The sequence below is a fragment of the Vannielia litorea genome (assembly GCF_018424695.1).
In the GTDB taxonomy this organism is placed as follows: Bacteria; Pseudomonadota; Alphaproteobacteria; order Rhodobacterales; family Rhodobacteraceae; genus Vannielia; species Vannielia litorea_A.
The window spans coordinates 55,924-110,596 of sequence record NZ_QTNQ01000002.1; the positions used below are offsets into that span (position 1 = coordinate 55,924).

Annotated in this window: 59 protein-coding genes (2 of these 59 running past the window's edge); 38 read left to right on the top strand and 21 right to left on the bottom strand. The window is 63.0% G+C overall.

Going from position 1 to position 54,673, the window contains the following annotated elements:
- Positions 1-5 carry the final stretch of an NADP-dependent malic enzyme gene (locus DYI42_RS01540; RefSeq protein WP_213544150.1) on the top strand. Its footprint begins 2,251 nt before the window's first position, so only the last 5 of its 2,256 coding nucleotides appear in the window; its start codon lies off the left edge, out of view; the stop codon is at positions 3-5.
- A 12-nt stretch (positions 6-17) separates the two neighbouring features.
- Positions 18-887: a ribokinase gene (locus tag DYI42_RS01545; protein ID WP_213544151.1), complete on the top strand. Its 870-nt coding sequence runs from the start codon at positions 18-20 to the stop codon at positions 885-887.
- 7 nt (positions 888-894) lie between these two features.
- Here the strand turns inward: DYI42_RS01545 and msrA are convergent, their stop codons facing one another.
- The gene (gene msrA / locus DYI42_RS01550) at positions 895-1,560 is read right to left on the bottom strand and encodes a peptide-methionine (S)-S-oxide reductase MsrA (protein ID WP_213544152.1); all 666 of its coding nucleotides are present in this window, start codon (positions 1,558-1,560) and stop codon (positions 895-897) included.
- A 183-nt stretch (positions 1,561-1,743) separates the two neighbouring features.
- On the opposite strand from msrA, the gene DYI42_RS01555 reads away from it, so the two are divergent.
- From DYI42_RS01555 to DYI42_RS01570, 4 genes are all read left to right on the top strand, one after another.
- Complete coding sequence (locus DYI42_RS01555; RefSeq protein ID WP_213544153.1) at positions 1,744-2,010, top strand: hypothetical protein; 267 nt, start codon at positions 1,744-1,746, stop codon at positions 2,008-2,010.
- Between the two features lie 4 nt (positions 2,011-2,014).
- The gene (locus tag DYI42_RS01560; protein ID WP_213544154.1) at positions 2,015-2,716 is read left to right on the top strand and encodes an HAD family hydrolase; all 702 of its coding nucleotides are present in this window, start codon (positions 2,015-2,017) and stop codon (positions 2,714-2,716) included.
- Positions 2,717-2,821: 105 nt separating this feature from the next.
- Positions 2,822-3,235, top strand: a complete 414-nt coding sequence (locus tag DYI42_RS01565; RefSeq protein WP_213544155.1) for a DUF7282 domain-containing protein — start codon at positions 2,822-2,824, stop codon at positions 3,233-3,235.
- A gap of 94 nt (positions 3,236-3,329) precedes the next feature.
- Positions 3,330-3,737 (top strand): hypothetical protein, encoded by a 408-nt coding sequence (locus tag DYI42_RS01570; RefSeq protein WP_213544156.1) that lies wholly within the window; start codon positions 3,330-3,332, stop codon positions 3,735-3,737.
- Here DYI42_RS01570 and DYI42_RS01575 read toward each other — a convergent pair.
- The 3 genes from DYI42_RS01575 to DYI42_RS01585 all read right to left on the bottom strand — a co-directional run bounded on the left by DYI42_RS01575 (position 3,734) and on the right by DYI42_RS01585 (position 5,808).
- The gene (locus tag DYI42_RS01575) at positions 3,734-4,195 is read right to left on the bottom strand and encodes a GNAT family N-acetyltransferase (RefSeq protein WP_213544157.1); all 462 of its coding nucleotides are present in this window, start codon (positions 4,193-4,195) and stop codon (positions 3,734-3,736) included. The genes DYI42_RS01570 and DYI42_RS01575 overlap by 4 nt on opposite strands.
- Complete coding sequence (locus tag DYI42_RS01580; protein ID WP_213544158.1) at positions 4,195-5,418, bottom strand: argininosuccinate synthase; 1,224 nt, start codon at positions 5,416-5,418, stop codon at positions 4,195-4,197. The genes DYI42_RS01575 and DYI42_RS01580 overlap by 1 nt, the downstream gene beginning before the upstream one ends.
- 72 nt (positions 5,419-5,490) lie before the next feature.
- Complete coding sequence (locus DYI42_RS01585) at positions 5,491-5,808, bottom strand: Hpt domain-containing protein (protein WP_213544159.1); 318 nt, start codon at positions 5,806-5,808, stop codon at positions 5,491-5,493.
- 157 nt (positions 5,809-5,965) lie between these two features.
- Between DYI42_RS01585 and DYI42_RS01590 the strand changes: the two genes are divergently transcribed.
- Entirely contained in the window at positions 5,966-7,246 is a 1,281-nt protein-coding gene (locus tag DYI42_RS01590) for a PP2C family protein-serine/threonine phosphatase (protein WP_342344587.1), read from the top strand.
- Here the strand turns inward: DYI42_RS01590 and DYI42_RS01595 are convergent.
- A complete protein-coding gene (locus tag DYI42_RS01595; protein ID WP_213544160.1) occupies positions 7,243-7,689 on the bottom strand; it encodes an NUDIX hydrolase in 447 nt (148 codons plus the stop codon). The genes DYI42_RS01590 and DYI42_RS01595 overlap by 4 nt on opposite strands.
- Before the next feature lie 77 nt (positions 7,690-7,766).
- Here DYI42_RS01595 and hslO point away from each other — a divergent pair, with 77 nt between their 5' ends.
- The 6 genes from hslO (at position 7,767) to DYI42_RS01625 (ending at position 14,186) form a co-directional block, all read left to right on the top strand.
- Positions 7,767-8,756 carry an Hsp33 family molecular chaperone HslO gene (hslO, locus tag DYI42_RS01600; RefSeq protein WP_213544161.1) on the top strand — a complete coding sequence of 330 codons (990 nt, stop codon included), beginning with the start codon at positions 7,767-7,769 and terminating at the stop codon, positions 8,754-8,756.
- Complete coding sequence (locus tag DYI42_RS01605) at positions 8,749-9,342, top strand: CoA pyrophosphatase (RefSeq protein ID WP_213544162.1); 594 nt, start codon at positions 8,749-8,751, stop codon at positions 9,340-9,342. Before hslO ends, DYI42_RS01605 begins: the two co-directional genes overlap by 8 nt.
- A 23-nt stretch (positions 9,343-9,365) precedes the next feature.
- Complete coding sequence (locus tag DYI42_RS01610; RefSeq protein ID WP_213544215.1) at positions 9,366-10,475, top strand: CCA tRNA nucleotidyltransferase; 1,110 nt, start codon at positions 9,366-9,368, stop codon at positions 10,473-10,475.
- 53 nt (positions 10,476-10,528) lie between these two features.
- Positions 10,529-12,376 (top strand): ABC transporter ATP-binding protein, encoded by a 1,848-nt coding sequence (locus DYI42_RS01615; RefSeq protein ID WP_213544163.1) that lies wholly within the window; start codon positions 10,529-10,531, stop codon positions 12,374-12,376.
- A gap of 10 nt (positions 12,377-12,386) precedes the next feature.
- Entirely contained in the window at positions 12,387-13,595 is a 1,209-nt protein-coding gene (locus DYI42_RS01620; RefSeq protein ID WP_213544164.1) for a class I SAM-dependent RNA methyltransferase, read from the top strand.
- Between the two features lie 90 nt (positions 13,596-13,685).
- On the top strand, positions 13,686-14,186 hold the full coding sequence (locus tag DYI42_RS01625; protein WP_213544216.1) for a L,D-transpeptidase family protein: 501 nt from the start codon (positions 13,686-13,688) through the stop codon (positions 14,184-14,186).
- A gap of 59 nt (positions 14,187-14,245) precedes the next feature.
- Here DYI42_RS01625 and DYI42_RS24555 read toward each other — a convergent pair whose 3' ends face one another.
- Positions 14,246-15,031 (bottom strand): CAP domain-containing protein, encoded by a 786-nt coding sequence (locus DYI42_RS24555; RefSeq protein ID WP_342344588.1) that lies wholly within the window; start codon positions 15,029-15,031, stop codon positions 14,246-14,248.
- Between DYI42_RS24555 and DYI42_RS01635 the strand changes: the two genes are divergently transcribed.
- Positions 14,936-15,529, top strand: a complete 594-nt coding sequence (locus DYI42_RS01635) for a L,D-transpeptidase (RefSeq protein ID WP_213544165.1) — start codon at positions 14,936-14,938, stop codon at positions 15,527-15,529. The two genes, DYI42_RS24555 and DYI42_RS01635, sit on opposite strands and share 96 nt — an antisense overlap.
- A gap of 75 nt (positions 15,530-15,604) precedes the next feature.
- Here DYI42_RS01635 and hemH read toward each other — a convergent pair whose 3' ends face one another.
- Positions 15,605-16,621, bottom strand: a complete 1,017-nt coding sequence (gene hemH / locus DYI42_RS01640; RefSeq protein WP_342344589.1) for a ferrochelatase — start codon at positions 16,619-16,621, stop codon at positions 15,605-15,607.
- A 60-nt stretch (positions 16,622-16,681) separates the two neighbouring features.
- Complete coding sequence (locus DYI42_RS01645) at positions 16,682-17,506, bottom strand: SAM-dependent methyltransferase (protein ID WP_213544166.1); 825 nt, start codon at positions 17,504-17,506, stop codon at positions 16,682-16,684.
- A gap of 29 nt (positions 17,507-17,535) precedes the next feature.
- Between DYI42_RS01645 and DYI42_RS01650 the strand changes: the two genes are divergently transcribed.
- Genes DYI42_RS01650 through DYI42_RS01665 form a run of 4 tightly spaced genes read left to right on the top strand, consistent with a single transcriptional unit; the run spans position 17,536 to position 19,829 of the window.
- Positions 17,536-18,261, top strand: a complete 726-nt coding sequence (locus tag DYI42_RS01650; protein WP_213544167.1) for a ComF family protein — start codon at positions 17,536-17,538, stop codon at positions 18,259-18,261.
- A gap of 27 nt (positions 18,262-18,288) precedes the next feature.
- Positions 18,289-18,546 carry a glutaredoxin 3 gene (gene grxC, locus DYI42_RS01655; protein WP_213544168.1) on the top strand — a complete coding sequence of 86 codons (258 nt, stop codon included), beginning with the start codon at positions 18,289-18,291 and terminating at the stop codon, positions 18,544-18,546.
- Positions 18,546-19,376 (top strand): carbon-nitrogen hydrolase family protein, encoded by an 831-nt coding sequence (locus DYI42_RS01660; protein ID WP_213544169.1) that lies wholly within the window; start codon positions 18,546-18,548, stop codon positions 19,374-19,376. Before grxC ends, DYI42_RS01660 begins: the two co-directional genes overlap by 1 nt.
- Complete coding sequence (locus DYI42_RS01665) at positions 19,377-19,829, top strand: MarR family winged helix-turn-helix transcriptional regulator (protein ID WP_213544170.1); 453 nt, start codon at positions 19,377-19,379, stop codon at positions 19,827-19,829.
- On the opposite strand, the gene ubiG is transcribed toward DYI42_RS01665, so the two are convergent.
- On the bottom strand, positions 19,830-20,570 hold the full coding sequence (gene ubiG, locus DYI42_RS01670) for a bifunctional 2-polyprenyl-6-hydroxyphenol methylase/3-demethylubiquinol 3-O-methyltransferase UbiG (RefSeq protein ID WP_213544171.1): 741 nt from the start codon (positions 20,568-20,570) through the stop codon (positions 19,830-19,832).
- A gap of 58 nt (positions 20,571-20,628) precedes the next feature.
- Between ubiG and pip the strand changes: the two genes are divergently transcribed.
- Positions 20,629-21,618 carry a prolyl aminopeptidase gene (pip, locus tag DYI42_RS01675; protein WP_213544172.1) on the top strand — a complete coding sequence of 330 codons (990 nt, stop codon included), beginning with the start codon at positions 20,629-20,631 and terminating at the stop codon, positions 21,616-21,618.
- A gap of 29 nt (positions 21,619-21,647) precedes the next feature.
- Here the strand turns inward: pip and DYI42_RS01680 are convergent, their stop codons facing one another.
- Positions 21,648-22,619: a hypothetical protein gene (locus DYI42_RS01680; protein ID WP_213544173.1), complete on the bottom strand. Its 972-nt coding sequence runs from the start codon at positions 22,617-22,619 to the stop codon at positions 21,648-21,650.
- 459 nt (positions 22,620-23,078) lie between these two features.
- Between DYI42_RS01680 and rimP the strand changes: the two genes are divergently transcribed.
- The 4 genes from rimP to infB are packed head-to-tail and all read left to right on the top strand — an operon-like array spanning position 23,079 to position 28,613.
- Positions 23,079-23,666: a ribosome maturation factor RimP gene (gene rimP / locus DYI42_RS01685; protein ID WP_213544174.1), complete on the top strand. Its 588-nt coding sequence runs from the start codon at positions 23,079-23,081 to the stop codon at positions 23,664-23,666.
- The gene (nusA, locus tag DYI42_RS01690) at positions 23,666-25,438 is read left to right on the top strand and encodes a transcription termination factor NusA (protein WP_213544175.1); all 1,773 of its coding nucleotides are present in this window, start codon (positions 23,666-23,668) and stop codon (positions 25,436-25,438) included. The genes rimP and nusA overlap by 1 nt, the downstream gene beginning before the upstream one ends.
- 21 nt (positions 25,439-25,459) lie before the next feature.
- Positions 25,460-26,098, top strand: a complete 639-nt coding sequence (locus DYI42_RS01695; protein WP_213544219.1) for an RNA-binding protein — start codon at positions 25,460-25,462, stop codon at positions 26,096-26,098.
- On the top strand, positions 26,088-28,613 hold the full coding sequence (gene infB, locus DYI42_RS01700; protein ID WP_213544176.1) for a translation initiation factor IF-2: 2,526 nt from the start codon (positions 26,088-26,090) through the stop codon (positions 28,611-28,613). The genes DYI42_RS01695 and infB overlap by 11 nt, the downstream gene beginning before the upstream one ends.
- A gap of 57 nt (positions 28,614-28,670) precedes the next feature.
- On the opposite strand, the gene DYI42_RS01705 is transcribed toward infB, so the two are convergent.
- The 5 genes from DYI42_RS01705 to DYI42_RS01725 all read right to left on the bottom strand — a co-directional run bounded on the left by DYI42_RS01705 (position 28,671) and on the right by DYI42_RS01725 (position 32,368).
- Positions 28,671-29,360, bottom strand: coding sequence for a hypothetical protein (locus DYI42_RS01705; RefSeq protein ID WP_213544177.1), 690 nt, complete (start codon positions 29,358-29,360; stop codon positions 28,671-28,673).
- Between the two features lie 205 nt (positions 29,361-29,565).
- Positions 29,566-29,703, bottom strand: a complete 138-nt coding sequence (locus DYI42_RS01710) for a hypothetical protein (protein WP_213544178.1) — start codon at positions 29,701-29,703, stop codon at positions 29,566-29,568.
- A gap of 150 nt (positions 29,704-29,853) precedes the next feature.
- Entirely contained in the window at positions 29,854-30,252 is a 399-nt protein-coding gene (gene mutT / locus DYI42_RS01715; RefSeq protein WP_213544179.1) for an 8-oxo-dGTP diphosphatase MutT, read from the bottom strand.
- Positions 30,249-31,472 (bottom strand): bifunctional glutamate N-acetyltransferase/amino-acid acetyltransferase ArgJ, encoded by a 1,224-nt coding sequence (gene argJ, locus DYI42_RS01720; RefSeq protein ID WP_213544180.1) that lies wholly within the window; start codon positions 31,470-31,472, stop codon positions 30,249-30,251. The genes mutT and argJ overlap by 4 nt, the downstream gene beginning before the upstream one ends.
- A complete protein-coding gene (locus DYI42_RS01725; RefSeq protein ID WP_244867407.1) occupies positions 31,472-32,368 on the bottom strand; it encodes a peptidylprolyl isomerase in 897 nt (298 codons plus the stop codon). The genes argJ and DYI42_RS01725 overlap by 1 nt, the downstream gene beginning before the upstream one ends.
- 181 nt (positions 32,369-32,549) lie before the next feature.
- Here DYI42_RS01725 and secA point away from each other — a divergent pair, with 181 nt between their 5' ends.
- Both secA and DYI42_RS01735 read left to right on the top strand, forming a co-directional pair.
- A complete protein-coding gene (secA, locus tag DYI42_RS01730) occupies positions 32,550-35,252 on the top strand; it encodes a preprotein translocase subunit SecA (protein WP_213544181.1) in 2,703 nt (900 codons plus the stop codon).
- 211 nt (positions 35,253-35,463) lie between these two features.
- A complete protein-coding gene (locus DYI42_RS01735; protein WP_213544182.1) occupies positions 35,464-35,880 on the top strand; it encodes a hypothetical protein in 417 nt (138 codons plus the stop codon).
- An 82-nt stretch (positions 35,881-35,962) separates the two neighbouring features.
- On the opposite strand, the gene radC is transcribed toward DYI42_RS01735, so the two are convergent.
- A complete protein-coding gene (gene radC / locus DYI42_RS01740; RefSeq protein ID WP_213544183.1) occupies positions 35,963-36,718 on the bottom strand; it encodes a RadC family protein in 756 nt (251 codons plus the stop codon).
- Positions 36,719-36,802: 84 nt separating this feature from the next.
- Here radC and DYI42_RS01745 point away from each other — a divergent pair, with 84 nt between their 5' ends.
- Together DYI42_RS01745 and DYI42_RS01750 are read left to right on the top strand one after the other, a co-directional pair.
- Positions 36,803-37,294 carry a hypothetical protein gene (locus tag DYI42_RS01745; RefSeq protein ID WP_213544184.1) on the top strand — a complete coding sequence of 164 codons (492 nt, stop codon included), beginning with the start codon at positions 36,803-36,805 and terminating at the stop codon, positions 37,292-37,294.
- Positions 37,294-37,827 carry a hypothetical protein gene (locus DYI42_RS01750; protein ID WP_213544185.1) on the top strand — a complete coding sequence of 178 codons (534 nt, stop codon included), beginning with the start codon at positions 37,294-37,296 and terminating at the stop codon, positions 37,825-37,827. The genes DYI42_RS01745 and DYI42_RS01750 overlap by 1 nt, the downstream gene beginning before the upstream one ends.
- 52 nt (positions 37,828-37,879) lie before the next feature.
- Here DYI42_RS01750 and dnaJ read toward each other — a convergent pair whose 3' ends face one another.
- Positions 37,880-39,034, bottom strand: coding sequence for a molecular chaperone DnaJ (gene dnaJ / locus DYI42_RS01755; protein ID WP_213544186.1), 1,155 nt, complete (start codon positions 39,032-39,034; stop codon positions 37,880-37,882).
- A gap of 78 nt (positions 39,035-39,112) precedes the next feature.
- Entirely contained in the window at positions 39,113-41,029 is a 1,917-nt protein-coding gene (dnaK, locus tag DYI42_RS01760; RefSeq protein ID WP_213544187.1) for a molecular chaperone DnaK, read from the bottom strand.
- Between the two features lie 188 nt (positions 41,030-41,217).
- Here dnaK and DYI42_RS01765 point away from each other — a divergent pair, with 188 nt between their 5' ends.
- Together DYI42_RS01765 and DYI42_RS01770 are read left to right on the top strand one after the other, a co-directional pair.
- Complete coding sequence (locus DYI42_RS01765; protein WP_213544188.1) at positions 41,218-41,784, top strand: GNAT family N-acetyltransferase; 567 nt, start codon at positions 41,218-41,220, stop codon at positions 41,782-41,784.
- The gene (locus DYI42_RS01770; RefSeq protein WP_213544189.1) at positions 41,781-42,386 is read left to right on the top strand and encodes an alpha-ketoglutarate-dependent dioxygenase AlkB family protein; all 606 of its coding nucleotides are present in this window, start codon (positions 41,781-41,783) and stop codon (positions 42,384-42,386) included. Before DYI42_RS01765 ends, DYI42_RS01770 begins: the two co-directional genes overlap by 4 nt.
- Before the next feature lie 224 nt (positions 42,387-42,610).
- Here DYI42_RS01770 and DYI42_RS01775 read toward each other — a convergent pair whose 3' ends face one another.
- Positions 42,611-43,432, bottom strand: coding sequence for an ABC transporter permease (locus DYI42_RS01775; protein WP_213544190.1), 822 nt, complete (start codon positions 43,430-43,432; stop codon positions 42,611-42,613).
- A gap of 133 nt (positions 43,433-43,565) precedes the next feature.
- Here DYI42_RS01775 and cysQ point away from each other — a divergent pair, with 133 nt between their 5' ends.
- The 9 genes from cysQ to DYI42_RS01820 all read left to right on the top strand — a co-directional run bounded on the left by cysQ (position 43,566) and on the right by DYI42_RS01820 (position 53,881).
- Positions 43,566-44,363, top strand: a complete 798-nt coding sequence (gene cysQ, locus DYI42_RS01780) for a 3'(2'),5'-bisphosphate nucleotidase CysQ (protein ID WP_213544191.1) — start codon at positions 43,566-43,568, stop codon at positions 44,361-44,363.
- A gap of 3 nt (positions 44,364-44,366) precedes the next feature.
- On the top strand, positions 44,367-45,167 hold the full coding sequence (locus DYI42_RS01785) for a 3-deoxy-manno-octulosonate cytidylyltransferase (protein ID WP_213544192.1): 801 nt from the start codon (positions 44,367-44,369) through the stop codon (positions 45,165-45,167).
- The gene (locus DYI42_RS01790) at positions 45,164-46,396 is read left to right on the top strand and encodes a glycosyltransferase family 2 protein (protein ID WP_213544193.1); all 1,233 of its coding nucleotides are present in this window, start codon (positions 45,164-45,166) and stop codon (positions 46,394-46,396) included. Before DYI42_RS01785 ends, DYI42_RS01790 begins: the two co-directional genes overlap by 4 nt.
- Before the next feature lie 185 nt (positions 46,397-46,581).
- Complete coding sequence (gene galU, locus DYI42_RS01795) at positions 46,582-47,472, top strand: UTP--glucose-1-phosphate uridylyltransferase GalU (RefSeq protein WP_213544194.1); 891 nt, start codon at positions 46,582-46,584, stop codon at positions 47,470-47,472.
- Between the two features lie 12 nt (positions 47,473-47,484).
- Complete coding sequence (galE, locus tag DYI42_RS01800) at positions 47,485-48,471, top strand: UDP-glucose 4-epimerase GalE (RefSeq protein WP_213544195.1); 987 nt, start codon at positions 47,485-47,487, stop codon at positions 48,469-48,471.
- Between the two features lie 76 nt (positions 48,472-48,547).
- Positions 48,548-49,687 (top strand): glycosyltransferase family 4 protein, encoded by a 1,140-nt coding sequence (locus DYI42_RS24560; RefSeq protein WP_213544196.1) that lies wholly within the window; start codon positions 48,548-48,550, stop codon positions 49,685-49,687.
- Positions 49,688-49,750: 63 nt separating this feature from the next.
- Positions 49,751-50,737 carry a glycosyltransferase family 2 protein gene (locus DYI42_RS01810; protein WP_213544197.1) on the top strand — a complete coding sequence of 329 codons (987 nt, stop codon included), beginning with the start codon at positions 49,751-49,753 and terminating at the stop codon, positions 50,735-50,737.
- Positions 50,734-52,437, top strand: a complete 1,704-nt coding sequence (locus DYI42_RS01815; protein WP_213544221.1) for a DUF5927 domain-containing protein — start codon at positions 50,734-50,736, stop codon at positions 52,435-52,437. Before DYI42_RS01810 ends, DYI42_RS01815 begins: the two co-directional genes overlap by 4 nt.
- Positions 52,438-52,444: 7 nt before the next feature.
- Positions 52,445-53,881, top strand: a complete 1,437-nt coding sequence (locus tag DYI42_RS01820; RefSeq protein ID WP_213544198.1) for a nodulation protein NodH — start codon at positions 52,445-52,447, stop codon at positions 53,879-53,881.
- 7 nt (positions 53,882-53,888) lie between these two features.
- Here the strand turns inward: DYI42_RS01820 and DYI42_RS01825 are convergent, their stop codons facing one another.
- Entirely contained in the window at positions 53,889-54,353 is a 465-nt protein-coding gene (locus tag DYI42_RS01825; protein ID WP_213544222.1) for a PTS sugar transporter subunit IIA, read from the bottom strand.
- 40 nt (positions 54,354-54,393) lie between these two features.
- Positions 54,394-54,673, bottom strand: partial view of a ribosome hibernation-promoting factor, HPF/YfiA family gene (gene hpf / locus DYI42_RS01830; RefSeq protein ID WP_213544199.1) — the 3' end only. Its footprint extends 293 nt past the window's final position; 280 of the gene's 573 nt are visible here — the last part of the coding sequence; its start codon lies off the right edge, out of view; its stop codon occupies positions 54,394-54,396.

Sequence of the window (54,673 nt, forward strand, 5' to 3'; positions counted from 1 at the left end):
GATAACTTGGGGGTTCCGTGACCGTTTACAACTTCGGCTCCATCAACCGTGACCTCATCCACGAGGTGCCGCATATGCCCGCCCCGGGAGAAACCCTGGCTGCCACCCGCTACTCGGTGGGGCTAGGTGGCAAGGGGGCCAACCAGTCTGTGGCGGCGGCCAGGGCTGGTGCGAAGACTGTCCATATCGGTGCCGTCGGTCAGGAAGATGGCTGGTCCGTCGCGCAGCTCGAAGGTTACGGCGTCGATGTGTCCCATATCCGCCGTGTCGAGGCCGAAACCGGGCATGCGGTGATATATGTCGACCCACTGGGTGAAAACTCCATCGTCATTCAGCATGGCGCCAATGCCGAACAATCACTCGAGGCGATCGAAGCCGCGCTGGGCGAGGCCTCATCCGGAGACGTGTTGCTGCTGCAAAACGAAACACCGCTCACCGAAGATGTCGCCAAATCGGGCCGGAACAGAGACCTTTTCGTCATCTACTCCGCCGCGCCCTTCGAGCCGGATGCCGTCAGCGCGATGCTGCCCTACGTCGACTTGCTGGTGATGAACCGCGTTGAATGTGAAGAGCTGGAGCGCCGCAACCAGATGCCGCTGGCCGAAATTCCGGTGCCCCATGTTCTGGTCACACTCGGAGCCGACGGCGCGCTTTGGCGCGATCAGTCCGATGGCAGTGTCACCCACGTGCCCGCGCGCACGGTCGAGGCTGTCGACACGACCGGGGCGGGCGATTGCTTCATCGGCACGATTGCCGCCGCATTGTCCGAGGGCATGGAGCGCAAACCCGCGCTGGAACTCGCAACTGCTGCTGCCGCAATTCAGGTCACCCGGTCGGGTGCCGCGCCAGCCATGCCCGACCGTGCCGAGGTTGAGGCCACCCTTTGAGGCCGATTCAACCTCCGGCAAACGGCGCAGCGCTGCCCCACAGCGAACGCACCCGTGCGTCGCGGCCACAGCTGTCACGGTAAAGCTTGTAGGCCTTCGCCTTGGACCGCGGGCCAAAGCGCGTCAGAATGATGTCGTCCTTCTTGTAATAATCCTGGTGGTAGGCCTCGGCTGCATAGAACGGCCCCGCGCTCAGAACCGGCGTTACCACGTCCTTGCCGAGGGCTTTTTCCGCAGCAGCCACGGCAGCCTCCGCTTTCGCCCGCTCGTCCGAGCCTGAAACGAAAATCGCCGTCCTGTAGCTGTTTCCGCGGTCGCAAAACTGGCCCCCTGCATCCGTCGGTTCCACGCTGCGGAGGAAGGCATGAAGGATCTGCTCATATGTGATCACATCCGGGTCGTAGCGCACCTGCACGGCCTCAAAGTGGCCGGTGCCCCCACGCACCACCTGCTTGTAGGTCGGGTTGGCCACGCTCCCGCCGGTAAAGCCCGAAACCACCTCTTCGACGCCCTTCAGCTTTTCAAAGTCAGCCTCCACGCACCAGAAGCAGCCGCCCGCCAGAACAGCGGTCTCAGTGGCAGCCGCCTTGGCGGGGGCGCAGTTGATAGCGATGCCCAGGGCAATCATCAGCGAAAGCAGCATGGGCCGGCCGCGTCGTAATTTCATCAACATGATTCATCCTCCTGTTGCCTGATCCCTCACGTCCGGCAGGCCGACGGTCCAATCACCGGGGCGTGACCTCACACCGTCTTTATCCTTGGAAATATCGCGCAGCCTGCCTAGCGTGGCGGTATGAACGCGCACAGCAAGCTCAAACCCAACCTCGCCTGCGCCGCGCGTCACGGAGCCCGCTGCATGAAACGCTTGTTGCCCCTTCTTCTCCTCTCCGCCTGCATGACAGAGCCGCAATCACCACAGACTGGCGAGGTCAGCTGGGAGGAGGCCCGCGCCCTCTTCAAGGCCTGCAAGGTGGAATACGCCTATCAGGACCATCAGCGTAACGTTCTCCTCACACTCTTCGACGGCAGCACCGTCACAACCGTGGAACCGGGCCTTGACGATATTTTTCACACCGATGCGCTCGCGCCCGGTTGCCCGGAAATCGCAATCATCACAGAATGACGCCATGAAAATCGCGATGTGGTCCGGACCGCGAAACCTCTCGACGGCGATGATGTATGCGTTCGCCGCCCGTGGCGACTGCGCCGCATGGGACGAACCCTTCTACGCAGCCTACCTTTCGGCCACGGGAATCGATCACCCGATGAAGGCCGCGATCCTCGCTGAAAACGTCACTAACCCCGCGGAAGTCGCGGCCAGATGTGCCGGTCCCAACCCCGAGGGCAAGGCCCACTTCTACCAGAAGCACATGGCGCTCCACATGATCGACGGCATGCCACTGGATTGGGCAGATGGCTGCGTCAACGTTCATCTCATCCGCCACCCGGCCCGCGTTGTTGCGAGCTATGCTGCAAAGCGTGAGCATCCGACGCTCGCCGATATCGGCTATGCCCAACACGCAGAGCTCTTCGCCCGATTTCCCGGCCCGGTCATCGATGCAACCGATATCCGAGCCAATCCTGAAGCGATGCTTCAAACGCTATGTGCCGAGATAGGACTGGCCTTTACGCCTGGCATGCTCGCCTGGCCAGCCGGCCCCAAGCCTTTCGACGGCACTTGGGCGCCCCATTGGTATGCCGCCATTCACCGGTCCACCGGGTTTGCCGGTGCCGAGGGGCCAATGCCTGAACTCGATGGTGACATGGCAGAACTCGCCCGCAGCGCCATGCCGTTCTACGAAGATTTGGCTGCCCGGAAAATTTCTTGAGATTTCTGGGTTCGATCTGAAACTCTCCGGCCCCGACTTCCGTGACATCTCCCAAGGCTGGCGCAAAAGGCGCTGGTCACTTCACACGTTCCGAAAGGGAGAAACATGAAAAACCTCGTACTCAGCACTGCACTCGTTCTCACCGGCACGGCGGCCTTCGCCGCGAGCCATGGGATGGCGCCGATGGTTGAGGCCACCGATCAGACCGTCGAAAATGGCGTGGTGTCTGCCTCCAAGGTCGTCGCGGGCGAAAACGGCTGGCTCGTCGTGCACCGCACCGACGCCGAAATGAAGCCCGGCCCCGTCGTGGGCCACGCGCCGCTGCGGATGGGCGAAAACATGGACGTGGCCGCGATCCTCACCGAAGAGGTGAAGCCCGGCGACATGCTCATGCTGATGGTGCACTCCGAAGCGGGCGGCATGAAGACCGGCATCTTCGAATACACCCTCGGGGCCAAGGAAGATGGCCCGATCAAGCCCGATGGAAACCTGGTGATGACGACCATCACCGCTCAATAAGTCGAGCAGCAGGGCGGCGGCTTCTCCGGGCCGCCGCCCGCATCTTTTCCACACTATCGGCTCGCGCTACCTTCGCCGAAAGGCAGGGAGCCACATGACCGACAAAGAATTCTCGCCCGAGGGCTTCAAGCCCCGCGCGCCCTACAAGCCCTGGGCACCATGGGCTCGGCTCGTGCTTGCCTTCCTCATCATTGGGTTCTGGGTCAAACCGGGGTGCGAAAGGCTTTGCGGCAAGGTCAACCGGATCGACAAGCGCAGCCTTCCGAAGGCTTGGAAAGAGAGTGCCAAGCGATATCAGGGGGCTGTCGGTGCGGCCGTCCCCACGCGCTTTGGCTGCATCTGGCTCGATACGATGGGCGAGGAGATGGCGGGGTACGCGATGTCGGACGTGCTGCACGACCTGCGTGTGGGCGATGAAATCACCCTATGGGTTCGCCCGGACGTGGGCACCATCACCAAGATCCGCAACCACACCCGCCCGCGCAGGTGGTGGAGCTATTAAAGCACCAGCGCGCGTTCCAGGTCTTCCCCGTCGTAGCGTTCCCGCCCCGTCAGTTCGAACCCCAGCTTCTGGTAGAAAGCGGCCGCCGGGTTTTCGTGCATGTGGCTGAGCACAAACCGCTTGGCCCCGCGGTCCCGGGCCCAGTCCACAAGCCAGCCCAGCGCCGCGGCGCCGTATCCCTTGCCCTGCTCCTCGGCGCCGATCAGAAGGCGCCACAAGAACACCCCTTCCGGGTCGTCGCCTTCTTCGAGGCGGTCAGCCTCGCGCCAGTCGAGCATGAGGGCCAAGCCCACGTGGCGGTCGCCGTCCAGTATCGCAAACGGGTAGGCACCGGGCGTATAGGCGGCTTGCGCGAGGCTGATCGCGTTGTTGGAAACGAGGTGATCCTGTTCCGGGGCCACCACGAGCCGGATCAGCGGGTTCACGTCATCCCGCTCCACCAGCCGCAAGCTCACCATTAGCCGATCCGCTTGTTACGCGCGGCGATCAGCTTGAGCCGCAGCGCGTTGAGGTGGATGAAGCCCTGCGCGTCCTTCTGGTCGTAAGCGCCCGCATCCTCTTCGAAGGTCACATGGGCCTCGGAATAGAGCGTGTGGTCAGACTTGCGCGCCACGCACTTCGCCGAACCCTTGTAGAGCTTCAGCGTCACCGTCCCGGTCACATGCTCCTGGCTGTGGTCGATGGCGGCTTGCAGCATCTCGCGCTCGGGGCTGAACCAGAAGCCGTTGTAGATAAGCTCTGCATAGCGCGGCATCAGCTCGTCTTTCAGGTGCATCGCGCCCCGGTCGAGCGTGATGCTCTCGATCCCGCGGTGAGCTTCCAGCAGCAGCGTGCCACCCGGCGTTTCGTAGATCCCGCGCGACTTCATGCCGACGAAGCGGCCTTCCACCAGGTCCAGCCGCCCGCAGCCGTGCTTGCCGCCCAGCTCGTTCAGCTTGGTCAGCACGGTCGCCGGGCTCATCGCCTCGCCGTTCACGCTCACCGCGTCGCCTTTTTCAAAGCCGATTTCCACGAACTCGGGCTTGTCGGGGGCATCTTCGGGGTGAACCGTCCGCTGATACACGTAATCTGGTGCCATTTCGGCCGGATCTTCCAGCACCTTGCCCTCTGAAGAGGTGTGCAGGAGGTTTGCATCAACGCTGAAGGGCGCCTCACCGCGCTTGTCCTTGGCAATCGGAATCTGGTGCTGCTCGGCAAATTCGATCAGCTTGGTCCGGCTGCTCAGGTCCCATTCCCGCCACGGGGCGATCACCTTGATCTCGGGGTTCAGCGCATAGGCGCTCAGCTCAAAGCGCACCTGATCATTGCCTTTGCCGGTCGCCCCATGGGCCACGGCGTCCGCACCCGTTTCGGCGGCAATCTCGACCAGCCGTTTGGAGATCAAGGGGCGGGCAATCGACGTGCCCAGCAGGTAGACGCCCTCATAAACCGCATTGGCCCGGAACATCGGGAAGACGAAATCGCGCACGAACTCTTCGCGCACATCTTCGATGAAGATGTTCTCCGGCTTGATCCCCAGCAGCTCGGCCTTCTTGCGCGCGGGGTCCAGCTCTTCACCCTGGCCAAGGTCGGCTGTGAAGGTGACAACCTCGCAGCCGTATTCCACCTGAAGCCATTTGAGGATGATCGAGGTATCAAGCCCGCCGCTATAGGCGAGGACAACTTTCTTGGGGGCGGTCATGTGCCGGGCGCTCCGTCGTCTTGCGTTCAAGGCGGCGGTCTATGCCCTTTCGGGAGGGAATCCAAGGGGCCGTCAGGAAGCGCGCCCCTGCTCGAAGGCCGCAAGAGAGGCCCGGAAACGCGCTGCAATCGCGGCGGCATCGCTGGCGCCGGCCCCGCCGACACGGGCGCGCACTTCCGCCGACTGACAGAGCTGCGCCACCTCGGAGAACCCCATGTTGAGCGCGGAGCTCTTGAGGAAGTGAAAATCCTCCTCCCAGTTGGAGGAGGCCCCGGTGTCGAACTTGCCGAGAATCCTTTCTGCCTCCTCGAGGAAGATCTCCGTGACCTCCTCGAAGGCCTCATCCCCGACTTCGCCCTTGAGCTCCGATACACGACCCCAGTCAATCATCCCAATTTCCTCTTGTACTCACGAACCACGACGCAGCGACACAATAGGGAACAGATGTTGAGAGAGAATTACTGAGCCACATAAACTTGTGCGCTTCACTCAACCTTAACGGCTGCCTGCCACACCGATCCGGCAGTTGCAGAAGAGTTCGCCGTCCGTGCCAACACGTACAGTTCAACACGCGCCCGCCGGGCGATCCGCGCCCGCTGCCCAGCGCAAGGTTCTGGTGGTGGATGACAGCCGGATGCAGCGCCGTATCCTCTCAGCAATGTTGGTAAAATGGGGGTACGCGGTTTATGAGGCCTCGGGCGGCAAGCAAGCCCTCGAGATCTGCGTTTCCGATCCACCGGACTTCGTCCTGTCTGACTGGATGATGCCCGGGATGAATGGCATCGAGTTCTGCACCATCTTCCGGGCCATCCCGCGCGACAGCTATGGCTACTTCATCCTGCTGACCTCCAAAAGCAGCGTGGAAGAGGTGGCCGCCGGTTTGGATGCCGGGGCCGATGACTACCTCGCCAAACCGATTTCCCCCGATGAGCTGCGCGCGCGCATGGCCGCCGGTGAGCGTATCCTGGGCATCCAGGCCGAACTGGTCGAAAAGAACCGGCTCGTCACCGAGACGCTCGGACAAATATCATCGCTCTACGATTCTCTCGACCGGGATTTGCAAGAAGCACGAAAGCTTCAGCAGTCTCTCATAAAGGAGCGGCACAGAAGTTTCGGCACCTCGCAAGTCTCACTTGTCTTGCGTCCGTCCGGGCACGTTGGCGGCGATCTCGTGGGTTTCTTCTCGATCAACTCCGATCGCGTCGGCCTATTTGCCATCGACGTGTCCGGCCATGGTGTCTCTTCCGCGCTGATGACGGCACGCCTCGCCGGATTCCTCTCACCCACCTCGCCCGACCAGAACGTCGCGATGATGGAAAACGAGCTTGGGCTCTATGATGCCATCTCTCCCGCAGAGCTGGCGACCACGCTCAACCGCCTCGCCTTCTCCGAACTCCAAACAGAGCATTACTTCACCCTCGCCTATGCCGATGTGAACCTGACATCCGGTGCCTTCGTTCTGGCGCAGGCTGGTCACCCGCATCCAATGATCCTGCGCGCCTCTGGAGCCATCGAAGAGGTTGGTGAGGGCGGCATGCCCGTGGGTCTGATAGAAGAAGCCGTATTCGAGCAGGTATCAGGGCGCCTCGACCCCGGCGACAGGCTCTTTCTCATGTCTGATGGGCTCACGGAGGCGATGGACCCGAACGGTGACATGCTGGGGGAAGACGGCCTCGCCGCCCTGCTGCGCCGCAACGCACCCACCCGTGGCCCCGCCTTTCTCGAAGCGCTAACCTGGGATCTGTCCGAATACACCGGCGCACCCGATTTCGCGGATGACGTGTCTGCCGTGCTCTTCGAATATGACAATCCAAAGCTCCCGGGTTAGAGCTGCTGCGCCCTTGCCCGGGCCGCAAAATGGGCATCTCCCTGGTTGCCAAGAAGTGACAGGGCCTCTTCCGCATCAAGCCATACGGCCGAATGGCCCTTCTCCTGGGGCGGCCCCAACCGGCGCACAGGGCGTGCCAGAACGACGGTGCATATTTTCTCTGCCCACAGATCGTATTCAGGCATGTAGGTGAACCGCCGAAAAACTCCCAGACGCCGAAGTGGTGCGATCCGCCAGCCGGTTTCTTCCAGCACTTCCCGGTGCAGTGCCGCCATCGGCTGTTCGCCCGGATCAATTCCGCCGCCAGGCAGTTGAAACTCCGGCTTCGGATCTTCCTGAAACGTCGTCAGCACGCGCCCGCCGAGGGGCAACAGCGCATAGATCCCCGGCCGGCGCAGGTAGCGCTGCCCGGTCCTGACCGCCTCTCCAAATCGTCTTGTCACCCTCTGCCCCTTTGCCTTGCACGCCTCCGCCCTTATATGGCACCGACAATGCAAGCCTCCACCGCCAAGGAAAGCAAATGACCCTCGGTGCACAGATCGCCTGGGACGATACAGTCCTGCCCTTCCAGCTCGACCGCTCTGATATTCGCGGCCGGGTGGCGCGGCTCGACGGCGTCCTCGACGAGATTCTCGCCCAACATGATTACCCCGATCCCATCGAGCAGCTCGTGGCCGAAATGGCCTTGCTGACCGCTATGATCGGCCACACCATCAAACTCCGCTGGAAGCTCTCGCTGCAAGTGCGCGGCGACGGCCCGGCCCGGCTGATCGCAACCGATTACTACGCCCCTGAAACCGAGGGCGGCCCGGCCCGCATCCGCGCCTATGCCAGCTATGATCGGGAGCGCCCGCTCGACGGCAAGCCTTTTGACCTGATCGGCAAGGGCTATTTCGCCGTCCTGATCGACCAGGGTGAGGGCAACACGCCCTACCAGGGCATCACGCCCATCGACGGTGGCTCACTTTCCGCCTGTGCAGAGACGTATTTTGCCCAGTCCGAGCAGCTTCCGACCCGGTTTCACCTGCGCTATGGCCGCTCGCTCGATGCTGATGGAACCGCCGGCACCTGGCGCGCGGGCGGCATGATGTTGCAGCTCATGCCCGAGGCGTCGCCCCTCTTGAAGCCTGCCGAAGGCGAGGAGCCGCGGCTGCTGCAACCCTCCGACATGCTCGATGACGAGAACGAAGAGCACTGGAACCGCGCCAACATCCTTCTCGATACCGTCGAAGAGCTGGAGCTCGTCGGCCCCACCATTCAGCCGACGGATCTGCTTGTGCGGCTGTTCCACGAGGAAGGCCCCCGGGTGTTCGATCCGCAGGCCGTGAGCTTCGGCTGCACCTGCTCGGAAGACAGGGTGCGCGAATCGCTCTCGATCTACTCGGCCAAGGACATCGCCACCATGACCACCGAAGACGGTCGGGTGACTGCCGATTGCCAGTTCTGCGGCGCGCATTACGATCTCGACCCGGCGACGCTCGGGTTCGAGGCGAAAGGCAAGGATGACTGACATCGAAGCGCGGCTCATGGCGGCCCTCGCCGCGCCGGGCCGCCCTTCGTCGGACTATGACCTCAACCCGAGCCACCCCTCCGTGCGGATCAAATCCCGAGATGCGGGTGTGCTTGTGCCGGTTTGGCTTGCGGGTGCAGAGCCGCAGTTGATCCTCACCAAGCGCAGCTCGCGCCTCAAGCACCATCCGGGGCAAATCGCCTTTCCCGGCGGCAAGGTCGACCCGGGCGATGCCGATGCCGTGGATGCCTCTCTGCGGGAAGCCCATGAGGAAATCGGCCTGCCGCGCGAGGCGGTTCGCGTGCTTGGCACCCTTCCGCCGCATGAAACCGTCACCGGCTTCCGCGTCACCCCTGTTCTCGGCCTGATCGACGGTCCATTCAGCCCGGTGCCCGAGGCCGGGGAGGTGGAAGAGGTGTTTACCGTGCCTCTCTCCCACGTGCTCGATCCGGCGCGCTATGCCGTTCAGGGCCGGTTTTGGCAGGGTTACAACCGACGCTACTACACCGTGCCCTACGGCCCCTATTACATCTGGGGCGCCACCGCGCGGATGCTTCGCGCCCTTGCCGACAGGATGGCCACGTGACCCGCCTCTCGGCGACATGGCTCATGGCCCCAGAGCCGCAGGCGCTCTGCGCCGCGCTTGAGGCCGAAGGCCATGCTGCCCTCTTTGTGGGTGGCTGTGTGCGCAACACTCTGCTTGGCGCGCCGGTGTCCGACCTCGACCTGGCAACGGATGCCAAACCCGAAACAGTCACTGTTATTGCCAAAAAGGCTGGATTCCGCGCCATTCCCACCGGCATCGAGCACGGCACCGTCACGGTCCTCGCGGGTGACGAGCCGATCGAGGTCACCACCTTCCGGCGTGACGTGGCAACCGACGGCCGCCGCGCCACTGTGGCGTTCTCCTCGGAGGTCGCCGAAGATGCGGCGCGCCGGGATTTCACCATGAACGCTCTCTATTGCGATGCGCGCGGCGAAGTGGTCGATCCGCTCGGCGGTCTGCCCGATCTCGAGGCCCGCCGCCTCCGTTTCATTGGCGATCCTTCGGCCCGGATTGCCGAGGACTACCTCCGCATTCTCCGCTTCTTCCGCTTCACCGCCTGGTATGCCGACCCGGCCCACGGGATTGACGCGGAAGGGCTCGCAGCCTGTGCCGAAGGGGTAGAAGGGCTCTCGAAGGTGTCCGCCGAACGGATCACCGCCGAACTGATGAAACTGCTCGCCGCCCCCGATCCTGCGCCTGCGGTGGCAGCCATGGCGGCCTCTGGCGTGCTCCATCAGGTTCTGCCCGGAGCCGACGCCCCAGCGCTCGCCCGCTTCATCCATTTCGCGCCCGCGCCCGATGCTGTCGCCCGCCTTGCGGCGCTGGGCGGGCAGCGGGACGGTTTGCGCTGCTCCCGGGCCGAGGAACGCCGCGCTGATCTTTTGCTGACAGCAGCTGCCAGCCTCGCACCGCCCGCAGAGCTTGGGTATCGCCACGGGGCTTCCGATGGCTTCGCCGCAACCGCCCTCCGCGCGGCCCAAACAGAGACTGTTCCACCCGAAAACGCGCCTGCAGAGGCAGAGCGCGGCGCAGCGCAACGCTTCCCGATATCTGCCCATGATCTCACGCCGGACTTTTCCGGCCCGGCCCTTGGCCAAAGGCTGAAGGCCTTGGAGGCGCGGTGGATCGGCTCCGACTTCACCCTGACGCGGGAAGAGTTGCTGGCGCCCTAGTTTCCTTCCCCGCCGCGCGGGCTAAGTTGCCACCGGACGTCCAGGGACCACCGATGCACCGCCTCGCCAGCAAGATACCCAACCTTATTGACGCCTTCCGCCACGCGGACGGGCCGCCGCCACACAGGTTGCTGGCCTTCATGCGCTGGGCGGTTCGTGGCGCCGAGATGCCGCTCGTCGGCGCCGGGGTGCTTTTCACAATCACCGGCACACTCGAGGTGGTAACGGCGCTTCTACTCGGGCACATCATCGACGCGGCACTCGCCGCTGGTCCGGATGCCTTCTTCTCCACTCACCTCTGGCTGATCCTCGGCACACTCGCCTTCTTTCTTCTGATCCGGCCCCTGTGCTTCCTTGCGTCTGCTGCGGCCAACAGCCTGGTAATTCAGCCCAATGTCATGCCGCTCGTCCTCTCACGTCTGCACCGCTGGACCATGGGGCAGGCCGTAGAGTTTTTTGACAACGACTTCGCCGGGCGCATCGCCCAGAAGCAGATGCAAACCGCCCGGGCGATCACAGATGTCGTGTCGGAGATGGCCAATACCGTCTGCTATGCCCTCGCCTCGCTCGTCGGCGCGGCGTTGCTGCTCACGGCGATCGACTGGCGAATCGCCCTGGCGCTCTCCTTCTGGCTGGTTGCTTATTTCTCCCTGATCGCCTGGTACATGCCGCGCATCCGCGTGCGATCGAAGGCGCGCGCCTCGGCCCGCGCGATGGTCACGGGCCAGGTCGTTGATACGATCACCAACATCAAGACGGTGAAACTCTTCGCCCATGCCGACCATGAAGATCGCGCTGCGCTGGGCGCCATGGGCAAGTTTCGGGATGCCGTGATCCACGTGGGCTATCTCGCCACGGGCTTCCGGGGTGCGCTGATGCTCCTCGCGGGCGCCCTCCCCGTGCTGCTCATCGGCGGCACGCTCCTGCTCTGGCAGGCGGGCACCGCCACGGCGGGCGACATTGCCGCAGCCGGCACCATCGCCATCCGCATCGCCCAGATGACCGGCTGGGTCAGCCACACCCTCCTGGGCATCTATGCCAACGTGGGCGAGGTTGAAGACGGCATGCGCACGCTCACACCCCGGCACGCGGTCATTGATGCGCCCAATGCCACCGAACTTCAGGTCAGCGAGGGCGGTATCAGCTTCGAGGATGTGGAGTTCACCTATGGCCGCGAGCGCGATGGGGTTCAGGGTGTGACCCTGCATGTCAAACCCGGCGAACGGCTCGGCATCGTCGGGGCGTCGGGCGCGGGCAAGTCCACCCTCGTGGCCCTCCTGATGCGGCTCTACGATACCGAGAAGGGCCGGATCCTGATCGACGGTCAGGATATTTCCAGCGTCACGCAGGAAAGTCTCCGCAAGGCGATCTCGATGGTCACGCAGGACACGGCGATGTTCAATCGCTCCGCGCGTGACAACCTGAAGTATGGCCTACCCGGCGCGGCGGACGATGAGATGGAAGAGGCCGCGCGCCGCGCCGAGGCGCATGAGTTCGTCACCGGGTTGGAGGACTACAACAACCGCACCGGCTACGATGCGCACCTTGGTGAGCGCGGCGTTCGTCTCTCCGGGGGTCAGCGCCAGCGCGTGGCCCTTGCCCGCGCCATCCTCAAGAACGCGCCGATCCTCGTGCTGGACGAAGCCACATCGGCGCTCGACAGCGAAGTGGAGGCGCAAATTCAGGGCGCACTGGATGAGGTGATGGAAGGAAAGACCGTGCTCGCCATCGCCCACCGCCTCTCAACCATTGCCCGGATGGACAGAATCGTGGTGCTCGACGATGGCCGCATCATCGAAGAAGGCACGCACGATGAACTGGTGGCACTGGGGGGCCGATACGCGGGGTTCTGGCACCGCCAGTCCGGCGGCTTCCTTGACCTGACAGAGGCCGCCGAGTAACGCCTCTCGCATGACCGAGGTTCTGATCGAAAAGCTGAATGTGCGCGGCGAGGGCGTGGCCCCCGGCATTGCTCCCGTGCCCCGCGTTCTTCCCGGTGAAAAAGTCTCTGCTTCAGCAGAAAAGACACAGATCATCGAACCATCCGCGCACCGTGTCTCGCCCCCCTGCCGCCACTTCAAGGCGTGCGGTGCCTGCGCGATGCAGCACGCGTCCGATGCCTTCGTCGCTGAGTGGAAGGCCTCTGTCATCGCCCAGGGCCTCGCCGCCCAGGGGCTTTCAACCACCATCCGGCCCACGCTCACCTCGCCGCCCGCCTCGCGCCGCCGGGCCACGCTCCACGGACGCCGCACCAAGAAGGGTGCGATGGTCGGCTTCATGGCCCGTGCATCCGATGTGCTGGTGGAGGTGCCTGACTGCCAGGTGCTTCACCCACACATCCGCGAGGCCCTGCCCGCGCTTCAGGCCCTCACCCGCGCGACGGCCACCCGCACCAGCGGGGTGGATCTCGCCGTCACCGTCTCGGAACCCGGCCTCGATATCCTCATCACCAACGGACGCCCTGCCGACCGAGCGCTGCTGGCCGATCTGGCCAAGCTGGCGGGCGAACACGCCTTTGCCCGGCTGACCTATGGCGACGAACCCATCGCCACACATGCCCCTCCGACCCAGCGTTTCGGTTCGGCCCGTGTTGTTCCGCCGCCCGGCGCGTTTCTCCAGGCCACGGCAGAGGGCGAAGCGGCGCTCCTCGGCGCGATCAAAGAGTGTGTTGGCCCGGACCAACGCCGGATTGCTGATCTCTTCGCGGGAGGTGGCACCTTTTCCCTGCCCCTGGCTGCCCATGCCGAAGTGGACGCCTACGAGGGCGACGCCGCCCTGACAGACGCGCTCGACGCCGGATGGCGCAACGCCGGCGGCACTCTCCGCCGCACCACGGCTCACAGGCGTGACCTATTTCGCCAGCCCCTGCTGCCCGATGAGCTCGCGGCCTTCGATGCAGTCGTGATCGACCCGCCCCGCGCCGGCGCGGAGGCCCAGCACCGCGCCCTCGCCTCCTCCACGGTGCCGCGCATCGCGGCCGTGTCCTGCAACCCCGTCACCTTCGCGCGCGATGCCCGAATCCTTGCCGAAGGCGGCTATCAGCTCGACTGGGTGCAGCCCGTCGACCAGTTCCGCTGGTCGTCTCACGTGGAGTTGGCCGCCCAATTCACGCGCGTGTGAACCGCCTCGGAGGCGCTTCCCAACTATCGGCTGAATCCCTATAGTGAAAGCCATAAAAACACACAGGCGAACGCTGGGGATACAACGGTGATAAAGCTAACACGGCGCGCCACGCTTCTGGGCGCTGCGGCAGTGGCCCTTGCGGGCTGTTCGGGCAAATTCAAAACCTACAACGGGCCGGAGGTCACACGCATCGTCGTCTACAAGGACCGGCGGCGCATGTATCTCCTGCACCATGACGAGGTGCTGAAAGACTACAAGATCGGCCTTGGCTTCGCCCCGCGCGGTCACAAGCAGTTCGAGGGTGACGGCAAGACACCCGAGGGCTCCTACATCATCGACAGGCGGAACCCGAACTCCGATTTCCACCTCTCGCTCGGCATCTCCTACCCGAACAAGGCTGATGTCGAATACGCCCTGTCACAGGGTAAGAAGCCTGGCGGTGATATCTTCATTCATGGTCGGCGTGAGAGCAAGCGGGACCGGCGCGGAAGCGATTGGACGGCAGGCTGCATCTGGGTCAACAACCGCCAGATCGAGACAATCTACGCCATGGTTCGCGACGGCACCCCGATCGACATTCACCCCTGAACGGAAATGCCCGGCTCTCAGGCCGGGCGCTTCTTCTATCCGCGGTTGTCTGAACGGTCTCAGCTACCGGTGATCAGAGTCCACCAGATCTTGCCGTTCTCTTCCTGGTGCCACGCAATGCCAAGGTTGCGGGCCGCGGGAGAGAGGATCACGTCACGCGTGTCCGGCTGCGCCATCCAGGCCGAAAGGGTCTCTACCTCGGACTCGAAGGTCTCCGAGATGTTCTCACCAAGGAACTGGCCCGCGTAACCGGTGCGCCGCACACGATCCAGCGGGCTGGAGCCGTCGGAGCCAAAGTGCCAAGGACGGTTCTGAACCGACATGTCCCGCGAATGCGTCGCCGCCGCTGCATTAAGCTGCGAATTCAGCTGCAACGGGCTCACTCCGCGCGCCGCGCGCAGCTGATTGACGTTGTCGAGAACCCGATAGGGGATCTCGTTCGCATCCCGGGCGCTAATCCGATAAACGCGCACACCGTCGCCATCAGGACCGGTGGTTACCGCAGGCGAGCAAGCCGTGAGAGCCAGGGCGCTGGCCACAATCAAGGAAATCATCCGTAGCATGATGAAAGGGAACCCCCGTAGTGCGTGTCGGACGTAAGCCTTATCCTCAAGCCTTGGTTTGTGCAATTGCAGGCGGGTCACGTTTGCGGAAATACGGCCTGTTTGATTTGCGACTGCGGCTTTCCCGCCATATAAATAGAAGGTCTCGGGGATCTGCCCCCCGTTTTTCAACCGTTCGAGGCCAGAATGACCGATTATTCTGATAGCAAATTGAACCGTCGCGCCTTCCTTGGTGCCACCGCTGCCGCCGCCGTCTTGCCCGCTGCGCTCCGTGCCGAACAAGTCGATCCGTCCGCGCTTGGCCCGCAAGCCCAAGTGCGCCGTAACATCTCAAGTTTCCGTGCGCTGGATTGGCGGCCCTACTTCAGTTCGACCAGGGGCGGTGCGATCCTTGTCGATATCACCTCGCGGGCGCTGCATTACTGGTCCGCCGATCAATCCGTCTACAAGCTCTACCCCACTTCGGTTCCGATTACCGAAGACCTCACGCGCCGGGGTCGCACAACGGTTGCCCGCAAGGTCGAGGGCCCCACATGGTCGCCCACGCCGGCCATGAAGCGCCGCAACCCCGAGTGGCCCGATTTCGTGCCCGCCGGCCCCGACAACCCGCTCGGCACCCATGCACTCTACCTCGGCTGGACGTATTATCGCATCCACGGCACGCACGACACGCGCAAGATCGGCCGCAAGTCGTCCAACGGTTGCATCGGGCTTTATAACGAGCACATCGCAGAGCTCTTCAGCCTCGTCCGTCCGGGCGCGCAGGTGCTGTTGATCTGAAGCCTGCGAACGACAGAAACAAAAAGGGCGGCTCCATCACGGGCCGCCCTTTTTGTTTCCGGTCCACGCAGACCCTCAGAGCCACCCCGCAAGGTTCTCCTTCACCGCATCCGCCAGCGCCTCGATATGGTCGGGCCGCTCGTTGAGGCAGGGAATGTAGGTAAACTGCTCACCCCCTGCATGGTCGAAGCTCTCGCGGATCTCGCCTTCAATCTCCTCCAGCGTCTCGATGCAATCGGCGCTGAAAGCGGGCGCCACCACGGCGATCTTCTTCACACCCGCCTTCGCCCGTTCGGCCACCTCCTCCACCGTGTAGGGGCGCAGCCAGTCTTCCGGTCCAAACTGGCTCTGGAAAGTTGTGATGATCTTCTCTTCCGGCAGGCCCAGCCGCTCCTTCAGCAGCCGCGTCGTCTTCTGGCACTGGCAGTGGTAGGGGTCGCCTTCCATGAGGTAGCGCTTTGGCATCCCGTGGTAGCTACACACGAGCAGTTCCGCGTCACCCATCCTCTCCTCCACCGAGGCCGCCAGCGCCTCGATGTAGCTGGGCCGGTCGAAATAGGCCGGCACCGTCCGCACCGACGGCTGCCACTTTTCCTTCATCAGCGCCCGGAAGAACTGGTCATTGGCGGTGGCCGTCGTGGCGCCTGCGTACTGAGGGTAAAGTGGGAAGAAGACGATCTTGTCACAGCCCGCTGCCACCATCTCCCGCACCTTCGACTCGGTCGAGGGGTTGCCGTAGCGCATGCAGAAATCGACCATCACCTGCTCGCCGTAATCCTGTGCCAGCCGCGCCCGCAGCGCCTCCGTTTGCGCCATGGTAATCACCATCAGCGGCGACATGTTCTTCGCCTTATCCCAGATCAGCTCATAATTCTTGCCGCTGCTGAAAGGCCGCTTGGTCAGAATGATCCCCTGCAAGATCGGCTGCCATTTCCACGCCGGATAGTCGATTACCCGCTTGTCGCTGAGAAACTCGTTCAGGTAGCGCCGCATGTCCCAGTAGCCGGGGCTGTCCGGTGTGCCGAGGTTTGCAATAAGCACCCCCACCTTGCGGGGCTTCACGGGCGGATGATCGGGGGGCAGATGACTCACAGGCTGTCCTCGCGTTTGGCTTTGGCTAGGGATAGTGCGCCTGCCGCGCGGGTCAATGCGTCACCTCTTCCCACCATCCTCTCTGCGTTCCTCAGTGCCCAGCGCATCGGCCAGGCGCGCGGTAGCAGAGCCGGGGCGCAGCGGTTGCGGTTGGTCTGGCCCAGGGGACCATCCGGTAAGAAAAACAGTCTCGAACACAGCCCGAACACGCCCGTCCAGCCCTGCTGAAGCATCATGCGCCGCCGCCGCCCGCAGCAAGACATCGCGCCGTGTCGGGCGCTTCAACCGGGCCGCCATGGCGTTGCCCTCGCCCATGGCCCGCAAGTCGCGCATCAGCGCCAGGGTATCGGCATAGATCACCTCAAGCGGGAAGGCATCGGCCACAGGCAGGGCGAATCCCGCGCGCTGAAGCAACGCGCCAAGATCGCGGATCTCACCCATCGGCAAGACCCGCGGGCTGAGCCCTCCTGCCACCGCCGCTTCCGCTTCTGCCAGCGCGCTGCGCAACCCGGCCAGCGTCTCCGCGCCAAGCATCGCACCGATGAACAGGCCATCCGGCAGCAGGCCCCGCCGCGCCTGAACAAGCTGCCCGACCGGGTCATTCGCCCAATGCAGCGCCATGCCATGGATCACGAGGTCATGCGCCTCGGGCTCCACATCCAGCAACTCATCGTCCGCGATAACACGGGCCTCGGGGAAGGCCGCGCCCCAGATTTCAGGAAAACCCGTCACCACGCAGGGCGCCGTAAAGGTTCTGTTAACCTCGCTGAGTCTTTCCTTGATCTCGTCGATGGCCTGCTCGTGCAGAAACAGCGCGTCCCGCGTTGCACGGGCACGGTTTCGGGCAAGGGCCTCGCGGTCGGTCAGTTGGGGCGGCTGGGCCATGGGCGGGTTATCAGGGAGGGTGCGCGGCGATGCAACGGCTTCTGCAGGTGATCTACCCCGATCACTGCCTGTCCTGCGGCGAGATCAGCGGGTCCGAAGGCGGGCTCTGCCCGGAGTGCTGGAGCAACACCGCCTTCATCACTGGTCTCGTCTGCGACACATGCGGCGCGCCCCTGCCCGGCGACGACGACCCCGATGAAAGCTCCGCACTGACCTGCGACGATTGCCTGCGCATCGCGCGGCCCTGGAGCCGCGGACGCTCTGCCCTGCTCTACCGCGGCAACGGGCGTCGCATCGTGCTGGCGCTCAAGGGCTCCGACCGGGCCGATCTCGCCCAGGGCGTGGCCCCCTGGCTGGCCCGCGCCGCCGCACCCCTCTACGCGCCCGGCATGCTGATCGCGCCCGTGCCGCTGCACTGGCTTCGGCTGTTCAAGCGGCGCTACAACCAGTCGGCCCTGCTCGCCCGTGCGCTCGCCGGACAGCTCGACGCCTCCCTCTGCCCCGACCTCCTGCAACGCAGCCGCGCCACGCCCCGTCAGGAAGGTCTTGGCGCCGAGGCGCGCTTTGCAAACATGGCCGATGCCATCCGCCCCCACCCCAAGCGCCGCCATCGCATGGCCGGGCGCCAGGTCATGCTTGTCGATGACGTCATGACATCAGGCGCCACCCTCGCAGCCTGCGCCGAGGCCTGCCTCGCATCGGGCGCAGCAGAGGTTCGGGTTGTCACACTGGCGCGAACGGTCAAGGACGCCTAAGTATGGCCGGAACCGAAAGGACCAGCCATGCCCGCGCCCATCGAGATCTATACAACGCCCATTTGTGGCTTCTGCATGCGTGCCAAACGCCTGCTGGAGTCCAAAGGGGCAGACTTCACCGAAATCGACCTCTTCGAAGAGCCCGGCCGTCGCTCCGAAATGATGGATCGCGCCGGCGGTCGCCACACCGTTCCGCAGATATTCATCGGTGAAAGCCACGTTGGTGGCTGCGACGACCTTTTCGCGCTGGAGAGTGCGGGCAAGCTCGACCCGATGCTCGCCTGATGCGCGCCGCCGTCCTTCAGCTCACCAGCTCCGACGACCCCCTGGCAAACCTGCCGGTGACCCTCGCCATGGTCGACGACGCCGTGGCGCAGGGCGCCGATCTGATCTGCACGCCCGAAGTCACCAACTGCGTCTCCTCCAGCCGCCGCCGCCAGCAAGAGGTGTTGTGCCACGAGGCGGATGACCCAACGCTTGCCGCCTTCCGCGAGGCTGCCGCACGACACGGCAAGCACCTGCTTCTCGGCTCCATCGGCCTCAAGACGAATGACCCCGATGGCCGCTTCGCCAATCGCTCCTTCGTGATCGACCCGCAGGGAGAAATCATCGCGCGCTACGACAAGATTCACATGTTCGACGTGCAGTTGAGCGAGACAGAAACCTACCGCGAAAGCGCCGGGTATCGCCCCGGTAGCGTCTCTGTTCTGGCCGAAACCGCACTCGCGAAGATCGGCCTCACGATCTGCTATGATGTGCGCTTCCCCCACCTCCATCGCGGGTTGGCCAAGACCGGGGCACAGATCATCACCGTGCCCGCCGCCTTCTCGCCCGGCACCGGCCCCGCACACTGGCAACCGCTGCTTCAGGCCCGCGCGATCGAGACGGGCGCATTCGTGCTCGCCCCTGCCCAATGCGGCACCCATGCAGCCACAGAGGGCCGCAAGCGCAGTTCCCACGGCCATTCCCTCGTGGTGTCACCCTGGGGCGAGGTGCTGGCTGATGGCGGTGTCGCACCTAGTGTGATCACAGTTGACCTCGACCTCGCCGATGTAGACGATGCGCGCCAAAAGATCCCCGCCCTCACCCACGACCGCCCCTTTGAAGGCCCGTGAATGTCTGTTGAAACCTCCGATACCCTGGCCGTCGCGCTGTTTTCCGAGCTGCTCACCGCCGAGCAGTTGGCGCGCAACCGGATGTCGAAGGCGCTGCCCAAGGGCATGGAGATCAGCCACTTTTCGGTGCTCAACCACCTGGCCCACATCAATGAAGAGCGCAGCCCGGCCCAGCTGGCGCAGGCCTTTCACCTCACCCGCGGGGCCATGACCAACACGCTGAACAAGCTAGAATGGGCGGGCTACGTGCACATCCGCCCCGATTGGGACGATGCGCGCCGAAAGATGGTCTCCATCAGCCCGTCCGGCCGCTCCGCGCGCGACGCCGCCATTGCCTCGGTCAGCCCGGTCATCGCTGCGATCGTCGCCGAAATCGGCTCCGAGCGCGTTCGTGCGATGTTGCCGGTCATGCGCGAGTTGCGCCAGAAACTCGGCTCCCGCGAGGAGCCGTGACTATTCGGGCTTCACGCTGGCGGTAACGTAATTGACGCTCAGGTCACGGTCGCTCAGGCTCCAGCTCCAGCCCAGCGGGTTGAACACGAATCCCTTTTTGTCCACCGGCTCCAGCCCGGCGCCGCGCAACAGGTCATAGAGCTCATCCGGGGTGATGAACTTCTTCCAGTCATGCGTGCCCTTCGGCAACCAGCGCATCACCCATTCCGCCCCGACGATGGCCATGGCAAAGCTCTTCGGGTTGCGGTTGATGGTGGAACAAATCATCAGCCCGCCCGGCTTCAACAGCCTTTGACACGCCTGGATGTAATCCGGCGGCGAGGCGACATGCTCCACCACCTCCATGTTCAGAACCACGTCAAACTGCTCACCCGCCTCCGCCAGCGCCTCTGCGGTGGTGTGGCGATAGTCGATGTCGAGCCCCGACTGCTCGGCATGCACGCGCGCTACCGGGATGTTGCCAGCGGCGGCATCCGCGCCCACCACCCTGGCCCCCAAGCGCGCCATCGGCTCGCTCAGCAGGCCTCCGCCGCAGCCGATGTCCAGCACACGCAGCCCCGAAAAAGGCTCTGTTCCAGCCCGATCCCGGTCAAACTCGGCGGCGATCTGGTCGCAGATATAGTCCAGCCGACAGGGGTTCAGCATGTGCAACGGCTTGAACTTGCCCTCCGGGTCCCACCATTCCGCCGCTATCGCCTCGAACTTCGCCAGTTCTGCTGGGTCCGCCGTATCCACTGCCATCGAAATTCTCCTTCTCAACCCCATGGTCGCGGGCAACATCAGCCTATATAGCTCTGGCATGGATAGAAACGCGGGTCATAACAGCGCATATCGCCACCTCTACCCGGCACTCTCCCCGTTCGACCAACGGATGATTGATGTGCCGGGCGGCCATTCGATCTACGTCGAACAATGCGGCAACCCCGATGGCATCCCTGCCATCGTGCTCCATGGAGGCCCGGGCGGCGGCTGTTCGCCCGCCATGCGCCGCTACTTCGACCCGGAGCGCTATCGCATCGTGCTGTTCGACCAGCGCGGCTGTGGCCGGTCCCGACCGTTTGCGTCTGTAGAGAACAACACCACGCACGACCTGATCGCCGACATTGAGCGCATCCGCGAAATTCTTGGCATTGACCGCTGGGTGGTGTTCGGTGGCAGCTGGGGCGCCACGCTGTCCCTCCTCTACGCCCAGGCACACCCCGCCCACACTGCCTACCTCGTCCTGCGCGGCGTCTTCCTGATGACGCAGCGCGAGTTGAAGTGGTTCTACGGCGGCGGCGCGGCCCGGTTCTTTCCGGACGTGTGGCGGCGTTTCACCGAGTTCATCCCCGAAGCCGAGCACGGTGATTTCATCGCCGCCTACCACCGCCGCCTGTTCTCCGGCGACCTGATGGAAGAAACCCGCCTCGCACAGCGCTGGGCCGGGTGGGAAAATGCGCTCGCTTCGATGGAGAGCCACGGCCACATGGGCGAGGGCAGCGGCAGCTACGCCCGGGCGTTTGCGCGGATCGAAAACCACTACTTCTCCAACGCGGGCTTCCTGCGCGAAGACGGCCAGATCCTGCTCGACATGCCCGAAATCGCCCACATCCCTGGCACCGTGGTCCAGGGCCGGTATGATATGATCTGCCCCCCCGAAGCCGCCCAATCCCTCGTCGACCGCTGGCCCCGCGGCACCCTCAAGATGATCCCCAACGCCGGCCACGCCCTCTCGGAGCCGGGCATCTCGGCAGAGCTGGTGCGGACGACACGGGGCATTGCGAAGGCGCCGGAGCTTTACGGGTTCTGACTTTTTCGTTAACTGCGATTACCATTTACTCAGCGCACCTCGAATAATTTCGCTCTCTCGAAGCGCACCCAACCGACCTCAACTACGATACCAGAATTGCCCGAAGCGTTTGGCCTGCGCCAATAGGCTTTCGGCATTTTTTGCAGCCTCTCAAGTGCCGCGTCATATCCTTGGATCGTCTCTTCCTGACCCTTTGGGCCAATTCGAAAACCGCCTGACTTTTCGAGTCCTGGATGAAACAGGCTGCTATCTTTGGCAATTGGTACGAAGACCACCTGCTCGAAGTCTGTGGACGAGTGATCTGTAGGTTCGTCTTCCGCGTTGGACTGCCAAACTGACTCGAAAAAGTCGCGCCGATTAGCTAACCAAGCAATCGCGCTGCTTGCGGAGGCTCTACCTCCAACATTTTCCAGAACTTTGTCCGCCCCCGCCATTAGGTTTCGAACGCGGCCCTCTGACACGTTGCCCAACAAGGACAGCGACAATGGGTCAACGGAACCTTCTCCCCGGTCAATATTCCAGCGGGACAGCGCGAGGTTATAGACTTTCCCGATGACGTCCTCTGGAATTCGACCCGAACTTACAACACGGCTAGGCTCAACCTTAGCAATCCACTCCTCCAGCCGTTTCAGCCAGTTCTCAATTCGCGCTGGACGATGTTCAGGTGCCATCTCTGGGCTGACAACGCCATACCGCCCATAGAGTTCTAGCGAGGAGAGGTCTTGGCCAACTTCCCACCTTTCGGCGCATCCCGGCACAACCAAATCCAATGCCTCCCTCCAGTCGTCAGCCGACTCTCCAACATCTTCAGCGATCGGCTTAACGATTCGCAAAAGGTGAGGGTCGGCTTCTTCCGCACCCGTGATCTCAACTATCGCCTCGAAGAGCTCCCGGAGAATCTCTGCGAGTTGTGAGTCGTAGTCCCACGACAACGCATCCCCCTGGCCAAAGCGATCCTCGTAAAGGGCCAACCGATCTCCGACATTCATTTGGCTTGGCATTTGTGTTGCTCCTTATCTTGCCGCCATTCGCCGTAGCTGTGCGCGGACATGACGAAAATTCGCATTGGACGACGGCGTCGAAGGGGCAAAAAGTTCTCCGCAATCCGTCGCAATGACGTAATGTCCGCCGCCATTGATGGAGATCTCTCTACACTCGAGGCCTTCAGCCGCGATGAGCTTTCGATAGTCGCGAATTATCTTTCTCATAACGGCCTCCATGATAGCGTGATATCACACGTTAACCATAAATGGGGAGCAATGTCAACAATTGGTTACTACGTGAAAACACATCATCACGAAGGTAAGGAGTGAACTACAATCCCCCTTGCGATTCGCTCCGCACCGGCCTATATGCCCCTCAACAGCGGCAGCGTCGGCCTCCACCCCCGATGCTCCACCGGAAAATCCGACGGGCCGCAGCGCCCGTTTTTTTGTGCCCGAAAGGCCCCCAAGCACCCTATGACCGACCTCATCGCCAAGACCGGAATGGATCAGCGCATGGCCGAGATCGTCCAGCCCGTCATCGAGGGCATGGGCTTCGAGTTGGTGCGCCTGCGGCTGATGGGCGGCAAAACGGCGAACTTGCAGATCATGGCCGAGAAGCCCGAGGGCGGGATCGAGGTGGATGACTGCGCCCGCATCTCCACCGCCGTCTCCGCCGTGCTCGACGTCGAAGACCCGATCGAGGACGAATATACCCTTGAGGTCTCCAGCCCCGGCATCGACCGGCCTCTGACCCGGCTCAAGGATTTCGACCGCTGGGAAGGCTACGAGGCCAAGCTCGAAACCACCGAGATGATCGATGGCCGCCGCCGCTTCAAGGGCGAGCTTCAGGGCACCGAGGGCTCCGAAGTGCTCATCGAGATCGAAGAGCACGGCAAACCTATCACCATCGGCCTACAGTTCGACTGGCTCTCCGACGCCAAGCTCGTGCTGACCGATGATCTCATTCGCGACGTGTTGCGCCAGCGCAAGGATGCCGGCGAAGTCGACGAAACCCAATTTGACGAGGTGCAAACCCTCATGGACGGTCAGGAGGACAACTGATGGCCATTACTTCCGCAAACCAGCTCGAGTTGCTGCAAACCGCCGAGGCAGTCGCCCGGGAAAAGATGATCGACCCGGGCCTCGTGATCGAGGCGATGGAAGAGAGCCTCGCCCGTGCCGCCAAGTCGCGCTACGGCGCCGAGATGGACATTCGCGTGAGCATTGATCGCAAGACGGGCCGCGCCACCTTCACCCGCATCCGCACCGTCAAGGGCGAGCCGGAGCTGGAGAACTACCAGGCCGAGATGACCATCGAGGCCGCCAAGCAGACGTTGGGCACCCAGGGTAAGGATTACATCGTCGTCTCCGGCATGTCGCAGCCCGAGGCCGAGGATGAAGAGCCGCAGCCGATCCGCAGGTTCCTCCTGCGCACCCCCTCCGATCTGGACCGCGCCCTTGCCGAGGGCGTCGATCAGGATACCGCCCCCGCCGATGGCGACGAGCTGGTCGATGAGGTTCCGCCCGTCGAGATGGGCCGGATCGCCGCACAGTCGGCCAAGCAGGTCATCCTGCAAAAGGTCCGCGAAGCCGAGCGTGACCGCCAGTACGAAGAGTTCAAGGACCGCGCCGGCACCATCATCAACGGTCTGGTGAAGCGCGAAGAGTATGGCAACGTCATCGTCGATATCGGCGCGGGCGAAGCGGTGCTGCGCCGCAACGAGAAGATCGGGCGCGAAAGCTACCGCCCCGGCGACCGTATCCGGGTTTACATCAAGGACGTGCGCCGCGAGCAGCGCGGCCCGCAGATATTCCTCAGCCGAACCGCGCCCGAGTTCATGGCCGAGCTGTTCAAGATGGAAGTGCCCGAAATCTACGATGGCATCATCGAGATCAAGGCCGTCGCCCGTGATCCCGGCTCCCGCGCCAAGATCGCCGTCATCTCCTACGATGGCAGCATCGACCCGGTCGGTGCCTGTGTGGGTATGCGCGGCTCCCGCGTGCAGGCCGTGGTCAACGAGCTGCAAGGCGAGAAGATCGACATCATACCGTGGAATGACGATCAGCCCACCTTCCTCGTCAACGCCCTTCAGCCCGCCGAGGTCTCCAAGGTCGTGCTCGATGAAGAGGCCGGCAAGATCGAGGTCGTGGTGCCCGACGAGCAGCTTTCGCTCGCCATCGGCCGCCGTGGTCAGAACGTGCGCCTCGCCTCGCAGCTGACCGGGCTGGATATCGACATCCTCACCGAAGAAGAAGAGAGCGCCCGCCGTCAGGCCGAGTTCGAAGAGCGCACCAAGCTCTTCATGGATACGCTCGATCTGGATGAGTTCTTCGCCCAGCTTCTGGTGTCCGAGGGCTTCACCTCGCTCGAAGAGGTCGCCTATGTCGAGCTCGACGAGCTTCTGGTGATCGACGGCGTCGACGAAGGCACCGCAGGCGAGCTTCAGGCCCGGGCCCGCGATTTCCTCGAAGAGCAAAACCGCAAGGCGCTGGAACACGCCCGAGAGCTGGGCGTGGAAGACAGCCTGGTGAACTTCGAAGGCCTGACGCCCCAGATGATCGAGGCACTGGCCGAGGACGACGTGAAAACGCTGGAAGACTTCGCCACTTGCGCCGACTGGGAACTGGCAGGCGGCTGGACAACGGTGGATGGCGAGCGCGTAAAGGACGACGGCATCCTCGAAAAATTCGATCTCTCGCTGGAAGAGGCACAAGACATGGTGATGTCCGCCCGTATCGCGCTGGGCTGGGTCGATCCGGCGGAACTGGCCGCAGAGGATGAAGACGGCGACGCCTCCGAGGCCGCCGACGAAACCGAGGAGGCCGGAGCCTGATCTCAGGCTCCGGAACCGGGCCTGAGTCGCGGCGGCCGCGATAAGGAAAAAGGGGAAACCCCTGAACGTCGTTGCATTGCAACCGGCGAGGTTTCCCCTATATCCAAGCTGATCCGCTTTGTTGCCGGGCCGGCTGGCGAGGTCGTTCCCGACATCGCCGGAAAGCTGCCCGGCCGCGGTCTCTGGGTCACACCCGCCAGAGCCGCCCTCGAAAAGGCGATCAACAAGAAGCTCTTCTCCCGTGCCGCCAAGGCACAGCTGACCGTGCCCGAAGGGCTGATCGAGTTGGTCGAGCGCCTGTTGGTGAAGCGTGTGACAGATGGCATCGCACTGGCCCGAAAGTCGGGCAAGGCGGTTGCGGGATACGAGAAGGTTAAGGGCTGGCTCCTCATCGAAGAGGCGCGCGTACTGGTTCAGGCCTCCGACGGCTCCGAGCGCGGAAAGTCCAAGCTCAGCTCCCCGCCGGGAAAAGGAACCTTCATCGGCTGTCTGACTGCCAGCGAAATCGGTTTGGCATTCGGCAGAGAACATGTGATACACGCCGCTCTTGCGTCTGGTGGACTCACGAAGCGTGTTGTAGAAGACGCCGCAAAGCTTGGCGCTTTGCGCGAAGAAAGCGGGGATTATCCCCGGAAAGGACGAACATCGCATGAGCGATAGCGACGGCAAAAAAACCCTGGGCCTCCGTGGCGGTCCGCGCTCCGGCCAGGTGAAGCAGAGCTTCTCGCATGGGCGGACGAAGAACGTCGTGGTGGAAACCAAGCGCAAGCGCGTCGTGGTGCCCAAGCCCGGTGCGCCGACGGCTGGCTCCAAGGCTGCGGCAGCCGCTGGGTCTGACCCGTCCAAACGCCCCGCAGGCATTTCCGACGCCGAGATGGAGCGCCGGCTGAAGGCACTTGCCGCCGCCAAGGCGACAGAGGCCGAAGAGGCCAAGCGCCGCGAAGCCGAAGAGAAAGAGCGCGAGGCAGAGCGCCAGCGCCGCCGCGAGGAAGCCGAGGCCAAGGAGCGCGAAGAGCGCGAGCGCGAAGCCGCCCTCAAGGCCAAGGAAGAAGAGGACGCCCGCAAGAAGCGTGAGGCGGAAGAGGCGAAAGCCCGCGAGAAGGCAGAGCGCAACGCGCCGCCCGCAGCCGCAGCCGCTGCCGCCCAGCCTGGCCCCGCGCCCGCCGATGAAGGCGGCCGCAGTGGCGGTGGCCGCGCCGCGCCGCGTCGCGATGATCGGGACAACCGCGATAACCGCGATACCCGCGGCAAGGGCAGCCGCGACGATGGCGGTCGCCGGTCCGGCAAGCTGACCCTCAACCAGGCCCTTTCGGGCGGTGAAGGCGGGCGCCAGCGCTCTCTCGCTGCGATGAAACGCAAGCAGGAGCGTGCCCGGCAGAAGGCCATGGGCGGCGGCGAAAGCCGTGAGAAGGTCGTGCGTGACGTTCAGCTGCCCGAAACCATCGTCGTCTCCGAGCTGGCCAACCGCATGGCCGAACGGGTCGCGCTGGTGGTGAAGGCTCTCATGCAGAACGGCATGATGGTCACCCAGAACCAGGTCATCGACGCCGATACCGCCGAGCTGATCGTCGAAGAATTCGGTCACCGCGTTGTCCGCGTCTCCGATGCCGACGTTGAGCAGGTGATTGAAACCGCCGAGGACAAGGAAGAAGATCTCCAGCCGCGCGCGCCCGTCATCACCATCATGGGCCACGTCGACCACGGCAAAACTTCGCTGCTCGACGCCATCCGCGATGCCAAGGTGGTGTCCGGCGAGGCTGGCGGGATCACCCAGCACATCGGCGCCTACCAGGTCAAAACCGATAGCGGCGCCGTCCTGTCGTTCCTCGACACGCCGGGCCACGCCGCCTTTACCTCCATGCGCGCCCGTGGTGCGCAGGTGACAGACATCGTCGTGCTTGTCGTGGCCGCCGATGACGCGGTGATGCCGCAGACCATCGAGGCCATCAACCACGCCAAGGCCGCCAACGTGCCGATGATCGTGGCGATCAATAAGGTTGATCTTCCCGCCGCGAACCCCACCAAGGTGCGCACCGACCTGCTTCAGCACGAGGTGATCGTCGAGGAAATGTCGGGCGAGGTGCAGGATGTCGAAGTCTCTGCCCACACCGGCCAGGGCCTTGATGAGCTGCTGGAAGCCATCGCGCTTCAGGCTGAACTGCTCGAGCTCAAGGCCAACCCCGACCGTCCGGCACAAGGCGCGGTGATCGAGGCCCAGCTCGATGTGGGCCGCGGCCCGGTTGCCACCGTTCTCGTGCAGAACGGCACGCTCAAGCAGGGCGATATCTTCGTCGTGGGTGAGCAGTGGGGCAAGGTCCGTGCGCTCATCAATGACAAGGGCGACCGCGTGCAAGAGGCTGGCCCCTCCGTTCCCGTCGAGGTGCTCGGCCTCAACGGCACACCCGAGGCCGGCGATGTGCTCAACGTCGTCAGCTCCGAGGGTCAGGCCCGCGAGATCGCCGAGTATCGAGAGAACGCCGCCAAGGAGAAGCGCGCCGCCGCCGGTGCCGCGACGACCCTTGAGCAACTCATGCAGAAGGCCAAGGACGACAAGGACGTCGCCGAAATGCCCATCGTGGTGAAGGCCGACGTGCAGGGTTCTGCCGAGGCCATCGTTCAGGCGATGGAGAAGATCGGTAACGACGAGGTCCGAGTGCGCGTGCTGCACTCCGGCGTCGGCGCCATCACCGAAAGCGACATCGGCCTCGCCGAGGCCTCCGGTGCGCCAGTCTTCGGCTTCAACGTCCGGGCCAACGCGCCTGCACGTCAGGCCGCCAACCAGAAGGGCGTCGAGATCCGCTACTACTCGGTGATCTACGACCTGGTGGATGACGTGAAAGCCGCCGCCTCCGGCCTGCTCTCCGCCGAGATCCAGGAAGACTTCATCGGCTACGCCGAGATCCGCGAAGTCTTCAAGGTCACCGGCGTTGGCAAGGTCGCGGGCTGTCTGGTGACAGAAGGCGTCGCCCGCCGCTCCGCCGGCGTGCGCCTGCTGCGCGACGACGTGGTGATCCACGAAGGCACGCTGAAAACCCTGAAGCGCTTTAAGGACGAAGTGCCCGAGGTTCAGTCCGGCCAGGAATGCGGCATGGCCTTCGAGAACTACGACGACATTCGCCCGGGCGATGTCATCGAGATCTTCACCCGCAAGGAGGTCGAGCGCACGCTCGACTGATCTGCGGTAGGATTTGCGAGATCGGCCGCGTCCCTCACCGGGGCGCGGCCTTTTTTGTCAGTCGACCCGCGCGACGGGCTGGCAAGCCTCCGTCTCCATGGCGTCCCGGCAGGCTTCGATCCTAGTAAGATAGGTCTCCGCATAGGCGTCACCCTCCATCTGGCTTTCACGGGCCTTTTCGAGCCAGATATCCGCTTCCTCCGGGCGGTCGCTGCGTAGAAGCATGTAGGCTATGATCCCCTGCAAATAGGGTCTGCCCTCAGGATCGGCCCGATCAGCCTCCGCCCCTGCTTCCGCAAGCATCAGCGAAATGGCGTCCGGGTAGTCAAAAAAGGCCTTTTCCTCCTCCCAGTAGGCTTGCAGCAGCAACCCGAAGGTGACAGGCGATTTATCTTCGCCCAAAACCTGCGCCAGTTCGTAGGCCCGCAACCACGGCGACAGGCTCCTCATCGTGGCATAGTCATCACTGGCGATGAAGGCGCCGAGGGTCGCAACCTGATCCTCGCTGAAGTCCATGAACAACGGCAGGCCGTTGGTTGGGCACACGGGCAAGCGCGTGACAAATTCGCAGCTCGTCCGAGCGCGAAACGCCATGTCCCGCCCGAAGGTGGAGCAGCTGTGGGTGTCTGTGACAGTAAACACCTCACCCCCGACAGGGCAGGTCACCTCGGTTTCGTAGGGCGTTCCGGCATTGAGCGCGACGGGCGACAGCAGGAGAAGCGCGGCAAACAAAATCTTACGCAGCATGGAAAACAAAACCTCGAAAAATGAGCTCAGTATTGTCCTCGATGGTTCATCTCCCCGTCGCAGCCGGTCAAGCCCGCCTTGCAAGCTGCTCCTTTCCGGTACGATTTCGCTCCGAGGCCTGAGAAACGAAAAACCCGCACCTCCCGGCGCGGGCCATCACCAATTCAAAAGGCCGCGGGTCACGGCACGGGCGCCTTCACCGCACTTAAGCGGCGACGGTCTCCACCGGTCGCCCGGTGAAATCACGTTCCCCCACGCGCACGACAACGCGCCCATCTGCGAGCGCCTTCACAAAGGTGCCCTGAACCGAAACGCAGCTTCCAAGTACAATCGTTCGCAGCATTAAAGTGTCCCCTCAGGTAGGTTACCTAAAGGAAGGATAGCCGAGACCCGTTCGGTAATCATGTACAATTTGCGCGTGTTTGAGGTCTACGTGCACAAATTACAGGCATTTCGCTATGCCAAATCCAAAGCTTACGGTCAAAGCCCCGGATCAGAGCCAATCGCGGAGAATCGCCACCAGCGGCACGTCAGCGGGCGGCATCTGGTAGTCCCGCAGCTCATTCGCCCGCGCCCACTTGAGCGATTGGCCTTCCTTGCCCTGCGGCGTGCCCCCCCATTTGCGGCAGGCAAAGAGCGGCATCAGCAAGTGAAAGTCGTCGTAGCTGTGCGAGGCAAAGGTGAGCGGCGCAAGGCAGCTCTCCCATGTCTCGATCCCCAGTTCCTCGTGCAACTCCCGGATAAGCGCCGCCTCGGGCGTTTCGCCCTGCTCAACCTTGCCGCCCGGAAACTCCCAGAGCCCGGCCATGCTCTTGCCCTCAGGGCGCTGCGCCAGCAGTACCCGTCCGTCCACATCAATCAGCGCCACGGCGGCAACGAGCACCACCTTCATGAGCGGTAGTCGGCGTTGATCGAAATGTATCCGTGGGTCAGATCGCAGGTCCAGGCGGTGAACCGACCCTTGCCCAGCCCGAGATCCACCTTGATAACCAACTCGGGCAGCTTCATGTAGCCCGCCCCCTGCTCCTCGGAGTAGCCCGGCGCAACCCAGCCTCGCTCGGCCACCAGAACCTCGCCGAACTTGATCGTCAGCTTGTCTCGGTCGGCCTCTGCACCGCTCTTGCCAACGGCCATCACGATGCGGCCCCAGTTCGGGTCTTCCCCGGCGATCGCCGTCTTCACCAGCGGCGAGTTGGCGATGCTCATCGCCACCCGCTTTGCATCGGCATCATGGGCCGCGCCGGTGACCCGCACGGAGACGAACTTCGTGGCCCCCTCGCCGTCCTTCACCACCTGGTGGGCAAGGTCCTTCATCACGGCTTTCAACGCCGCTTCAAACTCGTCCGATCCGTCAACATCCACACCCGAGGCGCCGGTTGCCGCGCAGATCAGCGTGTCGGAGGTGGAGGTGTCGCCGTCCACGGTAATCGCGTTGAAGGTGGTCTCGTTCAACCCGCTCACCATCGCCTGAAGCGCATCGCGGCTGATCTTTGCGTCGGTGAAGATATACACCAGCATCGTCGCCATATCGGGTGCAATCATGCCCGAGCCCTTGGCAATGCCGGCAATCCTCACGGTTCCACCCTTCAGCGCCACTTCTCGGGTGGACCCCTTGGGGAAGGTGTCGGTCGTCATGATGGCCTTTGCCGCCAACCCAATGCCGGCCTCATCCAGGCCGCTCACCAGATCTCCCAGCTTGGAGGTGATCCTGTCATGCGGCAGGCGTTCCCCGATCACGCCGGTCGAAGCGGTAAACACGCGGTGCTTGGGCACATCGGCGGCCTCGGCCACGGCCGTGCAGATGGCTTCCACGCTTTCCTGCCCGGCCCCGCCGGTGAAGGCGTTGGAGTTGCCGGAGTTGACCAGAATGGCCGCGCCGGCCTCGCTGCTCTTGCGCAGCTTGGCCTCGCAGTCCCGCACCGGGGCCGAGCGGGTGGCAGACCGGGTGAACACACCGGCCACCACGCTGCCCGGATCAAGCAGGGCCAGCATCACATCGAGCCGGCCCTGGTAGCGCACCCCGGCCTCCACGGCGGCAAACTTCACACCCCCGATCACGGGCAGATCGGGGAAGCTCTCAGGCGCCAGCGGCGATACCGGGTATTTTCCCATCAGTCCTCCAGAAGGCTGAAATCATTGAGCGCGGACGCCGGAATGGTGCCCTCGGGCTTTTCGACGCCCGCCTTTTCCACCGCATCCGCGATCACCTTGTCAACGGCGGCGCGTTGCACTTCCTCGGTCAGTTGATCCTTCACGGCGGCCATGTCGGGCTTGTCCTTCAGCCGGGTCTCGTTGAGCATGATCACATGCCAGCCAAACTGGGTCTGGATCGGGTCGCTCACCTCGCCGGCCTTCATCGCCATGACGGCGGTCTCGAATTCCGGCACCATCATGCCCGCGCTGAACCAGCCCAGGGCACCGCCATTGGGGCCCGACGGGCCGGTGGATTTGACCTTGGCAACCTCGGCAAACTCGGCGCCCGCCTCAACTTCTTCCTTCACCGCCTGGGCCTCTTCCTCGGTTTCAACGAGGATATGCGCGGCGTTCCACTCCCGCTGCGGCTCGGCATCGGCGTAGATCTCTTCGTACTTGGCCTCCAGCGCCTCATCGGTGACGGCGGCCAGCGCCGCGGCTTCCAGAACGTCTCCTGCAAGGTAACCGCTGCGCTGGTTCTCCAGCGTCAGTTCGGTCTCCTTCGAGGGCTCACCCGCTTCCTGGGCCAGTGCGTTCTGCTGAACGAGTTGCTCCAGAATGCCGTCCCACAGCACTTCGGGGGGCAGCTGGGCGTATTGCTCGGGCAGCGTCTTGCGTGCCACGATCATGTGCCCAACGGTAATATCCACGCCGCCCACGGTCGCCACCACGGTCTCGGCCGTCACATCGGCCACTTCAGCTGCGGCCGTCTCGGGGGCGGCCTCCTCGGCGGTCTCAGCTTCCTGCGCCGTCGCAGCGGCACCTGCGGCCATCGCCACAATGGCTGCCAGCGCGATCGTCTTGGGGAAGGTCATACATCTACTCCTGCTCGGCCGCCCTTGCGGCGGCGTTGACACTATGGGTCTCGGGTCTTACATCGCCTTGTGTTCTAAGGCGCAAGCCCGTTTCCCTGCCCGCGTTTCTATGAGGGCAGGCGAAGGGCGGCAAGCGCGATCAGCCACACAAAACCGTCAAGGCAGGGCGAGCGGAGAAATTATGCTGGGTCTGGGTACCGTCGCGAAAAAGGTCTTTGGCACCGCCAATGACCGCAAGATCAAGTCCACCCGTCCGCTGGTCGAAAAGATCAACGCGCTGGAACCGGAGTTCGAGAAACTCTCCGACGAAGGGCTGAAAGAGAAAACCGAAGAGCTGGCCAAGCGCGCCATGGGCGGCGAGAGCCTTGATGCGCTCCTGCCCGAGGCCTTCGCCAACTGCCGCGAGGCCGCCAAACGGGCGCTGGGCCTGCGCGCCTTCGACGTCCAGCTCATGGGCGGCATCTTCCTGCACGAGGGCAACATTGCCGAGATGAAGACGGGCGAGGGCAAAACCCTTGTCGCCACTTTCCCCGCCTATCTCAACGCGCTCACTGGCAAGGGCGTGCATGTCGTCACCGTCAACGATTACCTCGCCAAGCGTGACGCCGAGTGGATGAGCAAGGTCTACAACGCTCTGGGCCTCACCTGCGGTGTCGTCTACCCGCAGCAGCCCGATGGCGAGAAACAGGCCGCCTACGCTGCCGACATTACCTACGCCACCAACAATGAGCTGGGCTTCGACTACCTGCGCGACAACATGAAATCCGAGCTGAACCAGATGTACCAGCGCGGCCACAACTTCGCGATCGTCGACGAGGTGGACTCGATCCTCATCGACGAGGCGCGCACGCCGCTCATCATCTCCGGCCCGTCGCAGGACCGGTCCGAGCTCTACATGACGCTCGACAAGGTGATCCCTTCGCTGACCGAAGAGCATTACACCGTCGACGAGAAAACCCGCAACGTCACCCTCACCGACGAGGGCAACGAATTTCTCGAGACCCGGCTGCTCGCCGAAGGCATCCTGCCCGAGGGCCAGTCGCTCTACGATCCTGAAAGCACCACCATCGTCCACCACGCCACCCAGGCGCTCAAGGCCCACAAGGTTTTCCAGAAGGACAAGGACTATATCGTCCGCAACGGCGAGGTGATGCTGGTGGACGAGTTTACCGGCCGGATGATGGCCGGGCGGCGCCTGTCGGACGGTCTGCACCAGGCCATCGAGGCGAAAGAGGGCTGCGAGATCCAGCCCGAAAACGTCACACTCGCCTCCGTCACCTTCCAGAACTACTTCCGCCTCTACGACAAGCTCGGCGGCATGACCGGCACCGCGCTCACCGAGGCCGACGAATTTGCCGAGATCTACAAGCTCGGCGTGGTCGAGGTGCCCACCAACAAACCCATCGCCCGGAAAGACGATCACGACGCCGTCTATCGCACCGTCCGCGAAAAGTATGACGCCATCGTCGAGCGTGTCGGCAAGGCGAACGAAAAGGGCCAACCGGTTCTGCTCGGCACCACCTCCATCGAGAAGTCAGAGATCCTCTCTCAACTGCTCGAAAAGGCCGGCATCAAGCACAACGTTCTAAACGCCCGCCAGCACGAACAGGAAGCCCAGATCGTGGCCGACGCCGGCAAGCTGGGGTCGGTGACCATCGCCACCAACATGGCCGGGCGCGGCACCGACATCAAACTGGGCGGCAACGTCGAATTCAAGATCATGGAGGCCATCGCCGCCGACCCGGAGGGCGACCCCGAGGAAATCCGTGCCCGGATCGAAGCCGAGCACGAGTCCGACGAACAGAAGGTGAAAGACGCGGGCGGCCTCTTTGTTCTGGCCTCCGAGCGCCACGAGAGCCGCCGGATCGACAACCAGCTGCGCGGTCGCTCCGGCCGCCAGGGCGACCCGGGCCGCACCTCCTTCTACCTCTCGCTCGAAGACGACCTGATGCGCATCTTCGGCTCCGAACGTCTCGATGCCGTGCTGTCGCGCCTCGGGATGAAGGAGGGCGAGGCCATCATCCACCCCTGGGTGAACAAGTCGCTCGAGCGCGCGCAGGCCAAGGTCGAGGGCCGCAACTTCGACATCCGCAAGCAGCTTCTCAAGTTCGATGACGTGATGAACGACCAGCGGAAGGTCATCTTCAAGCAGCGCCGCGAGATCATGGAAACCAAGGATCTCTCCGAGATCGTTGCCGACATGCGCCACGAGGTGGTCGACGACCTGGTGGATGAATACATGCCGCCAAAAACCTACGCTGACCAGTGGGAAGCCGAAAAGCTTTACGCCGCCTGCATCGAGAAACTCGCCATCGACGTGCCCGTCATCGACTGGGCGCAGGAAGAGGGCGTCGATCAGGATGAAATCGCCGAACGTCTCTGCAAGGCCTCCGACGAGATGATGGCCAAGAAGGCCGCCGAGTTCGGCCCCGAGACGATGCGCAACATCGAAAAGCAGGTTCTGCTGCAAACCATCGATGGCAAATGGCGCGAGCACCTGCTCACGCTGGAGCATCTGCGCTCGGTCATCGGCTTCCGTGGCTATGCCCAGCGTGATCCGCTCAATGAGTATAAAACCGAGGCCTTCCAGCTCTTCGAGAGCATGCTCGACAGCCTGCGCGAGGAGGTTGCCCAGAAACTCGGCCAGATCCGTCCGCTTTCTGAAGACGAACAGGCCCAGCTGATGCAGCAGCTCGCAGCACAGCGGCAGACTCTTGACGCCGCTGCCGAGCAGAGCGACGCTGGCCAGGCGGCACCCGCCGAAGGGGCCGCGCCTGGGTTTGACGAGGCCGACCAATCAACTTGGGGCAATCCGGGGCGGAACGATCTCTGCCCCTGCGGTTCGGGCAAGAAATTCAAGCACTGCCACGGCGCGCTCGTCTGACTCGTTTCCAGCGGCGAAACAATAATTGAGGCGGCTTTGTGGCCGCCTCGCCCTGCTTTTCGCCAATGATGTGGACTCGACGTCAGGCAACCCCAAGATACTGGCCTTAAATGACTGAACTAAGGCGATAAACGGCCAGAATATGCCCCGGTCGCGCCAAACTCCCCTGTCATCAATAGCCTCTAACGTCCTAGGGGTGACGGAGGGAAATATGCAGATTGACACGAGGCTCAAAGAGCGGCTGGTGACGGCTGGCTCCGTGTTCGCAATTGCGCTTGGCACGGGCTTTCTGATGCAACAGCTCAGTCCTGTGGCCGACCGGTTCGCAAGTAGTAGTGCCAGTAGCGTGGCTCCGGCTCCGACCGCGCCCGCAATCGAGGCGCTCCAGCCACTGTCCTCCGCCCTGCCCAAGCGCCCTTCCGAGGCTGATGCAGGGCCTGCCGCTGAGGATGAAGCCGCAATTGATGGCCCCATGCAGGTAGAGGCCGATGCCCAGCCACATGAAGACGCCGCATTGCCCCAGCCGGTAACGCAGCCGCGCCAAGCCTTCCGCCGTGCGCCGCAACGGCTGGCCGCGCCTCTGCCCGGCACCCCGCCGCGCCCGTTGATCCTGATCGATCACACCTGAGCAAAGACAAGCCGCCGCGCACCCGTGCTGCGCTTCTCACCCGCTGCGTCTGGCCAGTGTCGTCAGCACTGTGCCGTATCCCCTAAAGGTAGCCCTCGGCGCGAAAGCTGAGTTCCGTTGCACGGCCGACGATCAGGTGGTCATGCAGGGTCATGCCAAGTGCTTCGGCGGCTTCCCGAACCTTCTCCGTCATCTCGATATCCGCCGGGCTTGGTGTCGGGTCTCCGCTGGGATGGTTGTGCACGAGAATGAGCGCCGAGGCGTTCACTTCGAGCGCGCGTTTGACAACCTCGCGGGGATAAACGGGCACGTGGTCAACGGTGCCACGCGCCTGCTCTTCGTCAGCGATCAGCACGTTTCTTCGGTCGAGATAGAGCACCCTGAACTGTTCCGTCTCCCGGTGGCCCATGGAAGTGCGGCAATAGTCCAGCAGTTGGTCCCAGCTTGAGATGACCTGCTTTTCCATTACACGCGAGCGCGCCAGCCGATGGGCCGCCGCTTCCACGATCTTCAACTCGGCAATCACGGCCTCGCCCACTCCGGAAACATCGCGCAACCGCGGCACCGGCGCAGAGAGCACCCCGTTGAAATCCTTGAACCTCTCCAGCAGCGCGCGGGCCAGTGGCTTCACGTCCTGCCGCGGAATCGCTCGAAAGAGAACCAGCTCCAACATCTCGTAGTCAGGCAGCGCCGCCGGCCCCCCAACCATGAATCGCTCCCGCAGTCGCTTCCGATGATCCTTGATGTAGGAGGGCAGCTTGCCCTGTGGCACGTGCACCGGCTCGGCCTCATCAGGGTCGAACAGCGGCATCGGGGCTTCTCGAAAGGCGCGTGACATACATGGATGTAACGACACCTTGGTAAATCATTGGTTAATCCGTTTTGCCTTGCCCGCGACCGGCACACGCGGCAGGCTCATTCCATGTTCAGAACCGTATTGATTGCCCCGCTCATCGCCTTGTGTCTCGCAGCGTCGCCCACTGTTGCGGCCTCTATCTTCGGCGCGTGGAACTGCCAGGCCTCCAACGGGGATCATGGGATCGGGCGCCGGGTCACCTATCATGAAAATGGCCGTTTCGACAGCCGAATGGCCAATCAGATCAAGCTCACCTATCGCGGCAAAAAGGGCCTCGCTCGGGTGACCGCGTCCATGGAAGGGCGCTGGAGCATCGAGAAGGGTCTGCTCGTCGAGCGCGTCAGGTCAGTGCACCACGTGGATGTCACCGTTCAGGAAGGCAACCGCGCCACCAAGCTCAAGCGCAGCGAGGCGGCGGAAGCCCAGAGCCGCGCGCTCCGGCAACAGCAGATCTGGCGCTACAAGATCCGCAGCCTTTCAGGCAGCAAGATGACGCTCGATTACCTGTCCCCCCAGGGCGCTGGCCGCAATGTCCGCATCACCTGCCGCAAACTCTGATGCCCGCCCTGAGGGACGGCACTCGCCCGGAACGCCGCACCTGCGGTTTGAATAGTCTTCGAAACATCGCTCTCGTCCTGCTTGCTCCGGTGCTGGTTGCCGCCTGCCGGGATGATCCCCAGGCGGCACTCCTGGAAGGCGCTTGGGTCTGTACCAGCGATGCCCCCGACTACGCACTGACGCGGCAGGTGAGCTACGCCCCCGATGGTACGCTTTCGGGCCGCACCGGGGTTGAAAGCACCGATGCCGAGGCCGCCGTGGCAATGCAGTTCGCCATCTCGGGCACTTGGGCCGTCACCAACGGAACGCTCTCCGAAAAGCTGGAAACGCATCGCCTCATGCGGTTCGCCCGCGAAGGAAAGAACATTCCGCTCAGCGAGTTGCCCACCGGATTTATCACCGAGGTGGAAAGCACGCTCGCCGGTCAGGCCGCGCAGTACCAGATCGTCACTATTTCAGCGGAAAAGCTGGTGTTGAGCGCGGTGGCCGAGGATTTGAAAGCCACGTGCGAAAAAGAAGAGGAGGGCAAATAGCGCCCTCCTCGAAGCCTCTTGGGGTGTGGAGTCCGCGCACGGCAGCCCGGAGTCAGCCCTTCATTCCGTCCCAGAAGTTCTTCACGCGGCTGAAGAAGTCCTTGCTGCCGGGGCTGTTGTCTTTCCCCAGATCGTCGAATTCCTTCAGCAGCTCCTTCTGACGGCTGGAGAGGTTCACCGGCGTTTCGACAGCCAGCTCGATGAACATGTCGCCATTACCCGGCCCGCGGAGGGGCGGCATCCCCTTGCCGCGCAGGCGCATCTGCTTGCCGCTCTGCGCCCCTGCCGGAATCTTCACCCGGCTGCGCCCGCCGTCGATGGTGGGCACCTCGATGTCACCGCCCAGCGCAGCGGAGGTCATGCTCACCGGCACCCGGCAAAAGAGGTCGGCGCCCTCGCGCTCGAATAGCGGATGCGGTTCCACCTCGATGAAGATGTAGAGGTCGCCCGCAGGCCCGCCGCGCAAGCCCGCCTCGCCCTCGCCACTCAGGCGAATGCGCGTGCCGGTTTCAACACCAGCCGGAATGTTCACGCTCAGCGAGCGGTCCTTTTCCACCCGGCCCTGGCCGCCGCAGCTCTTGCAGGGGTTCTTGATGTGCTGGCCGAGGCCACCACAGGTGGGGCAGGTGCGCTCCACCGTGAAGAAACCCTGCTGCGCGCGCACCTTGCCCATGCCCGAGCAGGTCGGGCAGGTCGTGGGTTCGGCGCCACCCTCGGCCCCGGAGCCGTCGCAGGTGTCGCATTGCACCGAGGTCGGCACATTGATCGTCTTCTGCGTGCCCTTGAAGGCGTTCTCGAGGCTGATGCGCAAGTTGTAGCGCAGGTCCGAGCCGCGCGCGGCCCGTCGGCCTCCGCCGCCGCCCGGGCGGCCCCGGCCCCCCATGAAGTCGCCAAAGAGGTCATCGAACACGTCGCTGAACGCAGAGGCGAAGTCACCTTGCTGGTTGAAGCCGCCACCCTGCCCTGGCCGCGGGCCACCGCCCTCGAAGGCGGCATGGCCGAAGCGGTCATAGGCCGCCTTGCGCTCCGGATCCTTCAGCGCGTCATAGGCCTCGTTCACTTCCTTGAACTGGTCTTCGGCATTGGGGTTGTCTGAGTTGCGGTCGGGATGAAGCTCTTTGGCCTTCTTGCGATAGGCCTTCTTGATCTCATCTTCCGACGCGCCGCGCTCCACGCCCAGCACCTCGTAGAAATCGCGTTTTGCCATCTGATCGCCCTTTCCCTTGAACGGAGAAGGCCGGCCCGGTGTCCCGGACCGGCCTATCCCGGGTTACATCACGTGCGATCAGGCACGCTTGTCGTCATCCAGATCTTCGAAGTCAGCATCCACGATGTCGTCATCCACACCGCGCGGGCCGTCCTCGGCGTCCTCGGGCTCGGCCTCACCGGCCTTCTCCTGCTCCGCCTTGTAAATGGCCTCGCCCAGCTTCATCGCGGCCTCGGTGAGGTTCTGGATACCGGACTTGATCTTGCCGGCGTCGTCAGCCTCCAGCGCCTCTTCCAGCGGGCCCATTGCCAGCTCGATGGCTTCCACCGTCGAGGCGTCAACCTTGTCGCCGTGCTCCTCAAGGGATTTCTTGGTGGAGTGCAGCAGGCTCTCGCCCTGGTTCTTGGTTTCCACCAGCTCCTTGCGGGTCTTGTCGGCGTCGGCGTTCTCCTCGGCGTCCTTGACCATCTTCTCGATGTCCTCGTCGCTGAGGCCACCCGACGCCTGGATGGTGATCACCTGCTCTTTGCCGGTGCCCTTGTCCTTGGCGCTGACCGAGACGATGCCGTTGGCGTCGATGTCAAAGGTCACTTCGATCTGCGGCATGCCGCGCGGCGCCGGCGGGATCTCTTCGAGGTTGAACTGGCCCAGCATCTTGTTGTCGCTGGCCATCTCGCGCTCACCCTGGAACACCCGGATCGTCACCGCATTCTGGTTGTCTTCGGCCGTCGAGAAAATCTGGCTCTTCTTCGTCGGGATCGTGGTGTTGCGGTCGATCAGGCGGGTGAACACGCCACCCAGCGTCTCGATGCCCAGCGAAAGCGGGGTCACGTCGAGCAGGACTACGTCCTTCACGTCACCTTGCAGAACACCAGCCTGAATGGCGGCGCCCATGGCCACAACCTCATCGGGGTTCACACCCTTGTGCGGCTCCTTGCCGAAGAACTTGGTGACCTCTTCGATCACCTTCGGCATCCGGGTCATACCACCGACCAGAACAACCTCGTCGATGTCGCCGGTGCTCAGCCCGGCATCCTTCAGGGCGGCCTGGCAGGGCTTGATCGAGGACTTGATGAGATCACCCACAAGGCTTTCCAGCTTGGCGCGGGTCAGCTTCATCACCATGTGCAGCGGCGCACCGTCGGAGCCCATCGAGATGAACGGCTGGTTGATCTCGGTCTGGGAGGCGCTCGAAAGCTCGATCTTCGCCTTCTCGGCAGCTTCCTTCAGACGCTGCAGCGCCATCTTGTCCTTGGTCAGGTCAACGCCGTTCTCTTTTTTGAACTCGTCGGCCAGGTAGTTGACGATGCGCATGTCAAAGTCTTCACCACCAAGGAAGGTGTCGCCGTTGGTCGACTTCACCTCAAACAGGCCATCGTCGATCTCGAGGATGGTCACGTCGAAGGTACCGCCGCCAAGGTCATAGACGGCGATGGTCTTGCTCTCTTTCTTGTCGAGGCCATAAGCCAGCGCGGCAGCCGTCGGCTCGTTGATGATCCGCAGCACTTCGAGGCCCGCGATCTTGCCGGCGTCTTTCGTTGCCTGGCGCTGGGCGTCGTTGAAGTAGGCGGGCACCGTGATCACGGCCTGCGTCACGTCTTCGCCGAGGTAGCTCTCGGCGGTCTCCTTCATCTTGCCGAGGATGAAGGCGGAAATCTGGCTGGGCGAGTATTTCTCGCCGCGCGAATCCACCCAGGCATCCCCGTTGCCACCATCAACGATGGTGAACGGCATGTTCTTCTTGTCCTTTGCCAGATCCGAGTCGTCGAACCGGCGGCCGATCAGGCGCTTCACGCCAAAGATCGTGTTTTCGGGGTTGGTCACGGCCTGCCGCTTCGCGGACTGGCCGACAAGGCGCTCACCTTCGGTGAAGGCCACAATCGAGGGGGTCGTACGCGCACCCTCAGCGTTTTCGATAACCTTGGGCTGCGAGCCGTCCATGATGGCGACACAGCTATTGGTGGTCCCAAGGTCGATACCGATGACTTTAGCCATTATACTCTACCTCTTCTTTCGGCGATGTTGTGGACGTCAGGTCCATTGAGGCCCCTGACACCCGATCCCAATGGCCGGAGTTGGGCCCCCGACCGAGCTTCGCAGGGTATATAAGGAGCCGGTTGCCGCGCTGCAACACATGTGCACGGATGAATCTGGCGGAAAATCGACCGAATTGGAGAAATGCCATGAACACAGGTGCCAGGGCTGCTGCCTTCGATCCTCAGCCGGTGCTGGAAGGCCCGCGCCTGCTGCTGCGTCCGCTCCGGGAGGCTGACAGGGCTGGGCTGGCGGCGGCAGCCTCCGATCCGCAGATCTGGGCCGGCCATCCGGCCACCGGCCGGTGGCAGCCAGAGGTCTTCGGCCCTTATTTCGACATGCTGCTTGGCCACGGCGAATCGCTCGCCGTGGTCGATAAGGACGAGGGCCGGATCATTGGCACCTCGCGGTTCTACATGACCGCCGATGATCCGGGTGCGCCCTGCATCGGCTACACCTTCCTCGCCCGCGCCTACTGGGGTGGCGGCTGGAACTTCGAGATGAAGTCGCTGATGTTTGCCCATGCCTTCCGCCGGTCCGATGTGATCTGGCTGCACATAGATCCAACCAACATCCGCTCACAAACGGCGACCGGCAGGCTGGGGGCCGTCCACACCCACGATGCCATGCTCGATTTCGGCTCCGGCCCGGGCCTGCGCCAGTGCTGGAAGGTGACCCGGCCCGCCTGGGCGCTGGTGCTGGCCGAACGCGCATGACCGAGACGGTCGATTTTCGCGGGGTTCGTCTCTACCCTGCCTTTCTGGACCGCGCCGCGCAGGAGGCCATGGTGGCCGCGCTGCGCCGCATCGCCGAGGCCGCGCCGATGTTTCATCCCGAAACCCGCTTCGGCAAACCGATGTCGGTAAAGATGACCTCCGCCGGGCGCTATGGCTGGGTGTCCGACCGTCGCGGCTATCGCTACGAGCCGCGGCATCCGACGGGGGTGGACTGGCCCCCGATTCCGCCCGAGGCTCTGGCGGTCTGGCAGGCGGTGAGTGGCGTGGAGCGCGCACCTGAGTGCTGCCTGGTGAACTACTACGCCGAGACGGCCCGCATGGGCCTGCACCAGGACATCGACGAAGCCGATTTCACCATGCCGGTCGTCTCTATCTCGCTTGGAGATGATGCCCTCTTCCGGGTCGGGGGGCAGGAACGCTCCGACTCCACGGCCTCTGCCTGGCTCCATTCCGGCGATGTCTGTGTGCTGGCCGGTGCTGCCCGAAAGGCGTTCCACGGAATCGATCGTCTCAAGCCCGGCACCTCCACCCTGCTGCCCCAGGGTGGCCGCCTCAACGTGACCCTTCGAGTCGTCACCTGAGCCTGCTCATCCAGCCTTCGAGCTGTCTTCCCGGGGGGCGCCGTTCGGCGGAGACTGGCTTTGGTGCACTCCCGACAGAGGGGCGCGTGCGGTGGATTAATTTTACCAATGTGCACGAAACTCCATGTGCATGGGTTGTGCATGGAATGTGCATGGGTTGTGGCCGTGTCGTTCTTGCGGTTAACGCCGAAAATCGACGATCCCCAACCGCGCCGCACGCGTCATTAACGTCTTGCAGCCCAACTGAGCGAAACGCGCTTGCGGGTAAAGAACTCTCCAAGCAGGCCGAGCATGACGAGCACCAGCGACACATAGATCGGGTACATCAGTGAGCTGTTGTGCGGGTTGTAGTTGATGAAGGCGTAGCCGCGCGTCTGGTCGATGATGTGAAACAGCGGATTCCAACTGAAAAAGGGCAGAAGCGTCGCGGTTAAGTTGTTGGCCAGAAACATCTTTCCCGATGCGATCATATTTGCACGGGTGTAGATGTTGCTGATCACACCCACCGCCTCCGGCGCCCAGGGCTTGGCCGACAGGAAGAGCATGCCAACCGCGATCCCGGAGAACCATGCCAGGATCACCATCCCGAACACCCCGACCGGATCGTAGATGTAAAGCGGCGTGATTGCGACATGGTATAAAAACAGGATCAGCACCATCGAAAGGATCTGGGTGTAGAGAGAGGCCAGGGCCGACGAGCAGATCGCGATGACGGTGTTCATCGGCGCGTGCTTCATCATCGCCGAGGTCGGCCCCTCAGAGCCGACCACCGCCCCCATCGCCTTGACGTGGGTCATGAATAGGAAGATCCCGGTCATCACGAACAGCAGAAAGTCACCGCGCACAGCGTTATGTTTCAGGCCGAGAATGCTGAACATTAAATAGAAGGCAGCCACCATCACGACGGTCTGCATCATGTTCAGGAGCAGGCCGATGACAGCGTTGCCATGCCCCTTGCGCACCTCGCGCACCGTGGCGTGATAGATGAGCTCGAGGATCGCCAACGCCGAGCCGTAGGGCGTTCTCGGAGTCTGCTTCTCAAACATGTGCCTGCCTGGCCTCTTCGCGCTGCTCTTCCGGCAATCTTGCACGGAAAACTTGCCGAAACTTTGACGCCAAACCATAAGGGGCCGAGGCTGGCAGATCAATTGACGCTGCCGCGAGCAACAGGAGCCAAAGATGGATTTCGACCGTTTGGTCACAGTGATGCGCCGCCTGGCGCTCGAGGCGGGCGCCAAGATCATGGAGATCTACGAGGCCGACGACTTCGAGGTGAAGGCGAAATCCGATGAAAGCCCCGTAACCGAGGCCGATGAAGCCGCCGATGCGCTGATCGGCGCGGGCCTGCGCGAGGCCTTCCCCGGTGTTCTCGTGGTGACCGAAGAACAGGCCGGCACCCATTCCGAAAGCGCCGATGCCTTCCTTATCGTCGATCCGCTCGACGGGACGAAGGAGTTCATCAACCGGCGTGGCGATTTCACCGTGAACATCGCCTACGTCGAAAACGGCGTGCCCCTGCGCGGCGTGGTCTATGCCCCTGCAAAACAGCGGCTCTTCTACACCCTCGCCTCCGGCCAGTCGGTCGAGGAAACCGGCACCCACGCCCCCGGCGAGCCCGGCGAACAGCTGCCAATGCATGTGTCAGAGCCCGACAATGCCGCGCTACTGGTGGTGGCCTCCAAGTCGCACCGCGATCAGGCCACGGATGATTACATCAACCTCTACCAAGTGGCCGACATGAAGAGCGCGGGCAGCAGCCTCAAGTTTTGCCTCGTCGCCACCGGCGAGGCCGATCTCTACCCCCGCCTTGGCCGCACGATGGAGTGGGACACCGCCGCAGGCGATGCCGTGCTGCGCGGCGCGGGTGGCAAGATGGTCCGCTTCGACGATCACACACCGTTCACCTACGGCAAGCCCGGCTATGAGAACCCCTTCTTCATCGCCTACTCGCCCGATGTGGCGCTGAAGCAGGGCTAGCGATTGTCTTTCCTCATCGTCATCCCGGCCCGCTACGCCTCGCAGCGCTACCCCGGCAAGCCGCTGGCCATGCTGCGCGGGGCGTCTGGCGCTCAAAAGTCTCTGATCCAGCGCAGCTGGGAGGCCGCACAGGCGGTGAAAGGCAACCCGCGCGTGGTGGTCGCCACCGATGATGACCGCATCCGCGCCGCCGCAGAAGACTTCGGCGCCGAAGTCGTCATGACGTCCTCCGACGCCCGCAACGGCACCGAGCGCTGCGCCGAGGCGCTGACGAACATGGACGAAAGTTTCGATGTCGTGGTGAACCTACAAGGAGATGCGCCCCTTACGCCTGCCTGGTTCATCACCGATCTGGTCGCCGCCGCCCGTGCCGAACCCTCTGCCGAAATCGCCACCCCTGTGCTGCGCTGCGACGGCGCCGCGCTCAATGCCTTCCTGGCCGACCGCAAGGCGGGCCGGGTGGGCGGCACTACCGCTGTTTTTGGGCACGACCGATCCGCGCTCTACTTCTCCAAGGAGGTGATCCCCTTCACCTCCGAGGCCTACGATGCCGAAGCCGCAACGCCGGTGTTCCACCATGTCGGCGTCTATGCCTACCGCCCAGATGCGCTCGCTGCCTATCCCTCGTGGCCTGTCGGGCCGCTGGAAACGCTGGAAGGGCTGGAGCAGCTCCGTTTTCTGGAGCAGGGGCGCCGCGTGCTCTGCGTGGAGGTCGAGGGGCGCGGGCGGGCCTTCTGGGAGTTGAACAACCCCGAAGATATCCCCCGCATCGAGGCCATGCTGGCACAGATGGGCGTCGAATGAGTGAGGCGGCCAGCGTCATCATCGTTAGCCGCCACAGGCCAGATGAGCTGCGCCGCAACCTCCCCGCCTTTCGCCTGCAAACCCATCGAAACTTCGAGCTGATCCTCGTCGCAGACCCGCAGGGCCTCGCCGTTGCACGCGAGCTTAACCTCGCGGACAGGATGAAGCTGGTAGAGTTCGACGAAGCCAACATTTCGGCGACGCGCAACCTAGGCCTCGTGCAGGCCGCCGCGCCGCTCGTCGCCTTCATAGATGACGACGCCACGCCCGAACCGCCCTGGCTTGCGCGGCTCCTCGCGCCCTTCGAGGACGCCGAAGTGGTCGCCAGCACCGGCTTTGTACGAGGCCGAAACGGAATTTCCATGCAATGGCAAGGGGTTGCAACGGATGAGCTTGGCGCGGACATCGCGCTCGACGTTAGTGAAACAGAAACCACGCTCTTGCCGGTCGATCGCAGGGTTAAGACTCACGGAACCAATTGCGCCTTTCGCAGAGAGAGGCTCACAGCGATCGGCGGCTTCGATACGGCCTTCCGGTTCTTTCTCGACGAAACCGATGTCACCCATCGCCTGGTGCCCGGCGGCGGCAAAACCGCAATTGTGCCGTTGGCGCAGGTTCAGCACGGTTTCGCTGCGAACGCATCGCGCAAGGCCAACCGGGCGCCGACGGACCTCACGCAGATCGGCCGATCTGCCGCCCTCTTTCTGCGTCGGCATTGCCCGGAGGCGCGCTGGAATGAGGGCCTCGATAAACTACGCGCAGGGCAAGCCCGTCGCATCGCGCTGCACCGCAGGGAGCTTCGGCTTTCTGCAGCGGATGAGGCCCCTCTGTTACAAGGCCTGGAGCGTGGAATTGCCGAGGGACTTGCCGCCTCCCTTGTTGCTCCGCCGCCACTCGCCATGGCCGAGTTTCCCTTTCAGCGCTTTCCCAAAGCGCCAGCACCGGCGCACTACGAGGTGCGATCTTGCAGCCTGCTCGGATACCGGTCGGCTCTGAAAAAGGCTCGGGCGGATGCGGCGACAGGGGAACGGATCATTACACTGCTGCGGCTCTCCCGAACACCTCGCCGCCACGCCAGCTGGTTCGATCCTGCTGGGGTCTGGCTGCAACGCGGCGGGCTCTTCGGACCGTCGGTTCGCAGCGATCCGGCGTTCCGGTTCTGGCGCCGTTCAGCCCGGATCGCACGCGAACGTGCTCGAATTGCCGCTTTTCGCAGCCCTGAAAGCTGACTGTCGCTCATTTCCAACCCCTCGCGCCAACTCCCGCCGAGGAAATTGCCGCGGCGCAACATTTTGCGCGCCTTGGCTGTTTCTTCCAAGCGGCTTTGCACCTATCGTCGCCGCTATACCGGCGCCCTTCCAACGGCGCATGAGCGGCGAAGCCCGCCTGTGAAACATTGATTTACGAGAGACACATGAAAAAAGTCACCAAGGCGATTTTTCCGGTAGCAGGGCTGGGAACGCGCTTTCTTCCCGCAACCAAGTCTATCCCGAAAGAGATCATGACCCTGGTTGACCAACCGCTGATCCAATACGCGATCGACGAAGCGCGTGCTGCCGGAATCAAGGAGTTCATCTTTGTTACATCCCGCGGCAAGGGCGCGCTGGAAGACTACTTCGATCACGCCCCGGTGCTGGAGCAGGAGCTGCGGAAGAAGGGCAAGGAGCAGCTCATGGAGGTGCTCAAGAACACCAACATGGAAAGCGGTGCCATTGCCTATATCCGCCAGCACAAGGCGCTGGGCCTCGGGCATGCCGTCTGGTGCGCCCGCCGCCTGATCGGAAACGAACCCTTTGCCGTGATCCTGCCCGACGACGTGATCGCAGCAGAAAAGCCCTGCCTGCAACAGATGGTCGAGGCACATGAAGAAACCGGCGGCTGCATGGTTGCGGCAATGGAAGTGCCACAAGCCAAGGCCTCTGCCTACGGTCTGCTCGCGGTGGAGGAAGACAATGGCAGCCTCGTGAAGGTGTCCGGCATGGTCGAAAAGCCCAAGCCAGAGGATGCCCCCTCCAACCTCGCCGTCATTGGCCGCTACATTCTCACGCCCAAGGTGCTGAACAATCTCAACAAAAAGCACAAAGGCACCGGCGGTGAAATCCAGCTGACGGATGCCATTGCCGAAGAGATCGGTGGCAAGGATGGGGTGTACGGCTACCGCTTCAACGGGGAGCGCTTCGATTGTGGCTCCAAGGCAGGGTTCCTTCAGGCCACGGTGTCGTTCGGGCTTGAGCGCGAGGAGCTGCGGGATGAGCTTTGGGGCTACCTGCGTGAGCTGGTGGCCAGCGAGAAGGCCGCCCAGTAGGCGGCAGACCCGATGGCAGAGCATGTTCTGGTTACCGGTGGCGCAGGTTACATTGGCGCCCACGCCTGCAAGGCGCTGAAAGCGGCGGGCTATATTCCCGTTGCCTTCGACAACCTCTCAACCGGGTGGCGCGATGCCGTGAAATTCGGCCCTCTCCACGAGGGCGACCTGCTGGATCGTGCGAGCATCGATGCGGCGTTCAAGGCTTTCCGACCCGTGGCCGTCATGCACTTTGCCGCGCTCTCGCTGGTCGGCGAGAGCATGAAGAACCCGGGCAGATACTGGCGCGAAAACGTGCTTGGTGCCGCCAACCTCGCCGATGCGGCCGTCGCTGCCGGGTGCCTGAGCTTCGTGTTTTCCTCGACATGCGCCACCTATGGCGATCAGGATGGGGTAGTGCTTAATGAAAACACAGACCAACTCCCGATAAATGCCTATGGCCAGTCAAAGCTCGCCATTGAGAAGCTTCTGGCTGATTTCGAGGCCGCCCATGGGCTCCGCTCGGTTATTTTCCGCTACTTCAATGTGGCGGGCTGCGACCCGGAGGCGGAGGTGGGCGAACAGCATGTGCCGGAAACGCATCTCATCCCATTGATGCTGGATGCGATCGCCGGAAAACGTGATGCGCTCACGATTTTCGGCACCGATTACAACACCCCCGACGGCACCTGCATCCGCGACTATGTGCATGTTTCCGACCTCGTGGATGCGCATGTGAAAGGGCTGGAGTGGCTCAAGGCCGGCAAGGGTAGCCGTGTGTTCTGCCTCGGTTCCGGTGATGGGTTTTCGGTACGACAGGTGGTGGAGGCAAGCCGCGCCGTGACCAACCGCGAGGTGCCGATTGTGGAAGGTGAGCGGCGTCCGGGCGATGCCGCGGTTCTCGTCTCAGGAAGTCACCGCGCCACGGATGAGCTGGGCTGGGAGCCGCAGCGCTCGGACCTGGCCACGATGATTGGTGACGCCTGGCGCTGGCATCAGTCAGCCCCTTATGACAGCTAATACGGCCCCCCGTTGCCTTGATCTTTCGCGGCTCGTATCGCGCGTGGGCCGCGGCCCCCTCACGGGTGTGGACCGGGTGGAACGAGTTTATCTGGATCGGCTGCTGAAGGAGGACGCACCACTCTTTGGTCTTGTCCGCCTGCCGCTTAGCTACGCCCTGCTCGAATGCGACGGAGTGTCCGAACTGGCCAATCGTTTGGGCGCGAATGGTCAATGGGGGCGTGCCGACTTGCGCGGGATGTTCAATCGCCGGCTTTCATCGCTTCAACGTCGGGCCCATGCCGACATCCGACGACTTGCCCGCGCCACCTGCCCACGCCCCGGGCTGGCCGCAATGCTGGCCAAGCATTTGCCGGAGGGGGCTCGCTATCTCAACGTCGGGCACTCGAATCTCACACACCGCGTTCTCGCCGCAATGTCGTCCCGCGGTGCCGAGATCACCGTCTTGATCCATGACATGATTCCGCTCGACTTCCCGCAATACCAGCGCGAGGGACAGCCTGAGAAGTTTGAAGCGGCGATGCGGCGTGTCAGCCGCTTCGCGACACGCGTCATCTACAATTCGGCACATTCGCGCGATCGCGGGACACACTGGTTTGATCGCTTCGGTCGGGTGCCCGAGGGGCTAACCGCACTTCTTGGTGTGGACGTGCCCCAACCGTCTTCTGACGGGCTGCCAAGCGGACTCCCCGCCGATCGGCCATGGTTCGTGACCACGGGCACGCTGGAGCCTCGCAAGAACCACGCGCTGTTGCTCGAAGCCTGGGGGCACCTTGCCAAGATGCCGGGCCCGACGCCTGCACTCTTCATCCTTGGCAGCAGGGGGTGGAACAATGAGGCCTTCTTCGCTCGACTCGATGCATCGCCGCTGACGGGCCGAGATATCTTTGAATGGTCCGGCCTGTCCGACCCAGCGGTGGCCGCCATCACGCAGGGCGCACGCGCCCTTCTGTTTCCCTCTCACGCAGAAGGCTTCGGATTGCCGCCCGCAGAGGCGCTGGCCCTCGGCACGCCCACGGTGCTGAACGACTTGCCTGTTTACCGGGAGTTCCTCGGGGATTTGCCAGTTTACCTAGAAGGCAACGATAGTTATCTATGGGCAAAGACCATTCACAAGATGGCAACAGTGGGCGGTGCGGTGCCGAGGGTCGAGCTGGAGGATGTGCAACTCCCCACGTGGGATGCGCATTTCAACAAAGTTTTAAGCGTGACCTGATAGAGATCTGCCGCCGGGCCCCTGGGGCGAAGGATAGAATTGGGCGCTTTGAGATCATACCGCTTGCGGCTCCAGCGGAAGCGCTGGCGCATTCGCGCGCTTCGCAAGCGGCGTGAGCTTTCGCGGGTTACTGATCGCACCGCCTCAGTCCGCCCAGGTGATGTACTGGCCTTCGTCACCCTGCGCAACGAGCGCATCCGCTTGCCCTACTTCTTCGAATATTACCGCAAGCTCGGCGTCGCGCATTTCTTCGTTGTCGACAACGGCTCCGATGACGGATCACACGAATACCTTGCCGATCAGCCTGACGTTTCGCTCTGGTCCACCCAGCACAGCTACAAGCGCGCCCGCTTTGGTGTGGATTGGCTCAACTGGCTGCAACGAAAATACGCCCACGGGCATTGGACCCTGACGGTCGATGTCGATGAATTCTTCATCTATCCCTTCTGCGATACGCGGCCCATTCGCGCGCTGACGGATTGGCTCGATGCCTCCTCCATCAAGTCCTTCTCGGCCATGCTGCTCGACATGTATCCAAAGGGGCCGCTCGATGCGCTGCCCTATACCGAAGGGCAGAACCCGCTTGAGATTGCGAGTTACTTCGACAGCGGCAACTACCAGATCACGCGCAACCGTCTGTATGGCAACCTCTGGATACAAGGCGGCCCCCGCGCCCGCGCCTTCTTCGGCGATGCACCCGAGCGGGCGCCTGCGCTCAACAAGATTCCCCTGGTCAAGTGGGACAAGCATTACACCTATGTCAGCTCCACCCACATGTTGCTTCCGCGTGGGTTGAACCTTGTCTACGACGAGTGGGGCGGCGAGAAGGCATCGGGCATGCTGTTGCATGCCAAGTTTCTCGATACGTTCACGGCCAAGTCGGAAGAAGAGCTTGAGCGCGGTCAGCATTACGCGGCCAGCCATGAATACAAGGCCTACGCGCGCGTGCTGCGCGAGAACCCAGACTTCTGGACAAAGTGGAGCGAGCGTTACATCAACTGGCGCCAGCTTGAGATCCTCGGGCTGATGTCGAAGGGAAACTGGGCCTGATGGTCGGCTTCGTGATGCTCGTGCACACCGCGCTCGACCGCGCCAGCCAGACGGCGCGGCATTGGGCAACGAGTGGCTGCCCGATCGTCATTCATTGTGACAGGAAGGTTGAGAAGGCCAGCTACTCGAAATTCATGGAGTCGCTGGCTGATCTCGATAATGTCAGCTTCGCCCCCCGCTATCGCTGCGAGTGGGGCACATGGAACATCGTCGCGGCCACCCAAAAAGCCGCTGAAATCATGTTGGATCGGCACCCCGAGGTTGGCCACGTTTACTTGGCGTCCGGCTCCTGCCTTCCGTTGCGCCCCGTGCAGGAGCTCAAGGCCTACCTCGACGCCCGCCCTCGCACCGACTTCATCGAGAGCGTCACCATAGAAGACGTTACTTGGACAAAGGGCGGCTTCGACAGCGAGCGGTTTACTCTGCGCTTTCCCTTCTCTTGGAAGAAGCAACGCTTCCTGTTCGACCGCTACGTTGCGCTCCAAAGGCTGGTGCGTTTCAAGCGCAAGGTGCCCAAGGGCCTCGTGCCACATCTGGGCTCGCAGTGGTGGTGCCTGTCGCGCCGCACCCTCGAGGCCATCCTAACAGACCCAGACAGACCGCAGTTCGATCGCTACTTCAAGCGCGTCTGGATCCCGGATGAAAGCTACTTCCAGTCGATCGTGCGGGTCTATTCCGGTGAGATTGAAAGCCGTTCCCTGACGCTCTCCAAGTTCGATTTCCAGGGCAAACCGCACATCTTCTACGATGATCACCTGCAGCTTCTGCGCCGGTCGGATTGCTTCGTTGCCCGCAAGATCTGGCCCCACGCCAACCGGCTCTACGCCTCGTTCCTGTCGAACGACCCAAAAGTCACGAAGAATGCAGAGCCCAACCCCTCAAAGATCGATCGGCTGTTTGCCAAGGCCGTCGATCGGAGGACGCGCGGCCGCAGCGGGCTCTACATGCAAAGCCGCTTTCCCAACCAGGATTGGGAAAATGGCAAAACAGCAGAGCCCTATTCGGTGTTCGAAGGTTTCGCAGAGCTGTTTTCCAATTTCGACACATGGCTGGGAAAGGCAGCGGGAGGCCGGGTGCATGGGCACCTCTTCGCGCCTGATCGCGTGCACTACGCCGGCGGAGAGAAGACCTACAACGGCGGCTTGTCCGACAGCGCCTTGCTGCGCGACCAAAACCCTGAGGCCTTCCTCACAAGCCTCATCTGGAACACCCGGGGCGAGCGACAGATGTTCCAATTCGGGCCGAACGATACGCAGGACATCGAGTGGCTGATCGCAACGGACCCCAAGGCGCAGGTCTCCGTTATCACCGGAGCCTGGGCCATCGGGCTCTTTCGTCTTGGTATAAGTTCTTCTGTGGTCCGGAAGGAAGCGGCGCGCCTGCAGGCAATTGAAGCTGCCCATCTGGGCGTGCTCCGCTCACCCTATGCCAAGGCGCGCGTGCGCATCTGGTCCCTGGCCGAGTTCATCGAAGACCCGATGAACAACCTGCAACTCATCATGGATGATATAATCCCTGGCGCGCGTCGTCGCCTCACGGCAGCCCCTTTGATGGAAGATCTGAATGGCTTTGGCCGATTTCTACAGACGCTGAAGAACCAGGGTATGAACCCCTACCTCGCCGGTGACTTCCCGGTTGATCCAGAACTCGTGCCCACCTCGGCCGACAATGCCCAGCGCCCCTACCTTGTGAAGAAGTGATCCACATATGAGTGACCGTTTCGATAGCTTCGTGATCTTCGGAGAGATGCGCACAGGCTCGAACTATCTTGAAGAGAACATCAATCGCTTCGAGGGGTTGCACTGCTACGGCGAGGCGTTCAATCCGCATTTCGTGGGCCACCACAACACCAAGGAGCTGTTTGACATGACCCTCGCCGCGCGCGAGGCCGATCCGCTTCGGCTGATCGATCGGATGAAGAAGAATACCAAAGGGCTCCCCGGCTTTCGCTTCTTCCATGATCATGACCCGCGCGTCCTTGAGGCCTGTCTGCCCGACCCGCGCTGCGCCAAGGTCATCCTCATCCGAAACCCGCTGGAGAGCTACGTCAGCCGGAAGATCGCCGCCGAGACAGGCCAGTGGCGGTTGACCGATGCCAAGCACCGGCGCGATGCCAAAATCCGCTTTGATGGGGCCGAGTTCGAGGCGCTGGTGGCCGAGTTGCAGGCGTTTCAACTCCTGCTCCAGCACGAGATGCAGATCACCGGGCAAACCGGCTTCTACATCGCGTACGAAGACATCAATGACCTTGGCGTGCTGAACGGCCTCGCACGGTTTCTCGGTTGCGAGGCTCCGCTCGAGGAGCTTTCGACCAAGCTGAAAAAGCAGAACCCCGGCGGGCTGGAAGAGAAAGTGGCCAACTTCGACGAGATGCAGGCGGCGCTCGCCCGGATAGATACTTTTGGCCTTACCCGCACGCCCAATTTCGAACCGCGGCGAGGTGGTGTTGTGCCCACATATCTGGCCTGCGCCGTTAGCCCGATCCTCCACATGCCGGTTAAGGGCGCCGCGCTGGGCCCGGTCGAACGCTGGATGGCTGCCCTTGACGGGGTCGAATCTGACGCGTTGCAGCGCGGCTTCAACCAGAAGACGCTGCGCCAGTGGCGTCGCCACAACAAGGGCGGGCGAAGCTTTTCGGTGGTGGCCCATCCGCTGGCACGCGCGCATCGTGTGTTCTGCCACCACATCCTTCGGACGGAAGGCGACGGGGCCTTCAGCAAGATCCGCTCCACCCTGCGCGAGGGCTACAAGGTGCCACTGCCCGAAGGAGAGCCAGGCGGGGACTACGATACCACGGCCCATCACGCCGCATTTCTCGGATGGCTGAAGTTTCTCAAGGCCAACCTTGCCGGACAAACCGGCGTTCGCATAGATGCGGCCTGGGCCAGCCAGGCGGCAGTGCTTCAAGGATTTTCGGAGCTCGGCTTACCCGATATGGTCATCCGTGAAGACCAGCTTGAGCTTGGCCTGTCACAGCTGCTCGCGCAGTGCCATATTGAGAGTGCCCCACCGCTCGAAGCCCTTGAAGACGAAGGCGCCCTGCTGCTGGACACGATCCTTGACGACCAGATCGAACAGGCTGCGCTGGATGCCTATCAGCGCGACTATCTGACCTTCGGATTCAAGCGTTGGAAGAACAGCTGAATGTGAGTCACGCAGCCTGCTGGCCGTGTGCTTCCGTCAGAATGGCGTGAAGGGTTGCGGGCGCGTCGTTCGCGCGCAGTTTGCTGCACACGCCGCTGTCCCGCAGGGTGCGTGACACGAGCGCGAGGGCCTTCAGGTGGTCAACGCCGGAATCCTGCGGTGCAAAGAGCGCAAAAACAAGATCGACCGGCTGCCGATCAACCGAGTCGAAATCCACCGCCTTCTCTATTCGAACGAAAACACCAACAACGCCCTCCAACCCGTCAAGCCGGGCGTGGGGCAGGGCAACGCCCCGGCCCACTCCGGTGGGGCCGAGGCTCTCGCGTTCCATGAGGGCGTCAAGGGAAGGCTGTGCATCGAGGCCATACGCGGAGTGCGCGAGCTCGGCGAGCTGCTGAAACAGCCGCTTCTTGCTGCTCACGCCCTGCAAGACCTTCACGGCCTCGGGCTTGAGGATCTTCTGTACTTCCATACTCTGCCCGGCCTTCCAGCCCCCCTTTTCGGGGCTTAACTCAATCCTGTTTGGTGTCGATCCACCCGATGTTGCCATCATCCCGGCGGTACACCACGTTTACACCGCTATGCCCTTCATTGCGGAACACCAACACCGGCGCGCCTTCAAGCTCCATCTGCATCACAGCTTCACCGACCGACAATGAAGGCACGCGGGCCTCCATCTCGGCGATGATCATGGGCTGGAGGCTTTCCGGTTCCTCGGCCTCGTTGTCTTCCGACGCGGCGAGGATATACGAGGACGCTCCGATGAATTCAACAGGCTGAGTCCGCTCCTTG

Excerpts from the sequence above, each read along its gene's own strand:
- msrA (WP_213544152.1), bottom strand. The coding sequence starts at position 1,560 with ATGTTGATGAAATTACGACGCGGCCGGCCCATGCTGCTTTCGCTGATG.
- DYI42_RS01555 (WP_213544153.1), top strand. The coding sequence starts at position 1,744 with ATGAAACGCTTGTTGCCCCTTCTTCTCCTCTCCGCCTGCATGACAGAG.
- DYI42_RS01560 (WP_213544154.1), top strand. The coding sequence starts at position 2,015 with ATGAAAATCGCGATGTGGTCCGGACCGCGAAACCTCTCGACGGCGATG.
- DYI42_RS01565 (WP_213544155.1), top strand. The coding sequence starts at position 2,822 with ATGAAAAACCTCGTACTCAGCACTGCACTCGTTCTCACCGGCACGGCG.
- DYI42_RS01570 (WP_213544156.1), top strand. The coding sequence starts at position 3,330 with ATGACCGACAAAGAATTCTCGCCCGAGGGCTTCAAGCCCCGCGCGCCC.
- DYI42_RS01575 (WP_213544157.1), bottom strand. The coding sequence starts at position 4,195 with ATGGTGAGCTTGCGGCTGGTGGAGCGGGATGACGTGAACCCGCTGATC.
- DYI42_RS01580 (WP_213544158.1), bottom strand. The coding sequence starts at position 5,418 with ATGACCGCCCCCAAGAAAGTTGTCCTCGCCTATAGCGGCGGGCTTGAT.
- DYI42_RS01585 (WP_213544159.1), bottom strand. The coding sequence starts at position 5,808 with ATGATTGACTGGGGTCGTGTATCGGAGCTCAAGGGCGAAGTCGGGGAT.
- hslO (WP_213544161.1), top strand. The coding sequence starts at position 7,767 with ATGACCCTCGGTGCACAGATCGCCTGGGACGATACAGTCCTGCCCTTC.
- DYI42_RS01605 (WP_213544162.1), top strand. The coding sequence starts at position 8,749 with ATGACTGACATCGAAGCGCGGCTCATGGCGGCCCTCGCCGCGCCGGGC.
- DYI42_RS01610 (WP_213544215.1), top strand. The coding sequence starts at position 9,366 with ATGGCCCCAGAGCCGCAGGCGCTCTGCGCCGCGCTTGAGGCCGAAGGC.
- DYI42_RS01615 (WP_213544163.1), top strand. The coding sequence starts at position 10,529 with ATGCACCGCCTCGCCAGCAAGATACCCAACCTTATTGACGCCTTCCGC.
- DYI42_RS01620 (WP_213544164.1), top strand. The coding sequence starts at position 12,387 with ATGACCGAGGTTCTGATCGAAAAGCTGAATGTGCGCGGCGAGGGCGTG.
- DYI42_RS01635 (WP_213544165.1), top strand. The coding sequence starts at position 14,936 with ATGACCGATTATTCTGATAGCAAATTGAACCGTCGCGCCTTCCTTGGT.
- DYI42_RS01645 (WP_213544166.1), bottom strand. The coding sequence starts at position 17,506 with ATGGCCCAGCCGCCCCAACTGACCGACCGCGAGGCCCTTGCCCGAAAC.
- DYI42_RS01650 (WP_213544167.1), top strand. The coding sequence starts at position 17,536 with ATGCAACGGCTTCTGCAGGTGATCTACCCCGATCACTGCCTGTCCTGC.
- grxC (WP_213544168.1), top strand. The coding sequence starts at position 18,289 with ATGCCCGCGCCCATCGAGATCTATACAACGCCCATTTGTGGCTTCTGC.
- DYI42_RS01660 (WP_213544169.1), top strand. The coding sequence starts at position 18,546 with ATGCGCGCCGCCGTCCTTCAGCTCACCAGCTCCGACGACCCCCTGGCA.
- DYI42_RS01665 (WP_213544170.1), top strand. The coding sequence starts at position 19,377 with ATGTCTGTTGAAACCTCCGATACCCTGGCCGTCGCGCTGTTTTCCGAG.
- ubiG (WP_213544171.1), bottom strand. The coding sequence starts at position 20,570 with ATGGCAGTGGATACGGCGGACCCAGCAGAACTGGCGAAGTTCGAGGCG.
- pip (WP_213544172.1), top strand. The coding sequence starts at position 20,629 with ATGGATAGAAACGCGGGTCATAACAGCGCATATCGCCACCTCTACCCG.
- DYI42_RS01680 (WP_213544173.1), bottom strand. The coding sequence starts at position 22,619 with ATGCCAAGCCAAATGAATGTCGGAGATCGGTTGGCCCTTTACGAGGAT.
- rimP (WP_213544174.1), top strand. The coding sequence starts at position 23,079 with ATGACCGACCTCATCGCCAAGACCGGAATGGATCAGCGCATGGCCGAG.
- nusA (WP_213544175.1), top strand. The coding sequence starts at position 23,666 with ATGGCCATTACTTCCGCAAACCAGCTCGAGTTGCTGCAAACCGCCGAG.
- infB (WP_213544176.1), top strand. The coding sequence starts at position 26,088 with ATGAGCGATAGCGACGGCAAAAAAACCCTGGGCCTCCGTGGCGGTCCG.
- DYI42_RS01705 (WP_213544177.1), bottom strand. The coding sequence starts at position 29,360 with ATGCTGCGTAAGATTTTGTTTGCCGCGCTTCTCCTGCTGTCGCCCGTC.
- DYI42_RS01710 (WP_213544178.1), bottom strand. The coding sequence starts at position 29,703 with ATGCTGCGAACGATTGTACTTGGAAGCTGCGTTTCGGTTCAGGGCACC.
- mutT (WP_213544179.1), bottom strand. The coding sequence starts at position 30,252 with ATGAAGGTGGTGCTCGTTGCCGCCGTGGCGCTGATTGATGTGGACGGA.
- argJ (WP_213544180.1), bottom strand. The coding sequence starts at position 31,472 with ATGGGAAAATACCCGGTATCGCCGCTGGCGCCTGAGAGCTTCCCCGAT.
- DYI42_RS01725 (WP_244867407.1), bottom strand. The coding sequence starts at position 32,368 with ATGACCTTCCCCAAGACGATCGCGCTGGCAGCCATTGTGGCGATGGCC.
- secA (WP_213544181.1), top strand. The coding sequence starts at position 32,550 with ATGCTGGGTCTGGGTACCGTCGCGAAAAAGGTCTTTGGCACCGCCAAT.
- DYI42_RS01735 (WP_213544182.1), top strand. The coding sequence starts at position 35,464 with ATGCAGATTGACACGAGGCTCAAAGAGCGGCTGGTGACGGCTGGCTCC.
- radC (WP_213544183.1), bottom strand. The coding sequence starts at position 36,718 with ATGTCACGCGCCTTTCGAGAAGCCCCGATGCCGCTGTTCGACCCTGAT.
- DYI42_RS01745 (WP_213544184.1), top strand. The coding sequence starts at position 36,803 with ATGTTCAGAACCGTATTGATTGCCCCGCTCATCGCCTTGTGTCTCGCA.
- DYI42_RS01750 (WP_213544185.1), top strand. The coding sequence starts at position 37,294 with ATGCCCGCCCTGAGGGACGGCACTCGCCCGGAACGCCGCACCTGCGGT.
- dnaJ (WP_213544186.1), bottom strand. The coding sequence starts at position 39,034 with ATGGCAAAACGCGATTTCTACGAGGTGCTGGGCGTGGAGCGCGGCGCG.
- dnaK (WP_213544187.1), bottom strand. The coding sequence starts at position 41,029 with ATGGCTAAAGTCATCGGTATCGACCTTGGGACCACCAATAGCTGTGTC.
- DYI42_RS01765 (WP_213544188.1), top strand. The coding sequence starts at position 41,218 with ATGAACACAGGTGCCAGGGCTGCTGCCTTCGATCCTCAGCCGGTGCTG.
- DYI42_RS01770 (WP_213544189.1), top strand. The coding sequence starts at position 41,781 with ATGACCGAGACGGTCGATTTTCGCGGGGTTCGTCTCTACCCTGCCTTT.
- DYI42_RS01775 (WP_213544190.1), bottom strand. The coding sequence starts at position 43,432 with ATGTTTGAGAAGCAGACTCCGAGAACGCCCTACGGCTCGGCGTTGGCG.
- cysQ (WP_213544191.1), top strand. The coding sequence starts at position 43,566 with ATGGATTTCGACCGTTTGGTCACAGTGATGCGCCGCCTGGCGCTCGAG.
- DYI42_RS01790 (WP_213544193.1), top strand. The coding sequence starts at position 45,164 with ATGAGTGAGGCGGCCAGCGTCATCATCGTTAGCCGCCACAGGCCAGAT.
- galU (WP_213544194.1), top strand. The coding sequence starts at position 46,582 with ATGAAAAAAGTCACCAAGGCGATTTTTCCGGTAGCAGGGCTGGGAACG.
- galE (WP_213544195.1), top strand. The coding sequence starts at position 47,485 with ATGGCAGAGCATGTTCTGGTTACCGGTGGCGCAGGTTACATTGGCGCC.
- DYI42_RS01820 (WP_213544198.1), top strand. The coding sequence starts at position 52,445 with ATGAGTGACCGTTTCGATAGCTTCGTGATCTTCGGAGAGATGCGCACA.
- DYI42_RS01825 (WP_213544222.1), bottom strand. The coding sequence starts at position 54,353 with ATGGAAGTACAGAAGATCCTCAAGCCCGAGGCCGTGAAGGTCTTGCAG.